Raw genomic sequence first — 56,974 nt, 5'->3', positions numbered from 1 at the left:
TTCAGGCTGGCCGAAATCCCAGGGCTGGCGCGGCTGCGATACACCACCAGCCACCCGCGCGACATGGATGATGAACTGATATCAGCCCACCGTGATCTGCCGGCGTTGATGCCTTACCTGCATCTGCCGGTTCAATCAGGCTCCGACCGCATCCTCAAGGCGATGAACCGCCGGCATACCGCGAAGGATTATCTGGCGCTGCTCGACCGCATCCGTGCCGCGCGACCAGATATCGCGCTTTCCGGTGACTTCATCGTCGGCTTCCCCGGCGAGACCGAGGCGGATTTCGAGGCGACCATGGAACTGGTGCGCCAGGTGAACTATGCCTCGGCCTTCTCGTTCAAATATTCGCCGCGTCCCGGCACACCGGGCGCCGAGATGGCCGACCATGTGCCGGAAACGGTCAAGGACGAGCGGTTGCAGCGGCTGCAGGCCCTGCTTCTGAAACAGCAGCAGGATTTCGGCACAAGCCTGGTCGGCAGCACCATCGACACGCTGATCGAGAAGCCTGGCCGCCAGGCCGGCCAGAAGGTCGGCCGCTCGCCTTGGCTGCAGCCGGTTATTGTTGATGAAAAGGCCGGCGAAATCGGTGACATTATCCAGGTGCGAATCACGAAGACGGGCTACAATAGCCTGTTCGCCGAATTGGCCTGAGGGGTCTCGGCAGATGAGGAGAGACGGTTGAGCGCAGCAGAGCTGAAGAACCTGCCCCCGGTACCGGCATCTGGGGCTTCTGACATGGCGCACATCGTTCTGACTTTCGACAACAACAAGCTTGCCAGCGCCCTTTACGGTCAGTTCGACGAAAACCTGGCCAGGCTCGAGCAGAAGCTCGGCGTCGACATCCGCTCGCGCGGTAACCAGTTGACCATCAAGGGCTCGGCGTCGGCCGCCGAGCAGGCCCGCCGGGCGCTGGATAATCTCTACGGCATTCTGCAGAAGGGCGTCGATATCGGCCAGTCCGACGTCGACGGCGCCGTGCGCATGGCGATCGCCGCCGACGATCAGCTGACCTTGCCGACGCTGGAACGCAAGGGCAAGGTCTCCGCCGCCCAGATCGCCACCCGCAAGAAGACGATCTATGCCCGCTCGCTCAACCAGGACGCCTATATGCGGGCGCTGGAGCGGTCGGAACTGGTGTTTGGCATCGGCCCGGCCGGCACCGGCAAGACCTATCTGGCGGTGGCGCATGCGGCGATGCTGCTCGAACGCGGCATGGTCGAACGCATCATCCTGTCGCGGCCGGCGGTCGAGGCCGGCGAACGGCTGGGCTTCCTGCCGGGCGACATGAAGGAGAAGGTCGATCCCTATCTGCGGCCACTCTATGATGCGCTCTACGACATGATGCCTGCCGACAAGGTCGAGCGGGCCATTGCCGCCGAAGTGATCGAGATCGCGCCGCTCGCCTTCATGCGCGGCCGTACGCTGGCGCATGCCGCGGTCATCCTCGATGAGGCGCAGAACACCACGCCGATGCAGATGAAGATGTTCCTGACCCGTCTCGGCGAGAACTCGCGCATGATCGTCACCGGCGATCCGACGCAGATCGACCTGCCCTCGAACACCAAATCGGGCCTGGTCGAAGCCTTGCGTGTGCTGGACGGCGTGGCGGGCGCGGTAACCGTGCGCTTCAACGATGGCGACGTCGTCCGCCATCCGCTGGTGGCGGAAATCGTCAGGGCGTATGACCGGGATGCCAAACTGGCGCGCGGCCTCGGCGCCGAGAATTGATGTGACGATGTGGCCTCATGCCTGAGGACAACATATCCGGCGACGGGGCACTTCCGGTCCCCGTCGAGATTGATATATCAGTCGAAGCAGGCGATTGGCCCGATGAGGCAAGCCTGACGCGGCTGGTCGATCGCGCTGTCGCGGCTGCTTTTGCCGAGACCGGCGTGGCGGGCCGTTCCGAACTCAGCCTCGTTTTTTCCGACGACGCCCATATCCGGACCCTCAACGCCGGCTGGCGCGGCAAGGACAATCCGACCAACGTCTTGTCTTTCCCGGCTTTTCCGCTAGTGCAAGGCGCTCCGTTGCCGCCGATGCTGGGTGACATCGTGCTCGCCGCCGAGACGGTCGCGCGTGAAGCGGCACTGGAAGACAAGCCTGTCGAGAACCATATTACCCATCTCGTCATCCACGGCCTGCTGCACCTTTTGGGCTATGATCACGAGACCGATGCCGAGGCCGAGGCAATGGAGGCCATCGAGCGCGCATCGCTCGCAAGGCTTGCCATTCCCGATCCCTACGCGTAACTACAAAAGACCAATTGACCGGACGACGATGAACGACAAACCAGAGACTGCCGCCCGCCCCGACGCCGGCAGTGCGTCCAAGGCTTCCGATACGTCGGAAGAGGGATCAAGTCCGAGTACCGTTACCGGCAGCGTTGCCAGCGAGTCATCGCTTGCCGGTCCCTCCCTGTTCGACCGCGTGCTGGGCCTGTTCCGGCAACGCAACGGAACCAGCCTGCGTGAGGAAATCGCCGGCGCGCTTGCCGAAACCACGAGCGATGCCGAATCCTTCTCGCCTGGCGAACGCGCCATGCTCAACAACATCCTGCGCTTGCGCGAGGTGCGCGTCGAGGACGTCATGGTGCCGCGCGCCGACATCCAGGCAGTCGAGATCACGACGACGCTCGGCGATCTCCTGGGCACCTTCGAACAATCCGGCCATTCGCGCATGCCGGTCTATTCCGAGACGCTCGATGATCCGCGCGGCATGGTCCATATCCGTGACGTGCTGGCCCACATCACCAAGATCGCGCGCGTCAAGAAGGGCCGCGCGACCAGGAAAACCCCTGCCGCCACGGTTCTCGACCTCACCCAGGTCGACCTCGCGCGCACCATTGGCGACCTCAACCTGATCCGCCAGGTGCTGTTCGTGCCGCCGTCGATGCTTGCCTCCGACCTGATGGGCCGCATGCAGACAACGCGCACGCAGATGGCGCTGGTCATCGATGAATATGGCGGCACCGATGGCCTTGCCTCGCTCGAAGACATCGTCGAGATGGTGGTCGGCGACATCGAGGACGAGCATGACGAAGACGAGCCGATGATTACCCAGAGCGGCGATGGCGTCTTCATCGTCGACGGCAAGGCCGAGATCGACGACGTCGCCAAGATGATCGGCGAGGATTTCGCCGCCGGCGAACATGGCGAATATGTCGACACCATCGGCGGCATGATCTTCAACACGCTTGGCCGCGTTCCGGCGCGCGGCGAGGTGGTGCAGGCCATTCCGGGCTTCGAGTTCCATGTGCTCGATGCCGATCCGCGCCGCGTCAAGCGTGTGCGCATCGTGCAGAGCCAAAAGGGCGAGCGCCGCCGGCGCGCCACGGTCCGCGCTGAACAGGCGTGAGCGTTTCGCTCGCCCGACGATGATCGACGACCCGTTCAAACACTCAAGCCTGGGCTCCGGTGTGTTCTACAGGGACCCTCGCGCCGCGCTGGACTGGCTGGAAACGGCCTTCGGCTTCGCGCGCAGCATGGTGGTCAGCGATGCCGAGGGAAAGCTTGTCCACTCCGAGATGCGGTTCGGCGACGGCTACATCATCGTCGATTCCGAATGGACCGACTACGTCGCCAGCCCGGCTTCCGTCTCGGGGAAGAACATCTGTCTATGTGCGGCTGAAGGACGGCCTGGACGCCCATTGTGAGCACGCCAGGGCAAAGGGCGCCGAAATCATCCGGGAGCCTGCGGACCAGTTCTACGGCGAACGCCAGTATCGGGCGCGCGATCCCGAGGGCCATGTCTGGACCTTCACGCAGCCCATCCGCACCGTTTCCCGGAAAGAGGCCGAACGGTCGGGCGGTCTGCGTATAGACGGCTGGCACCGGTAGGGCGGTGGCCAGAGCTTCCATTGCAGCCAGCCATCCGGCGTTTGGAGCGCGGACCGCAGCCTGTTAAATCTTGCTTCCTGATTCGCGCGACTCGGAAGTATGCATGGAGCGCCTGGCCGGCCGGATAATTCTGCTTTGGGGTTGGCGGCGCGCGCTCGTGGCCTTTCTCGCTGGGGCGTTTGCCGTGCTTGGCCAGGCCCCTTACGATTTCTTCGCCGCCTGCTTCATCTCGTTTCCCTTGCTGGTCTGGCTGCTCGACGGCGCCACCGGCGAAGCCTCCGGCAGCCTGTTCCGGCGCCTGCGGCCTGCCTTCGCCGTCGGCTGGTGGTTCGGCTTCGGCTATTTCCTCGCCGGCCTGTGGTGGATCGGCTCGGCACTGCTGGTCGAGGCCGACAGCTTTGCCTGGGCGCTTCCCTTCGCTGTGATCGGCATTCCCTTCGCACTCGCCTTTTTCTACGGCTTTGCGGCAATGGTTGCCCGCCTGCTGTGGAGCAGCGATATCGGCCGCATCGCGGCCCTTGCGTTTGGTTTCGGGCTGACGGAGTGGCTGCGCGACTTCCTGTTCACCGGTTTTCCCTGGAATGCGATCGGCTATGCGGCCATGCCCGTGCCCTTGTTGATGCAGAGCGTCTCGGTGACCGGCATGATCGGCATGAACGCGCTCGCGGTGTTCGTCTTCGCATTGCCGGCGCTGCTGGCGGCGCGCCGGCATCTGCGCCTCGGCGCGGCGCTGTTTGCCGCCCTCGCCGCCGCCCATATCGGTTTCGGCTATGTCAGGCTTGCCGCTCCCGAAAAGCCGGCGACGCGCAGCCTGGATGTCCGCATAGTCCAGCCGGCCGTGGATCTGTCGGAAAAGTGGGACGCCTCGGTGCGCGACCGCATCTTCGCCACCTTGATGGGGCTGTCGGCCAAGGCGCCGGACCCCGGTCAAGAAAAGCCGCAATTGATCCTGTGGCCCGAAACCTCGGTGCCGTTTCTCTTCACCGAGCGTCCGGATGCGTTGACGGCGCTGGGCGACATGCTCGGACCCGGCCAGATGCTGATCGCCGGCGTCGTCCGCGAGGAAGGCGGCTCGGCCGCGAATGCCGACAGCCGCTACTACAACTCCGTGGTGGCGATCGACGACAAGGGTGAAATCGTCGACGCCGTCGACAAGGTTCATCTGGTGCCGTTCGGCGAATATCTGCCTTTCGCCGATCTGCTCGAGCGTTTCGGCATCGAGCAACTGGTTGCCGGGCCGATGACATTTGCGGCCGGCAACGAGCGGCATGCCATCACGCTGCCTGACGGCATCCGTGCGCTGCCATTTATCTGTTATGAGGTGATCTTTCCCGATCTGGTGGCAGTTGACGCTACGTCAGCGCAGCTTATTGTGAACGTTACCAATGATGCGTGGTTTGGCGACACGCCGGGTCCGTATCAGCATTTCAGGCAGGCCCAGATCCGTGCGGTGGAGAATGGATTGCCATTGTTGCGTGCTGCCAACAACGGCATCTCGGCCGTCGTCGATCCGCGCGGCCGCATCGTCGACGCGCTGGCGATCGACGCGCGCGGCGCCATCGATGCCCGCGTACCGATTTCCGGACAGGCGGTCATATCTCCTGGCCAACGACGCATTAACGGAATGCTGATCATGTTGCTGTTTGCCATCGCCGCCGCTCTGTTGAACGTAAGGCAAAGGCTACGGGTGAATTGACAGCCCACACATTAGAAACTCATACTGTAAGCGCCTGAAAATTTCTCGAAGTCGGTGGATCGTTCTGTTGGGGCAGTTGCCACCGGCTTCGTTTGGGCAAGAAAAAATAGAGAAAGCCGAAAAAATTCGGCGAGGAAAAAATGACAGAAGACAACAAGAAGAAACCGAATCCGATCGATATCCATGTCGGCAGTCGCATCCGGCTTCGCCGCAATATGCTGGGAATGAGCCAGGAGAAACTGGGCGAGAACCTCGGCATCACATTTCAACAGATTCAGAAATATGAAAAGGGCACCAACCGCGTCGGCGCCAGCCGTCTGCAAGCGATCGCGTCCATTCTCGGCGTGCCTGTCGCTTTCTTTTTCGAGGATGCGCCCGGTCAGGAGGCCGTACCCGGCCGTGGCTTTGCCGAGGACGCGTCGATGGCTTTCGCCGTCGAATTCTGCGGCAGTCCTGAAGGCCTTCAGCTCAACCGGGCCTTCGTCAAGATCGCCGACGCCAAGGTGCGCCGCAGGATCATAGACCTTGTCAAGTCGCTCTCCACTGATGATCCCGACTGATCCGCAATCCTGCTCTAACCGGCGGCAGCCTGCCGCCGGTGGCACAAGATAACTGCATCGACATTCATGCCAGAACGGCAGCACCGCTTGACGAGCGGCGCTTTGCCCCGCTAACACGTGGCGCGCCAAAATCGGCAGCCTGCCGATCGTTTTTTCAAGAGGGGACACCCGTGACGCGGCAGAATTACTTCTTTACCTCGGAATCCGTTGCCGAGGGCCATCCCGACAAAGTCTGCGACCGGATCTCCGACGAGATCGTCGATCTGGTCTATCGCGAAGCCAAGAAGACCGGCATGGACCCATGGAAAGTCCGTGTCGCCTGCGAGACGCTGGCCACCACCAACCGCGTCGTCATCGCTGGCGAAGTGCGCGTCCCCGAGACGCTGCTGAAGAAGGACAAGGAAGGCAACATCCTCAAAGATACCGCCGGCCATCCGGTCGTCAATCCGGCGAAGTTCAAGTCGGTTGCCCGCAAGGCGATCCGCGAAATCGGCTATGAGCAGGCCGGCTTCCACTGGAAGACCGCGAAGATCGAGGTCCTGCTGCACGGCCAGTCGCCGGATATCGGCCAGGGCGTCGACAACGCGTCCGACCGTCAGGGCGAGGAAGGTGCCGGCGACCAGGGCATCATGTTTGGTTACGCCTGCCGCGAGACGCCGGATCTGATGCCGGCGCCGATCTACTACAGCCACAAGATCCTCGAACTGCTGGCCGCCGCCCGCCACGAAGGCAGCGGTGAAGCCGGCAAGCTCGGTCCGGACGCCAAGAGCCAGGTGACGGTCCGCTACGTCGACGGCAAGGCTGCCGAGGCGACGCAGATCGTGTTGTCGACACAGCATCTCGATGCGAGCTGGGATTCGAAGAAGGTCCGCAAGGTCGTCGAACCCTATATCCGCGAGGCACTGGGCGAGCTCAAGATCGCCGACAACTGCATGTGGTACATCAACCCGACCGGCAAGTTCGTCATTGGCGGGCCGGATGGCGACGCCGGGCTGACTGGCCGCAAGATCATCGTCGACACCTATGGCGGTGCCGCACCGCATGGCGGCGGCGCTTTTTCGGGCAAGGACACCACCAAGGTCGATCGTTCGGCGGCCTATGCGGCGCGCTACCTCGCCAAGAACGTCGTGGCGGCGAAACTCGCCGACCGCTGCACCATCCAGCTTTCCTACGCCATCGGCGTTGCCCAGCCGCTGTCGGTCTATGTCGACCTGCACGGCACCGGCAAGGTTGACGAGGCCAAGCTCGAGGAGGCGCTGCGCTCCGTGATGGATCTGTCGCCTTCAGGCATCCGCCGCCATCTCGATCTCAACAAGCCGATCTACGCCAAGACGTCGTCTTACGGCCATTTCGGCCGCAAGGCCGGCCGCGACGGGTCCTTCTCCTGGGAAAAGACCGATCTCGCCAAGGCGCTCAAGGACGCGGTCGCCGCCTGACAGCGGCGCCGCAAAGTCCTGCTCATGGACCCGAAGGACAGACCAAGCCGCGCGACCGAAGCCTTCTTCGGTCGCCGGCGCGGCAAGACCATGCGTCCGCAGCAGGCGGCCGCGCTGGAAAGCGGTTTCGGCACGTATCGGCTCGATCTGACGGCTGAACCGCCGGCTGATCTGAGCACTCTGTTTGCAGCGGATGTTTCGGCGGTTCGTCTCGAAATCGGCTTCGGCGGCGGCGAACATCTCCTGCATCGCGCCACCGAGGCGCCCTCGACCGGCTTTATCGGCGTCGAGCCCTTCGTCAATGGCATGGCCAAGATGATGATGGCGGTGAGGGAGAAGCCGCTCGCCAATCTCAGGGTTTATGACGACGACGCCACCCGGCTGCTCGACTGGCTGCCGCAAGCTTCGCTCGCCGGTATCGATCTTCTCTATCCGGATCCTTGGCCAAAGAAGAAGCACTGGAAGCGGCGTTTCGTCAGCCCGATCAATCTCGACCGTTTCGCGCGCGTGCTGAAGCCGGGTTCAAAATTCCGCTTTGCGTCCGATATCGACACCTATGTGAACTGGACCTTGCTGCATTGCCGGGCGCATGACGCGTTCGCGTGGCAGGCTTTGGAGGCGGCGGATTGGCATCGGCCTTACGATGGCTGGCCGGGCACGCGTTACGAGGCAAAGGCCATTCGCGAAGGCCGGCGGCCGGCCTATCTTACCTTCGTTCGGACGTAAGCGCGCTCATGGCGCACCGCCTCCGGCGTCCGCCGAGGGGCAAAGCCGAACGCCATCCGCCCGCCAAATGTTTAGAAACGGCCGATCCTGTTGAAGACAGCCGGATCCATACCGAGCTTGCGCAGGTCGTCCGCGCGCGGCTTGCGGCCGGCTTCCACGGCACGCGAAGCCGCCACTGCACTGCCAAATGTCGTGAAGAGATCGCCTATGGCGGATAATATCTTGCGGTTGGTCATTGTGATATCCTTTCGCTGCTGTGACGTGTAGTCATCTTTGTGCGATGCAACATAAATGGTGATGCAACGTTGATGCTCACAGGGGCACTACCGCATGGAGGCCATGCGTCTGGCGCAACGCTGGCGGTGCCACCGCTTTTGTCGGCGCGGGTACGGCGGGCTTGAAACAACGGCCATGATCGTTTATATCAGCCTCAAATTCTTGGTCGGTATGACGAAGAGTGGGTCCACCCGGTCCCGCTCTTTTTTATTACCTGCCGATATCTTCGGGTAGAACGACAGGGATCGAATGACTGCAACGGCAAACGAGGGCGACGACCGCATCATCCGCGAAAGCGGCATCGATGCGCGCATCGCGCTGATCGTCCAGCCGGTTCTGCGCGGCATCGGCTTCCGCCTCGTGCGGGTGCATCTGTCGGGCCAGAACGGGCTGACGCTGCAGATCATGGCGGAGCGCGAGGACGGCACCATGACCGTCGAGGATTGCGAAGAGGTCAGCCGCGCGGTGTCGCCGGCCCTCGACGTCGATGATCCGATCGAGAAGGCCTATCACCTCGAAGTCTCGTCGCCCGGCATCGACCGGCCGCTGGTCCGCAAATCGGATTTCGCGACCTGGACCGGCCACCTGGTCAAGCTGGAGACTTCGATCATCGTCGCCGACCGCAAGCGGTTCAAGGGCAAGATCGTTGAGGCCGGTGATAGCGATGTGCTGATCGAGCGCGAAAAGGCCGCCTATGGCGAGGAGCCGACGGTTCGGGTCCCTTATGACGCGATTTCCGAAACGCGCCTGATCCTGACCGACGATCTCATTCGCGATGCCCTGTCGAAAGACAACCGGGCGCGCAAGGAAGCCAAGAAACGCCGCGGCGAACCGGACGACGATGCGCCCGAGGGTGCGGAAGCCGGCGCGGAAAACGAAACCGAACAGGAACTATGATTGAGCTGCCGGGCGCAAAGGTCCGGCAACAAGCTCGGGAGAAAAACGATGGTTGTAAGCGCCAACAGGCTTGAACTGCTGCAGATTGCCGATGCGGTCGCGCGTGAAAAGTCGATCGACAAGTCGATCGTCATCGCCGCCATGGCCGATGCGATCCAGAAGGCCGCGCGCTCGCGTTACGGTCAGGAGACCAACATCCGCGCCGACATCAACCCGAACACCGGCGAGATGAAGCTGCAGCGGCTGATGGAAGTGGTCGAGAAAGTCGACGACTACGCCACCCAGATCGCCATTTCCTCGGCGCGCGAGCGCAATCCCGACGCCCAGCTTGGCGACTTCATCGCCGAACAGCTGCCGCCGATGGATTTCGGCCGCATCGCCGCCCAGTCGGCCAAGCAGGTCATTGTGCAGAAGGTGCGCGAGGCCGAGCGTGACCGCCAGTACGACGAATATAAGGACCGCATCGGCGAGATCGTCAACGGCACCGTCAAGCGTGTCGAATACGGCAACGTTATCGTCGATCTCGGCCGTGGCGAGGCGATCATCCGTCGCGACGAACTGATCCCGCGCGAAAACTACAAATATGGCGACCGCGTCCGCGCCTATGTCTACGACGTGCGCCGCGAGCAGCGCGGCCCGCAGATCTTCCTGTCGCGCACCCATCCGCAGTTCATGGCCAAGCTCTTCACTATGGAAGTGCCCGAAATCTATGACGGCATCATCGAGATCAAGTCGGTTGCCCGCGACCCCGGCTCGCGTGCCAAGATCGCCGTCATCTCGCGTGATTCTTCGATCGATCCGGTCGGCGCCTGCGTCGGTATGCGCGGCAGCCGCGTCCAGGCCGTCGTCGGCGAATTGCAGGGCGAGAAGATCGACATCATTCCGTGGTCGCCTTCGGCCGCGTCGTTCATCGTCAACGCGTTGCAGCCGGCGGAAGTCGCCAAGGTCGTGCTCGACGAGGATGCCGAACGCATCGAGGTCGTGGTTCCCGACGATCAGCTGTCGCTGGCCATCGGCCGCCGCGGCCAGAACGTGCGGCTCGCTTCGCAACTGACCGGCTGGGATATCGACATCCTGACCGAGGCCGAGGAATCCGAGCGTCGCCAGAAGGAATTCGTCGAGCGTTCGTCGCTGTTCATGGAAGCCCTCGACGTCGACGAGATGGTCGGCCAGGTGCTGGCCTCAGAAGGCTTCACCAGCGTCGAGGAAGTCGCTTACGTCGATTCCGGCGAGATCGCCTCGATCGATGGCTTCGACGAAGACACCGCTTCGGAAATCCAGACCCGCGCCCGCGAGTATCTGGAGAAGATCGAAGCCGAACACGACGACAAGCGCAAGGCGCTCGGCGTCTCCGACGAGCTGCGCGAAATCCCCGGCGTCACCACCGCCATGATGGTGACGCTCGGCGAGGACGGCGTGAAGACGATCGAGGATTTCGCCGGCTATGCCGCTGACGACCTGACCGGCTGGAAGGAACGCAAGGACGGCGAGACCAAGGTGTATCCGGGTGTGCTGGCCAGTCATGGCGTGACACGCGCCGATGCCGAGCAGATGGTTCTGGCCGCCCGCCTCAAGGCTGGCTGGATCACCGAAGACGAGCTTCCAGCCGAAGAACCGGCTGACGAAGCCGTTGGTGCGTGAGGTGAAACCGCATCGCACCGAACCCGCCCTTGGACGAGATGAACGATCGCACCTGCATCGTCACCCGCAGGCAGGCCGAACCGGATGAATTGATCCGGTTCGTCGTCGGCCCGGATTCGGCCGTCGTACCCGACATCAAGAGAAATCTGCCCGGCCGTGGTTGCTGGGTGAGCGCCGACCGCCTACATATCGACAAGGCTGCGGCGAAGAACCTTTTTGCCCGCGCCTTCAAGGCACAGGTGGTCGTGCCGCCCGATCTTGGCGGCATGGTCGACGGGCTGCTTTCCAGATCCGCTCTGGGCATGCTTGGGCTCGCCCGCAAGGCAGGCGCAATTTCTCTTGGAGCCACCAAGGTCGAGAGCGCGGTGCGCGGCGGATTGGCACTTTTCGTGCTCCACGCGACTGAGGCGTCCGACGACGGCGTGCGTAAGATCAGCCAGGCGCGACGGGCAACAGTCCATCTCGGCGGGCCCGCTATCCTTGCCTACAAACTTTTCTCCGAGGCCGAGTTGAGCTTGGCATTGGGGGGTACAAATGTGATACATGCTGCCGTTCTCGCGGGAGACGCGGGCAGGGCGGTCCAGAAGCGCATGGTTGCGCTCGACCGGTATCGGGGCGGTTCCCCGGACGATCTGGCAATGCTTGCGGCTGTTGCTGACGAAGATGATGCCGCAGAGGATATGGAATGAGCGATACGAAATCGGGTGACGACAATACGCTGAGTGTGACGCCGAAGAAGACCTTGACGCTGAAGCGCCCCGGGATGGAACAGGGCACCGTGCGCCAGAACTTCTCGCACGGCCGCACCAAGCAGGTCGTCGTCGAAACCAAAAAGCGCAAGTTCTCGATGCCCGGCGACAAGCCGGAGCCGGTTGCCGCCCCCGTCTTCACGCCGAAGCCGGCGGTTGTGGCAGCACCCGTCGTGCAGGAAGCGCCGAAGGCGCCGCCACCACCGCCGCCGCCACCGGTCGAGCGCAGCGGCATGGTGCTGAACGAACTGTCGCGCAGTGAAATGGAAGCGCGCCGCAGGGCGCTCGAAGGCTCGAAGGTACGCGAGGTCGAGGACCGTCAGCGCGCCGCCGAGGACGCCAAGCGCCGCGCCGAGGACGAAGAGCGCCGTCGCCGCGAACGCGAGGAATCCGCGCGCCGCCAGGCCGAGGAAGAGGCGCGGCTGCAGACCGAGGCCGAATCCCGCCGTCGCGCCGAGGAAGAGGCACGCCGCCGTGCGCCGCTGGCCGCTGAACTGGCGACGGTCGACGACGAGGAAGAGGTCAAGCCGAAGCGGACTGGCGCCGGTGCCCCGGTGCGCCGCCCGGTCACGCCTGAAGTGGCGCGTCCGGCCAAGCCGACCAAGGCCGAGGAAGACCGCCGCCGTGGCAAGCTGACGCTGAATTCCGCATTGTCCGATGAGGACGCGCGGGCCCGTTCGCTGTCGTCGATGCGTCGCCGCCAGGAAAAATTCAAGCGCGCGATGCACAATGAGCCGCGCGAGAAAGTCATGCGCGAAGTGATCTTGCCAGAGACCATCACCATCCAGGAACTGGCGCAGCGCATGTCCGAGCGTGCGGTCGACCTGGTCAAGTTCTTCATGAAGCAGGGCCAGATCCTGAAGCCGGGCGACGTCATCGACGCCGATACGGCGGAGCTGGTTGCCACCGAATTCGGCCATACGGTTCGCCGCGTCGCCGAATCCGACATCGAGGAAGGCCTGTTCAACATCGCCGACAATGCCGAGGACCTGGTGACGCGTCCGCCTGTCGTGACGATCATGGGCCATGTCGATCACGGCAAGACCTCGCTGCTCGACGCCATCCGCAACGCCAATGTCGTCTCCGGCGAAGCCGGTGGCATCACGCAGCATATCGGCGCCTATCAAGTCGAGAAGAACGGTCACAAGATCACCTTCATCGACACGCCAGGCCACGCCGCCTTCACGGCGATGCGTGCTCGTGGCGCCCAGGCGACCGACATCGCCATCCTGGTGGTTGCGGCCGACGACAGCGTCATGCCGCAGACGATCGAATCGATCAGCCACGCCAAGGCGGCCGGCGTCCCGATCATCGTAGCGATCAACAAGATCGACAAGCATGATGCCGATCCGCAGAAGGTGCGCTCCGAACTGCTGCGCCACGAGGTCTTCGTCGAATCCATGGGCGGTGAAGTGCTGGACGTCGAAGTGTCGGCGACCAAGGGCACCAATCTCGACAAGCTGCTCGAAGCGATCCTGCTGCAGGCCGAAATCCTCGACCTCAAGGCCAATCCGGACCGTACCGCCGAGGGTGTCGTCATCGAAGCCCAGCTCGACAAGGGCCGTGGCCCCGTCGCCACCGTGCTGGTGCAGACCGGCACGCTGATGCCGGGCGACATCCTTGTTGCCGGCAACGAATGGGGCCGGGTGCGCGCGCTGGTCAACGATCGTGGCGGGCAGATCAAGGAAGCGCCGCCGGCGATGCCGGTGGAAGTGCTTGGCCTGCAGGGTACCCCGCAGGCCGGCGACCGCTTCGCCGTGGTCAACAACGAAGCCCGTGCCCGCGAGATCACCGAATACCGCCAGCGTCTGGCGCGCGAGAAGGCTGTGGCCAAGCATGCCGGTCAGCGCGGTTCGCTCGAGCAGATGATGTCGCAGTTGCAGACGAGCGGGCTGAAGGAATTCCCGCTGGTCATCAAGGGCGACGTGCAGGGCTCGATCGAGGCGATCAATGCGGCGCTGGACAAGCTCGGTACCGACGAGGTGCGTGCGCGCATCGTCCATGCCGGCGCCGGTGCCATCACCGAAAGCGACGTGTCGCTGGCGGAGACTTCGGGTGCGGCGATCATCGGCTTCAACGTCCGCGCCAACGTGCAGGCACGTGCCGCTGCCGCTGCTGCGGGCATCGAGATCCGCTACTACTCGATCATCTACAACCTTGTGGATGACGTGAAGGCGGCTCTATCGGGCCTGTTGTCGCCGGAGCGTCGCGAGACCTTCATCGGCAATGCGCAGATCCTCGAAATCTTCGACATCACCAAGGTCGGCAAGATCGCCGGCTGCCGTGTCACCGAAGGCAAGGTCGAGCGTGGTGCTGGCGTGCGCCTGATCCGCGACAATGTTGTCATCCACGAAGGCACGCTGAAGACCCTGAAGCGCTTCAAGGACGAGGTTGCGGAAGTTCCCGGCGGCCAGGAGTGCGGCATGGCCTTCCAGAACTACGAGGACATGCGCGTCGGCGACGTCATCGAGTGCTTCCGCGTCGAGATGGTGACCCGGACACTCTGAGTTCGAGTGACTTGTCCATACCGGGCGGTGGTCGAAAGACCGCCGCCCCCAAGTCTATTGAGCAGGTCCTATTGAGAATGACCATATGAGACATGTGGCACGGTCCCATCCCGCGCCTCACGCTTTCAGGATCGAGAAAAATGCCCCGTCCAACCACATCCAGCCCATCCCAGCGCATGCTGCGCGTCGCCGAACAGGTCCGCCATGCGCTGTCCGAAACCTTGCAGCGCGGCGAGATCATCGATCCGCTGATCGAGAATACCGTGGTTTCGGTCTCGGAAGTGCGCATGTCGCCCGACCTGAAGGTCGCCACCGCTTTCGTCTCGCCGCTCGGCGCCAAGGATACCGATGCGGTGGTCGAGGCGCTGAACAAGCATGCGAAGTTCGTGCGCGGCCGTGTCTCCGGCGCGCTGCGGCAGATGAAGTTCATGCCGGAGTTCCGCTTCAAGCTCGACACCTCCTTCGACAATTTCGCCAGGATCAACGATCTCTTGAAGTCGCCCGAAGTGGCGCGCGATCTGGCCCCCGAAGACCAGGACAAAGACGACAACAAGGACACTGAATAGTGGCGCGTCGCGGCAAGAAGAAGGGCCGGCCGATCTCGGGCTGGCTGGTCCTGGACAAGCCGGTTGGCATGGGTTCGACCGAAGCCGTCTCCAAGATCAAATGGCTGTTCCAGGCGGAAAAGGCCGGCCATGCCGGCACGCTCGACCCGCTCGCCTCCGGCATGCTGCCGATCGCGCTCGGCGAAGCCACCAAGACCGTGCCTTACGTGCAGGACGGCGCCAAGATCTATCGCTTCACCGTTGCCTGGGGGCAGGAGCGCTCCACCGATGATCTCGAAGGTCCGGTGACGAAGAGCTCTGACTTGCGTCCGTCGGAAGCCGAAGTGATTGCGCTGCTGCCGAAATACACGGGCGTCATCATGCAGATGCCGCCGCAATTCTCGGCCATCAAAATCGCAGGCGAGCGCGCCTATGATCTGGCCCGCGACGGCGCGACGGTCGACATACCCGCGCGGGAGATCGAGATCGGTCGGTTGGAAGTGATCGAGCACGACACCGACCATACCGTTTTCGAGGTCGAATGCGGCAAGGGCACCTATGTGCGCTCGCTGGCCCGCGACATGGGCCGCGACCTCGGCTGCTTCGGCCATATTTCCGAACTGCGCCGGGTCGAGGTCGAGCCGTTCACCCCGGAGGATTTCGTCACCATCGCCGAACTGGAAGCCGCCCGTTTCGGTACGCCGGGTGAAGACAACCCAGACGCGACAGACGCCGCTGACACGATAGAAGCCGCTGACGTGGTGGAAGCGCCAATCGACTTCGACGCCATCGATGCGCTTCTGGTGGATACATCAGCGGCCCTCGACTGCCTGCCGCAGATCGCCATCAGCGACGACGCGGCGACGAAGATCCGCCTCGGCAATCCGGTCATCATCCGCGGCCGCGACGCACCGGTGGAAGCCGAAGAAGCCTGCGCCACGGCGCGCGGCAAGCTGGTCGCCATAGGTGCCATCGAGCAAGGCATGTTCAAGCCCAAGCGGGTCTTTGCCGGGTGATGGCTCTCGTCTAACTTCAATTCGACTTTACGCTCGAGGGGCACATGGCAAAGGCCGAGGTGGTGAAAAAGCGGGCGCCCGTGAAGACGCGACGGCCGCCGGTCGGTGCGTCTCCTGGCACGCTGATCGCCGATCCGGCGGCGCGGCGCTCGGAACTGCGGCTGACCCTGATCTCGCCGCAGAAATTCAAGACCATCGAAAACGCCAGCATCGACGACCTCAACACCCATTGCGACAAATGGCCGGTCATCTGGCTCGACTGCACCGGCCTCGCCAACATTCCGCTGATCGAGGAGATCGGCCGCATTTTCAGCCTGCATCCGCTGGCGCTGGAGGACGTCGTCAACACCGGCCAGCGGCCGAAGGTCGACTTCTTCGAGGATCATGCCTTTGTCGTCGTCAGGATGATCGACGATGTCACGTCGCATCGCTACGAGCAGATCGCCGTCTTCTTTGGCAAGAACTTCGTCGTCACCTTCCAGGAGCGTGAAGGCGACCCGTTCGATCCCGTGCGCAAGCGCATCGAAAGCTCGGCGCCCAACCGGTTGCGCGCGCGCGGCGCCGACTACCTCGCCTACGCGCTGATCGACGCCGTCGTCGACAGCTATTTTCCGCCGATCGAGGCCGCCGGTGAGCTGGTCGACGGCATCGAGGACGAGATGCTGAATTCGCCGCACAAGCATCAGATGCGGCAACTGCATGAATTGCGGCGCGACGCCAATGTGCTGAAGGGGGTGCTGTGGCCGATGCGCGATGCGCTGGCAACGCTGATCCGCAACGACGTGCCCTATGTGAAGGCCGAAACCAAGATCTTTCTCAACGACACGCTCGACCATTCGCTCAGGCTGATCGAACTGGTCGAAACCCAGCGCGACATGCTGACCGGCCTGATCGAGATGCATCTGTCGCTGAGCCAGGCGCGTACCAACGACGTCATCAGCTATCTCACCATCGTCTCGGTCATCTTCATGCCGCTCACCTTTCTGGTCGGCATCTGGGGCATGAATTTCGATCCACAGTCTTCGCCCTGGAATATGCCGGAGCTGAAAGCCTATTATGGCTATCCGGCATCGCTGCTGTTCATGGCGCTTGTCGCGTTTGGGCTGATCGCCTTCTTCAAATGGAAGAAATGGCTTTGACAAGGATAAAACCCGCCATTTGGGGCTGAAAAGCCGGCTTGTGAATTGGGCTGGTGTTTTCCGGGGAATTGCACTATATGCGCCGCAGCATAGCGCTAAGACGCTTTGCTTGTACCGGCCCCTGCTGGACGACATCCCGGCTGAGGGCGACCCGTTTCCTCAAACAGATAAGGAAAAACACGATGTCGATTACTGCCGAGCGCAAACAGGAATTGATGGGTGAATTCGCAACCGCCAAGGGCGACACCGGGTCTCCGGAAGTCCAGGTGGCCATCCTTTCCGAGCGCATCAAGAACCTGACCGACCATTTCAAGGACCACAAGAAGGATAACCATTCCCGCCGTGGTCTGCTCGCCCTCGTCTCCCAGCGCCGGAGCCTGCTTGATTACCTCAAGCGCAAGGACGACGCGCGCTACCAGACGTTGATCGAGAAGCTCGGTCTGCGCCGTTGACGAATTGACCGGCGGGCTTTCTTCGGAGGGCCCGCCGGTCGCGCATTCTGCCAGTCGTATCGACTGGCCAGACCCGGTTTCGAGCATGCAGAGGGCCACTCGAAACCGCCCATGGACGGTCATGGGGCAGGATTGCAGGACGCTCGCGCGCTCGCCGCGCTGAAATCACCGAGCTTCCCGTTGTCTTGCCCGTGGCTGCCCGAGAAAGGAAGCCAGGGAAAGGGCATCCGCGCACCGTGAAACGGCGCGGCCCTTTCCGCTTATTAAGGACAAGATATGTTCAATCACCACAAAGTGGAAATCGAATGGGGCGGTCGTCCGCTCATCCTCGAAACCGGCAAGATCGCGCGCCAGGCCGACGGCGCGGTGCTCGCGACCTACGGTGAGACTAAGGTTCTCGCCACCGTCGTTTCGATGAAGGAGCCCAAGCCCGGCCTCGATTTCTTCCCGCTGACCGTCAACTACCAGGAAAAGACCTACGCCGCCGGCAAGATCCCGGGCGGCTATTTCAAGCGTGAAGGCCGTCCGAGCGAGAAGGAAACGCTGGTTTCCCGCCTCATCGACCGCCCGATCCGCCCGCTGTTCGCCGCAGGCTACAAGAACGACACGCAGATCGTCGTCACCGTCGTTCAGCATGACCTCGAGAACGATCCCGACATCCTGTCGATCGTTGCCACCTCGGCGGCCCTGACCCTTTCGGGCGTTCCCTTCATGGGCCCGATCGGCGGCGCCCGCGTCGGCTACATCAACGGCGAATACGTGCTCAACCCGCATGTCGACGAGATGCAGGAATCCAAGCTTGACCTCGTCGTCGCCGGCACCACCGACGCCGTTCTGATGGTCGAGTCCGAAGCCAAGGAACTCGGCGAAGAGCTGATGCTCGGCGCCGTCATGTTCGGCCACAAGGGCTTCCAGCCGGTCATCGACGCCATCATCAAGCTGGCCGAAGTTGCCGCCAAGGAACCGCGCGACTTCACCGCGCCGGACTATTCCGCGCTCGAAGCCGAAATGCTGAAGATCGTCGAAGGCGAGCTTCGCGATGCCTACAAGAACATCGACAAGCAGAAGCGCTACGCCGCCGTCGACGCCGTCAAGGCGAAGGTCAAGGCCGCGTTTGCTCCGGCTGAAGGCGAAGAGGCCAAGTACACGTCCGAACAGATCGGCACCGTGTTCAAGGAACTCCAGGCCAAGGTCGTGCGCTGGAACATCCTCGACACCGGCTCGCGCATCGATGGCCGCGACCTCAAGACCGTCCGCAAGATCGTCTCCGAAGTCGGCGTCCTGCCGCGCACCCACGGTTCGGCACTGTTCACCCGCGGCGAGACCCAGGCGCTGGTCGTTGCCACGCTCGGCACCGGCGAGGACGAGCAGTATGTCGATTCGCTGACCGGCATGTACAAGGAGAAGTTCCTCCTTCACTACAACTTCCCTCCCTACTCCGTCGGTGAAACCGGCCGCATGGGTTCGCCGGGCCGCCGCGAAATCGGCCATGGCAAGCTCGCCTGGCGCGCTATCCGCCCGATGCTGCCGAGCGCTGACCAGTTCCCCTACACGCTGCGCGTCGTCTCGGAGATCACCGAGTCCAACGGCTCGTCGTCGATGGCGACCGTCTGCGGCACCTCGCTGGCGCTGATGGATGCTGGTGTTCCGCTGGCCAAGCCCGTCGCCGGTATCGCCATGGGCCTGATCAAGGAAGGCGAGCGCTTCGCCGTTCTCTCCGACATCCTTGGCGACGAGGATCACCTCGGCGACATGGACTTCAAGGTCGCCGGCACCGCCAACGGCATCACCTCGCTGCAGATGGACATCAAGATCGATGGCATCACCGAGGAGATCATGCAGATCGCGCTTGGCCAGGCCAAGGACGGCCGCCTGCATATCCTCGGCGAAATGGGCCATGCGCTCTCCGGCGCGCGTTCGGAGCTAGGTGAGTTCGCACCGCGCATCGAGGTCATGCACATCCCGACCGACAAGATCCGTGACGTCATCGGCTCGGGCGGCAAGGTCATCCGCGAAATCGTCGAAAAGACCGGCGCCAAGATCAACATCGAGGACGACGGCACGGTCAAGATCGCTTCGTCGAACGCCAAGGAGATCGAGGCGGCGAAGAAGTGGATCCACACCATCGTCGCCGAACCGGAAGTCGGCGAGATCTACGAAGGCACGGTCGTCAAGACCGCCGACTTCGGCGCTTTCGTCAACTTCTTCGGTCCGCGTGACGGCCTCGTCCACATCTCGCAGCTTGCCAACGACAGGGTTGCCAAGACCTCGGACGTCGTCAAGGAAGGCGACAAGGTCTGGGTCAAGCTGATGGGCTTCGACGAGCGCGGCAAGGTCCGCCTGTCGATGAAGGTCGTCGACCAGGCCACCGGCAAGGAACTCGCCCGCGACAAGAAGACCGAAGGCGAAGAAAACGCCGCCTGATCGGTCCGAGATCATAAATCGAAGCGGGCGCGGCTTATGTCGCGCCCGTTTTCATTTTCAGCCCGGGTTTTCATTTTCGGCCCGTCTTTTTTCATTTCAGACTGTCAAGACAGGCCTCGTTTCGAGATCGAACAATGTCCGCCGAACCGCTGAAGACGCTTTTCCATCCCTTTGAGGCCGAGGCTGTTGCGTTGCCGGGAAAGGGCGATCGCGCCCTGTTTCTCGGCGCCGAACCGGGCTTTCGCCCGCCCGAAGGCTTCGAGGCCACGCTTCACCTCGTACAGGGCTTCCGGCCACATTTTCGCGCGCTGCAGGCGTCTGGGCTCATCGTCACCGCGCAAGCCGAAGGCGGCGACTTTGCCATGGCACTTGTGCTTGCCGGTAGGCATCGCGGCCTGAACGAATTGCGCCTCGCCGAGGCGCTCGAGCGCGTGGCACCGGGCGGTTTGGTGGTCGTTGCCGGCGGCAAGGACGATGGTATCGCCAGCCTGCGCAAGCGCGTCGACGAACTTGTGCCGCTTGAGGGCCATCTGCCGAAATATCACGGCATTGCCTTCTGGTTTCGCCGTCCTGCCGATCTGGCCGCCGCGCAAGACCTGCGCGCCGCCAATCCCGCTCTGCTGGTTGAAGGCCGTTTCCGCACCGCGCCCGGCATGTTTTCCTTCGACCGGCTCGATACCGGCTCGAGATTGCTGGTCGAGAACCTGCCCAATGATCTGCGTGGCAGCATCGCCGATTTCTGCGCCGGCTGGGGCTATGTGGCTGCCGAGATAGCCGCCCGGTCACCGGGCATTTTGGCGCTCGACCTCTATGAGGCCGATTTCGCTGCGCTCGAAGCCGCAAAGCTCAATCTGGCAGGGGTTAGCCAGTCGATCGCCAGGGATTTCTTCTGGACTGATCTGCTGAAGGAGCCGGTCGAGAAGCGCTACGACGCGATCGCCATGAACCCGCCCTTTCACCGCAGCCGCGCGGCCGAGCCGGAGATCGGCGCCGGCATGATCCATTCGGTGGCCAAGGCCTTGAAGCCAGGTGGGCGGCTGTTCATGGTCGCCAACCGTCAGCTTCCCTACGAGCCGGTACTGTCGGCGGCCTTCTCGAGCCATGCCGAACTCGCCCGTGACGGCATGTTCAAGGTGCTTGTCGCGCGTCGTTAAAGCATGATCTCGAAAAGTGGGAACCGGTTTTCGGAAAAAGATCATGCTTGAGTGAGCAGATGCGGCACCACGTTCAATGCAGATTGGCGACGCGCCGCGTCTCGTCGGTGACGTGAACGTCGCCAACCCTGAACTTGAGTGGCGCAGGCCTGCCGAACAGGTAGCCCTGCACCACTTCGCAGCCGGCTGCCCTCAGCAGCGTCGCCTGGCTTTCGGTCTCGACGCCTTCGGCGATGATGCTCACGCCAAGCGCGCGCGAAAGCCCGACAATGGTCGAAACGACCGCGCCGGAGCTGGAGTCCGTGTCGAGGCGGCTGACGAAGGAGCGGTCGATCTTCAGCTTGCCGAACGAGAAGTCGATCAGGTAGCTCAGATTGGAATAGCCGGTGCCGAAATCATCGACGGCAACCGAGATGCCCATGTCTGCAAGCTGCTTCAGGATGGTGGCGGCGCGGTCGCGATCCTGCATCATTGCCGTCTCGGTCACTTCCAGTTCCAGCCGCGACGGCTTGATACCGGTGCTCGTCATGGTGTCGCGCACGATACCGACGAAGTCCTTGGTCATGAACTGCACGGGTGAGATGTTGACGGCGACGAAGCAGTCGTCGGGCAGATGGCGGGCGTCGCTGCAGGCCTTGCGCAGCACCCATTCGCCGATCGGACCGATCATGCCGGTCTCCTCGGCGATCGGAATGAACTCCATCGGCGGGATCATGCCGCGTTCGGGATGCCGCCAGCGGATCAGCGCTTCATAACCGACGATGCGGCCGGTCGGGAGATCGAGCTGCGGCTGGTAGTGAAGGTCGAAGTCGCCCCGCTCGAAGGCAACGTGCAACTCGGACTCGACCCACTGGCGATGGTCGGCGACCCTGCCCATCTCGGCGTGGAAGACCGACCAGTTGCCGACGCCGCTGGCGCGCGCATTCTGCAGCGCCAGATTGGAGCGGCGCAGGATGAGGACGGGATCGACACCGTCCTTTGGCATTGCCACGATGCCCACTGACAGGCTGACCGATTGCAGGTGCGTGCTGAGCTCATAGGGCTCCATCATCTCGTCGATGAGCCTCTCGACGGCACTTTCCAGCGACCCCGACACCTGGTTGTCGGGGAGCAGAACGGCGAATTCACCGGCGCCGATTCGTCCGATTGCCACGCGTTGCGGCACGCAGGTCTTCAATCGCTTGGTGAAGGCACGGATCAACTCGTCGCCCTGACTGTAGCCGATAGCGTCGTTGATCTGTTTGAACCGATCGATGTCGATGTCGATGAGGAACATCGGCTCGCCCGTCCGGCTGGTCGCGCATGCCGCCTCGGCGATCTTGCCGACCATCGCCGGACGCGCCAGCAGGCCGGTCAGCTTGTCGAAATGGGTTTCGTTGAAGACGAAGTCCACCGATTCATCGACGCCGGCGAAGAAGGACATCGCGGCTACCGACGCCGCCAGTGCGCAAAGGGCAGCCAACATTGCGACCAGCATGTCCACCGATATGCCGGCAAAACCATCGCCGAGACCGTGCTTCAGGCCCCAGAGTCCGAGGACGAAACTGCCGATACCCGAGCTTGCTATGGTGAGCAATCGGAACACCGGCGTTCGCTTCGGGTTGCTGACGACAGGCATTGAAAGGTCCCCAGAGTACAGGGCTTTCTAGCGGATATGTCTTTAAAATGAGTTTCCGCGAATGCGTCCAATTTTATTGGACCGGAAGTATTTCTTGTGCGGACTAAAGCGTGTCGCGTTGAAACGGATTCGCTCGACGCACTTTAAGCTTGTGTTTTATGCATGTCGTCGTCCCAAAACCGCTGCGCACTTTTGGGCGCCATGCATTAGTCTCGCCCGCCGTCGGTCTGCTTCAATTCATCGAGCGTCGGCATGGAAACGATGTGATAGCCGGAATCGACATAATGGATTTCGCCGGTAACGCCCGAAGACAGATCGGACAACAGATAAAGCGCGGAACCGCCGACCTCATCGATGGTCACGGTGCGGCGCAGCGGCGAGTTGCGCTGCTGGTAGGAGAACATGTGGCGCGCATCGGAAATCCCGGCGCCGGCGAGCGTACGCACCGGTCCAGCTGATATGCCGTTCACCCGGATGCCGCGCGGACCGTAGTCGTTGGCGAGGTAGCGCACACTGGCCTCCAGCCCGGCCTTGGCGACGCCCATGACATTGTAGTTCGGCATGACACGGACCGAACCCGCATAGGTCAGCGTGATCATCGATCCGCCGTCGGGCATCAAGGCGGCGGCCTGGCGGGCGATCTCGGTGAAGGAGTAGCAGGAGATCACCATGGTGCGGACGAAATTGTCCCGGCTGGTATCGGCGTAGAGGCCCTTCAGTTCGTTCTTGTCGGAAAAGCCGATGGCGTGGACGACGAAATCAAGCCCGCCCCAGGCATTGCCCAGGGTCTCGAACGTGGCGGCGACCGAAGCGCTGTCCTCGACGTCGCACGGCACGACCAGCGAGGCGCCGAGCTTGTCGGCGAGTGGCTTGACCCGGCGCCCGAAGGCGTCACCCTGATAGGTGAAAGCGAGCTCCGCCCCATGTTCGGACAATTTCCGGGCGATACCCCAGGCGATCGAATGATCGTTGGCGACACCCATGACAAGCCCGCGCTTGCCCTTCATCAATCCGTCCATGCAGGCAGTCCTTATGCGGAATAGCGCTGGAAAACGAGCGTTGCGTTGGTGCCACCGAAGCCGAACGAATTTGACAAAACAGTGTCGATTTTGGCGTTGTCGATGCGCTTTCGCACGATCGGCATGCCCTCGAATTCGGGGTCGAGGGTTTCGATATGCGCGCTTTCGCCGATGAAACCGCCCTGCATCATCAGGATCGAGTAGATGGATTCTTGCACGCCGGCGGCGCCCAGCGAGTGGCCGGTCAGCGATTTCGTCGACGTGATGTACGGCATCTTTTCGCCGAATACCTCGCGGATCGCGGCCATTTCCTTGGAATCGCCCACCGGCGTCGACGTGCCATGAGTGTTGATGTAGTCGACCGGTGTGGAAACCGTCGCCATTGCCTGGCGCATGCAGCGGACCGCGCCTTCGCCGGATGGCGCCACCATGTCGAAGCCGTCCGAGGTTGCGCCATAGCCGACGATCTCGGCGTAGATCTTGGCGCCGCGCGCCTTGGCATGCTCCAGCTCTTCCAGCACCAGCACGCCGGCGCCGCCGGCGATGACGAAGCCGTCGCGATTGGCGTCATAGGCGCGCGAGGCGGCGGATGCCCGGTCGTTGAATTTCGACGACATGGCACCCATGGCGTCAAACAGGTCCGACATCGTCCAGTCGAGGTCCTCATGGCCGCCGGCAAAGACCATGTCCTGCTTGCCCCACTGGATTAGTTCGTAGCCATTGCCGATGCAATGTGCCGAGGTCGAGCAGGCCGACGAGATCGAGTAGTTGACGCCGTGGATCTTGAACCAGGTGGCAAGCGTTGCCGATGCGGTCGACGACATTGCCTTTGGCACCGCGAACGGACCGATGCGCTTGGGACTGCCGTTCTTCAGCGTGATCTCTGCCGCTTCGACGATGGTGCTGGTGGATGGTCCGCCAGATCCCATGACGATGCCGGTGCGCTCATTGGTGATGTCGCTCTCGCCGAGGCCGGCATCCGCGATCGCCTGATCCATGGCGACGTGGTTCCAGGCGGCACCTTTCGACAGGAAGCGCATCGCGCGGCGATCGATCATCGCGGATGGATCGAGCGTCGGCGCTCCCCAGACCTGGCAGCGGAAGCCATGTTCGGCGAAGGAATCGGAGAAGCTGATGCCGGATCTGGCGTCATGCAGCGAGGTTTGCACCTCGTTGGCATTGTTGCCGATCGACGACACGATGCCGAGGCCTGTGACTACGACACGTCTCATTCGCAACTCCTTCCAGGGGGGCCGGCCGGGGTTCCCGGTCAGCCGACCGCCGACTGCTTGGACAGACCGACCTTCAAATCCGTTGCCGCGTATATGGGTTCGCCATCCGCCTTCAGCCAGCCATCGGCAATGCCGAGCACCAGCCGGCCGCGCATCACGCGCTTGAAGTCGATCCCATACTCGACCTTCTTCACCGAGGGCGTCACCATGCCCCTGAATTTTACCTCACCGGTCGACAGCGCCATTCCCTTGCCGGGTTCACCGAGCCAGCCGAGATAGAAGCCCGTCAATTGCCACATGGCGTCGAGGCCGAGGCACCCGGGCATGATCGGATTGCCGATGAAATGGCAGGCAAAGAACCACAGGTCCGGCTTGATGTCGAATTCCGCGCGGATGAAGCCCTTGTCGAAGGCGCCGCCCGTCTCGCTGATCTCGGTGATGCGGTCGAACATCAGCATGGGCGGATAGGGAAGCTGGGCATTGCCCGGTCCGAACAGTTCGCCGCGGGCGCAGGCCAGCAATTCGTCGTAGTCGTAGCTGGATTTCGAACCCGCCATCAATCTCGTCCCCATATCGTTCCGGGCTATCGGGCGCCCTTGTCGTTGGTTTCCTAACACAATCTGTTTCAGGCCGGAAACCGGCGTTTGCGCTTAACCTGCTCGTCTGCCTGGGTCAATGCGCGCTATTGATCGCATTCGGACGACAGAATATATGTCAGCAGGGGTCCGGGTTCGGCAGACGTTCATTTTTTTGCCATTCTGGGCGTGTCTTAGGGCGGAACTGTGGGGTTCGACAAGAAGATGGGCCTGGACGGTCGGAAGGAAAATGTCGCTGTGGACAAGCGGGTCCGTGAAGCCGGCCTGAGGCCGACACGCCAACGCATTGCGCTGGCCGACCTGCTTTTCGCCAAGGGCGACCGCCATCTGTCGGCCGAGGAACTGCACGAGGAGGCGGTCGCCGCCGGCGTGCCGGTGTCGCTGGCCACCGTCTACAATGCCCTTCACCAGTTCACCCAGGCAGGCCTGTTGCGCATCCTCGCCGTTGAGGGCGCGAAGACCTATTTCGACACCAACACCTCCGACCACCACCATTTCTACATCGAAGGCGAAAACCGCATATTCGACATCGACAGCGGTCCGGTGACGGTTGCCAACCTGCCGGAGCCGCCGGAGGGGATGGAGATCGCCAATGTCGACATCGTGGTGAGGCTGCGCCCCAAGCGCTGCGAATGACCGGCGAGGCCAGAATAAACGGCAAGGCCAGAATGATCGACCAGGCCGGAATAATCGGCCAGGCCAGAATAATCGGCAAGGGATGAAACCCCTCGACCTGACAATCCGGCTCGAATGGGCCATCGTTGCGGTGGCTGCCGTCGTCTTCTACGGTTCAACCGGCATGTCCTGGTGGCTCTTCGGATTGCTTATCCTGGCGCCTGACTTGTCGATGTTTGGCTATCTGGCCGGGCCGCGCGTCGGTGCCCTTGCCTACAACGCCCTGCATATCCTGATCGTGCCCGTGCTGCTGCTGCTTGCCGGTCATCTGTCCGGCAATGCGACCGCGACGGCGGTTGCATTGATCTGGATCGCCCACATCGCCATCGATCGTGCGCTGGGCTACGGCCTGAAGCTGCCAACCGGCTTTCAGGACACCCATCTCGGCCGTATCGGGCGCTAAGAGACTGTCTGGACGCTCTACTCTGGCGCCCGTCTGATGGCGGTTCCCGCGCCTCCGCGACCGCGAATAAGGTCAAAAGATCAGTTCTTGACCCGTTCACCGGGATAGGCGCCCCAGACAACCGACTGGGCGAGCCAGCCGGTGTGGCCATCGAACGTCATTTCACACCACTGGCCGTCGCAGGACTTGATCGTGCCCATGACGCCAGGCTCGACCATCGCGACCACCCTTGCGTCCTTTTCAGGGCTGTTGAGAAGGTTGACCTGGGCACCCTTGCCGCGCTGCCACGGGGCGACGATTGCCGTGCGCCGGCCGGAAAGCAGCGACTGGTTGATCCAGCCTTCCGAACCGTCGGCATCGCGTACGCGGCGCCATGTATCGAATTCCTGGATGATCTCCATAGGCAGGCCGGCCTTCATGTACATCCAGTCGACCGAGTAGTTGGCGCCGGGGCCGACGCGCGAGTTGACGCGGCCGGATTTCAGGCTGACGAATCGCGGCAGCGGCAGACCGCTCGGGCCGAGCGTGACGACGCTCTGGGCAGGTGCTGCCGCACTCTGCGCCGCGGCAAGCGGAGGATAAAGCAGAGCGCCGAGAAATGCTGCACTGAGGGTCAGGCGAAGCGACGCGAAACCAGACACTTTCATTCCTTTCGGCGCTTGCCTTGGCGCCCCTTTTTCTTTGTCTTCGGCGGCACCGCTTGTTACATGGGGTAATCGGCACCGCGACCGGCTTTCAGTTTCGCCGGTCTTGGTTAAAGAGGTCTCAACGAGATCGGGATACGAGGAAACAATGGCAGGCAAAAAGAAGCCTCTCGTGGTCATCACGCGAAAGCTGCCCGACCTGGTCGAGACCCGCATGCGCGAACTGTTCGATGCCCGGCTGAATGTCGAGGACAGGCCGATGACGCAACCGGAGCTGGTTGCGGCGGTCAAGGAAGCCGACGTGCTGGTGCCGACGGTGACCGACCAGATCGATGCCGCGCTGATCGCCCAGGCCGGCGACAATCTCAAGCTGATCGCCAATTTCGGCAATGGCGTCGACAAGATCGATGTCGAGGCCGCGGCCAAGAAGGGCATCACCGTCACCAATACGCCCAATGTGCTGACCGAGGACACCGCCGATATGACCCTGGCGCTGATGCTGGCGGTGCCGCGGCGGCTGGTGGAAGGCGCCAACGTGCTCACCGGCGACAAGAAATGGGCCGGCTGGTCGCCGACCTGGATGCTTGGCCGGCGCATCTGGGGCAAGCGGCTCGGCATTGTCGGCATGGGGCGCATCGGCACCGCGGTCGCGAGGCGCGCCAAAGCCTTCGGTCTGTCGATCCACTACCACAACCGCCATCGCGTGCTGCCGGCCGTGGAAGACGGGCTGGAAGCGACCTATTGGGAAAGCCTCGACCAGATGCTGGCCCGCATGGACATCATTTCGGTCAATTGCCCGTCGACGCCGGCGACCTTCCATCTGCTTTCGGCGCGGCGGCTGGCGCTGCTGCAGCCCACGGCCTATGTCGTCAACACCGCGCGCGGCGACATCATCGACGAGGAAGCGCTGGTCAAGCTGATCCAGGACGGCAAGATCGCCGGCGCCGGCCTCGACGTCTACGAGCACGAGCCGGCACTGAACGCAAAGCTGCTGAAGCTCGCCGCCAAGGGCAAGGTCGTGCTTCTGCCGCATATGGGCTCGGCGACGCTCGAAGGCCGCATCGACATGGGCGAAAAGGTCATCATCAACATCCGCGCATTCGTCGACGGCCACCGTCCGCCGGATCGCGTGCTGCCGCTTAGAGTATGATCCCGAAAAGTGGAGACCGGTTTTCTCGGACAAACGGAAACCGTTTGTCTAGAGATCATGCTCAAACAAAGAGATAGAGCCCCATCCCGATTCCATCGGGATGGAATAGGCTCTAGAACCTGACGCCAGGCTTTCGAAAGAAAGACAACGCTTACGCAAGGACCTTGCGCATGGTGATCGAGGTTGGCCGGATATAGCCCTCATGCGCCGTCCGTTCGGTCTCGTGAAAGCCGAAGCGGGCAAAGGCCGCATGGTTTCCGGTCAGTTCGATCCGCGTCTGAAGCTCGACCGCAGCCTTGCCTCGGCTGCGGCCAAGATCCTCGACCGCCTGCATCAACCGCCGGCCAATGCCTTGTCCCTGACAATCCGGCGCAACGGCGAGCTTGCCGACATAATATTCCGCCGTCCTTTCAAGGGCAAAAACGCAGCCGACGATCCTGTCACCGTTGAGCGCCACGAAGCCAATCTCACGCCGCGCCTTGTCGCGCAGAGTGTCGGCGGTCAGCAGGTGCGCCGAGGAGGGCGGGTCGATGACGCCGTCCATGCCGGCGAAGGCATCCGTGATCAATGCGAGCACATCGTCCCAGCGGTCGAAATCGGCTGGGATCCGCGTGATGGAGACAGCTTCTTTCCAGTTCACGGTGTCAGTTTCTCTTGTAGCGGATGGTGTCGAAGCGCGCGGCCAGCGCATCATAGAGCAGCAGCCGGCCAACCAGCGGCTCGCCGATGCCGGTGATCAGCTTGATCGCCTCCATCGCCTGCAGCGTGCCGACGACGCCGGTCAGCGCACCAAGCACACCGGCCTCGGCACAAGACGGCACCAGGCCAGGCGGCGGCGGTTCCGGAAACAGATCGCGATAGCCGGGGTTGGGCTTGCCGTCCTTGCCGTCTTCGAATGGCTTCAGCACGGTCACCGAGCCGTCGAAGCGTCCGACGGCGGCATGCACCAGCGGTTTCCTCTCGCTCGCGCAGGCGTCGGCCACCGCATAGCGGGTTTCGAAATTGTCGGAACCGTCGACGACGATGTCATAACGGGCGACGAGGGCAGGGGCATTGTCCGTGGTCAGCCGGAACGTGTGCGTCTCGACGATGGTGTTAGGATTGATGCGCTCGATTGCCGCCTTGGCACTACCGGTTTTCAGCATGCCGACAGTGTCGGTGCCGTGAATGACCTGGCGCTGCAGGTTGGAAAGCGAAACGGTGTCATCGTCGATCACGCCGAGCGTGCCGACGCCGGCGGCGGCAAGATATTCGAGCACCGGCGCGCCTAGCCCGCCGGCACCGATGACCAGAACCCGCGCCTGCTTCAGTCTCTGCTGGCCGGCGCCGCCGACCTCGGGCAGCACGATGTGGCGGGCATAGCGTTCGATCTCGTCGGCGGTCAGGGCGGCAGCGGTCATTGCCGGACCATATAGTGGCTGAAAAATCTTGTCAGGAGCTAATGCATGTCGCCCAAAAGTGCGAAGCGGTTTTGGGACAACGACATGCATAACCCCAATGCATGTCGCCTAAAAGTGTGAAGCGGTTTTGGGACAACGACATGCATGAACAAAGATCTAGATCGTTGGCCCAACCGTGCCGTGGTCGACAGTCAGGAATTGCGCACGCCCCTTGAGACTGGAAAACAGCGCCGCATCGGTTCCGGTCATGAACGCCTGGCAGTTCAAGTCTTCGAGGATGGAAAACAGCGCCGCGCGCCGCCCGCCATCGAGATGCGCGGCAATTTCGTCGAGCAGCAGGATCGGTGTCATGCCTGACATCTCGCCGGTCAGCCGGGCGTGTGACAGGACGATGCCGACCAGTAGCGCCTTCTGCTCACCTGTGGAGCAGAGCTCGGCCGGCATTGCCTTGGGGCGGTGCCGAACCACCAGATCCGATCGGTGCGGTCCCTCGAGCGTGCGCCCGGCGGCGCGGTCGCGGTCACGGCCGTCGGCAAGCGTCCGACGGAACCGCTCCTCGACATCGACTGCCGGCGCGGCGGCAATCTCGGCCTCCAGGTCACCCGAAAGGCCGATATCGGCCTGCGGAAACGGTCCGGTGTCGGGCAGCCTGTCGATCATTGCGGCCAGCAGGCGCACCATCTCGGCGCGCGCGGCGGCGATCGCCACACCGGTTTCGGCCATTTGTGTCTCGATCGCCTCGAACCAACGGTCGTCCCGGGAACCTTCGGTAAGCAGTCGGTTACGGCCGCGCATCGCCTTCTCGTAGTCGATCGCGCGCTGGCCGTGGCCGGGATCGATCGCCAGCACCAGCCGATCGAGAAAGCGCCGGCGATCCGCGGCCGGTCCGGTGAACAACGCGTCCATCGCAGGTGTCAGCCACACCACGCGCAGCCATTCCAGCATGTCCTCGGCTGAACGCGCCGAAGCGCCGTTGATACGCACCCGCCTGCCGCCTTCGCCAGCACCGTCGCCACCCGAAATGCCCGTACCGATCTCGACCTGGCCGTCGGGCCCGTCGAGCCGCGCATGCAGGGCAAAGCCGCCGTCGCCGCCCTCGCGCGCCACATCCGCATAAGGCGCGCGGCGCAAGCCGCGTCCCGGCGTCAGCAAGGAGATCGCTTCGAGGAGATTGGTCTTGCCGGCACCGTTGTCGCCGGAAAAAACCACAGCACCCGGCGCCAGGTCGATCACCAGCCCCGCGTAGTTGCGAAAATTGGTAAGTGTAAGCTTACTTATGTAAGTCTGTGCCGGCAACCGCTATCCGCCTATAGAGCGGTTCGTCGTTTCACGGAAACGCAGAACCGCTCTATCTCTTTGTTTTGATGCAATTCCGGACGGAAAACCGTTTCGCACTTTTCCTGGAATTGCTCTAGAAGTCGCCGCAACCATCGTTCTCGCTGCCGGTCCAGTCGCGAAGCCGGATTGGTTAGACCCGCATCGGCATCAGGACGTAGAGCGCGGTCTCGTCGGCCATGTCGTGGATCAGCGTCGGCGAACCGGCGTCGGCCAGCATGAACTTGGCCTCCGTGCCGGTCAGCTGCGCGGCAACGTCGAGCAGGTACTTGGCGTTGAAGCCGATCTCGATCGGATCGGACGAATAGTCGGCGGCCAGTTCCTCGGTGGCGCTGCCTGAATCCGGATTGTTGACCGCAAGCGTCACCTGACCCTCGCTGATCGAAAGCTTCACCGCGCGGCCGCGTTCGGAGGAGATGGTCGAGACGCGATCGACTGCGGCGGCGAAACTCTGGCGGTCGATGATCAGCCTCTTGTCGTTACCGGTCGGAATGACCCGCTGATAGTCCGGGAAGGTGCCGTCGATAAGCTTCGAGGTCAAAACCACGCTGCCGATGGTGAAGCGGATCTTGGTGTCCGACAGTTCGGTGGTGACCGCGACATCCGGATCGTCGACCAGCTTCTGCAGCTCGCTCACGGTCTTGCGCGGAATGATGATGCCCGGCATGCCCTCGGAACCCGCCGGCGCGTCGATCTCGGCGCGCGCCAGACGGTGGCCGTCGGTCGCCACAGAGCGCAGCTTCAGCTTGCCGCCGACCTCATGCGTGTGCAGGTAGATGCCGTTCAGATAATAGCGCGTCTCTTCGGTGGAGATGGCGAACTGGGTCTTCTCGATCAGGCCTTTCAGGGCAACCGAGTCGAGACGGAAGATATGCGAGAAGGATCCGGCCGAAAGCTCGGGGAAGTCGGATTGCGGCAGGCACTGGAGGCGGAAGCTCGAACGGCCGGACGTCACCGACATGGCGTTGCCGTCCTCGTCCGTCTTCAGCATCACCTCGGCGCCGTCGGCGAGCTTGCGCACGATGTCGTAGAGCAGATGTGCGGGAACCGTCGTCGCCCCGCCGCGCTCCACCTTGGCAGGCGTTGCTTCCGTCACCTCGAGGTCGAGATCGGTCGCCTTCATTTCGAGGCTGGCGCCCTCGGCGCTGAGCAGCACGTTGGACAGGATCGGTATGGTGTTGCGCCGCTCGACCACACGGTGGACGTGATTGAGCGACTTCAGGAGATTTGACCGTTCCAGGATAACACGCATGACGAAACAGGCTCGCTTGAATGAATGACGGGTCACCAGTGAGCGGCGCCCCGCGAAAGATCTGAACAGGCTCAGAATCTGCGTAAACTGACAGGAAAAAACCAGCAAACGCAAGCCCGCGCCACCGGTTCGGGTCGGCTACGCGGGCTTTCTGGGGATAAAGGGCACGAAGTCCGCGAGCCGGTGTCGTAAAACCGAAATCCGGATCGCTTCCAGGCAATGCAGCGAGCCCATTCCGGGTTCAGGGCTGCACCCGCAAGCCATTGAATTCCGGTGCTGTTCCGGTTCGAGTTCCCCCGCGCCGGTCAGGCCTGGTCGTTGATCAACCGCCTCAAGAGCTCAAGTTCCTGCGCCAGCGTGTTGTCGTTGCCGGAAAGGTCCTCGATCTTGCGCACGGCGTGCAGCACCGTGGTGTGGTCGCGGCCGCCGAAACGCCGTCCGATCTCAGGCAGCGAGCGCGGCGTCATCACCTTCGACAGATACATGGCGACCTGCCGCGGCTTGACGATGGTGCGCGTGCGCCGGTTGGACAGCAACTCGGTTTTCGACACGTTGTAGTGGCGCGCGACGATGCGCTGGATGTCCTCGATGCGGACCCGCTTCGGCTCGCCGGTGCGATAGATGTGGCCGAGGATCTCGTCGATCCGGTCGATGGTGATCTGCGGTTCGAAGGACTGGCGGAACAGCAGCTGATTGAACGCCCCTTCCAGCTCGCGTCCGCTGCCGGTGACGGTGCGGGCGACGTGATTGAGGATCTCCTCCGAAATATTGAGCGATGCGTCATCGACCCTGGCGGTGGCAAGGCGCAGGTTGAGCATGCCAAGGCGCATGGCGAAATCGGGCGCCGACATTTCAAGCGCGACGCCGCCATTGAGACGCGAGCGGACCCGCGGTTCGAGCGATTCCAGTTCCGAAGGCGGCCGGTCGGCGGCAACGACGACTTGCTTGGCGCTGTCGAGCAACATGTTGATCAGATGGCAGAATTCATGCTGGATCGACTTGCCCTGCAGGAACTGCATGTCATCGATGATGAGCAGGTCGATGTCACGCAGCTGTTCCTTGAGCGTCAGTGCATTGTTGTCACGGATCGCGGTGGCAAAGCGCCACATGAAATACTCGGCCGTGAGATAGACGACGCGCGACTTGGGGTTCTGCTTCAGCGATTCCGCGGCGATTGCCTGCAACAGGTGTGTCTTGCCGAGCCCAACGGTTGCGTGAAGGAAAAGCGGATTGAAGCGCACCGCGCTCGATTGCGATTCCGCCACTGCCTTGGCGGCGGCGAAGGCCACCCGGTTCGACGGTCCCTCGATGAAGGAGCCGAATGTGTAGCGCGGATCGAGCGGCGAGCCGAGCACGTTGTGCCGGAATTCGCTCTCGACCGGTGTGCCCGGACGCGGAGCCGGTGCACGCTCTGTCCGGCCGGGGCTGACGGTGCCGGCGGCAAGCGCCGTCTGCGTCTGCCGCGTCATCTTGGCTCGTGCAGGGGCCACCTCCGGCTCGACCTGGCTGCGCCCCTGGCGCGTCGCCGTGCGCACGACGATCTCGATCTTGAGGAGATCGGGATCCTCCTGTTTCCACAGTTCTGAGATGAGGTCGAGATAGTGACCGTTGATCCATGAGCGCAGGAAGGCGGTGGGCACCGAGATGCGGATGATGCCCTTGGAAGCCTCCGCGACCTTCATGCGGCCGAACCAGCTCGAATAGACTTCGGTTCCCAGGCGCGCCTTCAACTGGGTCTTGACCCGGTCGAATTTCTGTTCCGCGTCGCTGGACACCGCCATGTCGTTTGCTCCGACCAAAGTTCCAGGAAATGGGAGGTCGCCCGTAAGCTCCCTTTCGATGCCGCTCTGCATGATCTTTTCCTTGTCCTTCCGTACCTGTTTCCACCGGGGATGCGCCTCCTGCATCCGTGTTCCGGCAATTGCGTCTTCGCTACGGTGCCTGCTGCCGCCGCTGGCAGATGACATCGCCAATATCCGGGGGAAACCGGTGCCGGCCCATGGAAGCCAGCCCGCGTTGGGTATGTCAGGGCAATACGACACCGTCCGGCGAAAAGAGCGCCGGCGCGCCGTCTACCTGCCATGTCTAGTTACGCCAGTCCCCTACCGTATCGAAAAAGACAAACCAAACCCGTCCACGGACTTGATCCGCGTCGCAAATCCCGCCAATTTAAGCTGGCCGTTTCAGGCTGGGTCAAGGGCCGGAGCCCCTCCCTTTCGACAGACCGACATTACCGAAATCGCTGTGGATAGGGCAAGGCCGGGACTAACCGATTTTTAAGGAATCTGGTTACTAGAGGCAGGTTCGAGTGGCATGCCGCAACGGCACATTTTAACAAAGCCATTGTGATTCAAACTCTTTTCCGGCGAATATGAAAAAGCCGGCACGGCGCGAAATTTTCTGAAATAATTCACTTGACAGCTACTTGTCCCCCATCGCCCCGGCTCGATGTGAACAAGCTGTGGACGACTATCCGTAACTATCTGAAAAATATAGATTATTTCTGAGGGTCGAGAATTTTTTAGCTGACTCTTTTCGAGCATGCCGACCATCAGCGGGCATGCATGTGCCGGCAAAGCATTTCGAACTGCGAAATCCGTGTTGTTCACCGTTTCCGAGTATTCTTTTTAAGTACTTGCCGGCAAACGAAAAAACCCGGCACAATCGGCCGGGTTCCAAGAACGTCAGTCCAGGAAGTGATGTCAGGCAGACAGAACCTTGACCCGCTGGGCCAGTCGCGACACCTTGCGCGACGCGGTGTTCTTGTGGATCACGCCCTTGGTTGCGGCGCGCATCAATTCCGGCTCCGCGATCTTGAAGGCCGCCTGTGCGGCAGCCTTGTCACCGGAGGCAAGTGCCTCTTCGACCTGGCGGATATAAGTGCGGACGCGCGAGCGACGGTTCTTGTTGACCGCCGCGCGGCGTACGATCTTGCGCGTTGCCTTTTTGGCCGAGGATGTATTGGCCATGATGCCTCTCTTCTGATCTGGTCGGCGCATGCGGGATGCCGCAGGGCGCAAAAAACAAACGGGCAGCCACGGGGCCGCCTCGGTTGGTGCGGCTTATAGTTCAGCTTTTCCGGCGCGTCAACGCCGCTTGGCCTTCTTTTTGGCGACCGTCGGACTGGCGTCAGCGGTTGCTGAAATTCGGCTTCCGCTTCTCGGCGAAGGCCGCCATGCCTTCCTTCTGGTCCTCGAGCGCGAACAGCGAGTGAAACAGCCGGCGCTCGAACCGCAATCCCTCGGCAAGCGTCGTCTCAAAGGCGCGGTTGACGGCCTCCTTTGCCATCATCACCGATGGCAGCGAGAAGTCGGCGATCCTGGCGGCCGCCTTCAGCGCCTCCTCGACGAGCTCGCCGGCAGGCACGACCCGCGACACCAGGCCCGAACGCTCGGCTTCGGCTGCATCCATCATCCGTCCGGTCAGGCACATATCCATCGCCTTCGACTTGCCGACGAAGCGGGTCAGCCGTTGCGACCCGCCCATGCCGGGAATGACGCCGAGCGTGATTTCGGGCTGGCCGAACTTGGCCGTGTCGGCGGCAATGATGAAATCGCACATCATCGCCAGCTCGCAGCCGCCGCCTAGCGCGTAGCCGGCCACCGCAGCGATGATCGGCTTCCGCGCCCGCGTAAACTCCTCCCAGCCAACGAAGAAGTCCTGCAGATAGGCATCCACATAGGAGATCGCCTGCATCTCCTTGATGTCGGCGCCGGCAGCGAAAGCCTTTTCAGAACCGGTGATGACCATGGCGCCGATGCCGGCATCGGCGCCGAAGCCGTTCACGGCTGCCACCAGTTCGGCCAGGATCTGGGAATTCAGCGCGTTGAGCGCCTGCGGCCTGTTCAGCGTGATCAGCCCGACCTTGCCGCGCCTCTCGGTGATGATCGTCTCATAGGCCATGACTTGCTTCTCCTCGCTCGCCCATCGTCCAGAGCGGCTCATCGTTTCACTGAACCGCAGAACCGCCCTATCTCTTTGTTTTGACGCAATTCCCTAGGGGAAGCGCTATGCGCTTTTCCGGGAAAACCGTTTCACACTTTTCCAGGAATTGCTCTAACTCACCGTTGACAGGTCCGGCAATAGAAGGTCGATCGGCCGCTCTGCACGATGCGCTCGATGTGGCCGCTGCAGCCGGGTTTCGAACAAGGCTCGCCCTCACGGTCGTAGACGGCGAAGGAATGCTGGAAGTAGCCCAGCGACCCATCGGTCTGCATATAGTCCCGGAGCGAGGACCCGCCGGCCGCGATCGCATCTGATATCACCGAGCGAATGGCTTCGGCGAGGCGTTCGCTTTGGGCCTGGGCCTTCTTCCCGGGCTTGGCGATCGTGCCCGCCTCGCGCAGTGGCGACAGGCTGGCGCGCCACAGCGCCTCCGACACATAGATGTTGCCGAGCCCGGCGATCAGTCTCTGGTCGAGAAGCGCTGCCTTCAGCGGTGATCGCCGTCCTTTCATCAATGAGGCAAGCAGCGCGCCGTCCAATGTATTGCCGGTTGGCTCAACGCCGAGCCCGGCCAGCATCGGATGGACGTCCGGCGGCCCTTCGGCAAACAACATGAAGCCGAAGCGGCGCGGATCATTGAAGATCACGCGCGAACTGGCGCCGCCCGAAGATAGGACATGGAAGACGACGTGGTCGTGGTTGGAGTTCTTCGAGCGGTCGTGCTGGAAGACGCCCGGCATGTCGCTGCCATCCGCCGTCTCGATGCGGAATGAGCCCGACATGCCGAGATGGCAGATCAGCACCGGACCGCCTTCAACGTCCATCGTCAGATATTTGGCCCGGCGGCCGAGCGCGGTGATCGTCTTGCCGGTCAGCCGCTGCGAGAATTTTTCGGGAAACGGAAAGCGCAGATCCGGTCGGCGCGCCTCGACACGGGTGATGGTGGCGCCTTCCAGAACCGGCTGCAGCCCACGCCGGACCGTTTCGACCTCCGGCAATTCAGGCATGGCCGCCAATCGCTGTATGGAAAGACGTGCCGTAACGGCCGCGCGCCAGCCCAAGATGCTCGGCCACCGTTTCACCGATGTCGGCGAAAGTCGTTCTCAGCCCGATGTCGCCGCCCGTGAAGCCCGGTCCGGTGCCGATCACCGGAATGCGTTCACGCGTATGGTCGGTACCGCGCCAGGTCGGATCGTTGCCATGGTCGGCCGTCAGGATGAGAAGGTCGCCCTGCCGCAGCCTTGCGAACGCCTCCGGCAGCCGCCGGTCGAAGGCTTCAAGTGCCGCGGCGTAGCCGGCGACGTCGCGGCGATGCCCGAATTCGGTGTCGAAGTCGACGAAATTGGCGAAGACGAGGTCGCCGTCGCCGGCATCATCCATCGCGCCCAGCGCCTCGTCGAACATGGCCATGTTGCCCGCCGCCTTGCGCACTTGCGAAATTCCGCGATGGGCGAAGATGTCGCCGATCTTGCCGATGGCGATGACGCGGCTGCCACGCGCCGTCAGCCGGTCGAGCAGGGTCGGCTCCGGCGGCGGCACGGCGTAGTCATGCCGGTTGTAGGTTCGCTCGAAGGTCGCGGTGGTTTCCCCGACGAACGGCCGTGCAATCACCCGTCCGATCCTCAGCGGGTCAACCAGCCTGCGCACCACCTTGCAGAATTCATAAAGCCGCTCGAGACCGAAATGGGCTTCATGCGCGGCAATTTGCAGGACCGAGTCGACCGACGTGTAGCAGATCGGCTTGCCGGTACGGATGTGCTCCTCGCCGAACCGCTCGATGATTTCGGTGCCCGGCGCATGACAATTGCCGAGAATGCCGGGCAGTTTGCCCTCGCGGATCATCGCCTCGGTCAGCGCTGCCGGAAAGGCGGGAACCGTATCCGGGAAATAGCCCCAGTCGAAGCGCACCGGCAGGCCGGCGATTTCCCAATGGCCCGACGGCGTGTCCTTGCCGCTCGAAACCTCTTGCGCCGCGCCGTGGAAGGCCGTGCTGAGCAGATCCGTCCCGCTGCTGGCGAAGCCCAGTCCCGTGGCGGTTTCGGCAGCCTTGCCAAGCCCGAGCGAGGCCATGTAGGGGACAAACAGCGGTCCGCTGCGAAGCCCTTCGCGATCCGCGCGGCCTTCGGCACAGGCTTCTATGATGTGCGCGAATGTGTTGGCGCCGGCGTCGCCGTAGCGGTCGGCGTCGGCCGCCCCGCCGATGCCGAAGGAGTCCAGAACGAAGAGGAAAGCGCGCGTCATCGAATTGTTGCCAGTTTGAACGACCAGACATAGGGTTCCGCGACTTCATTGGCAATTCGGAAACCAAACGGCAACGACCAGGCGTGATAGTCTGGTGCATGTCGCCCAAAAGTGCGCAGCGGTTTTGGGACAACGACATGCACAAACAAAGAAATGCATGTCGCCCAAAAGTGCACAGCGGTTTTGGGACAACGACATGCACAATAAAGAATGCATGTCGCAACGATGCGCCGGGCATGGGCATGGATCGAGGAAAGCAAACGGCGGTTCTGTCATGAGGGTTGCCTTGAAGGCATATGCCGCTCTCATGCTGGTGCACGGTGCGCTTTGGTCCAATCCGGCGCATGCCGACTGGCGCGATGATATCGGCACGTTTCGCATCGGCATTGTTGCCGAGCCAGGCGCCGGCAACACCGTTCCGGGGCTGGCCCAGTTGACCGACGCCTACACCAGGGCCCTGGGCATGAAGGTCGAGTTTGTCGTTGCCCGCGACTATGCCGCGCTGATCGAGGCGCAGGCCAATGCCCGCATCGAATACGCAATCTATTCGGCGACCGCCTATGCGACAGCGTCGCAACGCTGCGGATGTATCGAGCCGCTTGTGGCTCCGGTCGATTTTGACGGCGCGATCGGCATCCGCTCCGTTCTGCTGACGCGGGACGGCAAGCTGCCTGATCTGGCGGCAATGGAAAGCCATCGCATCGCCATGGCCCCTTCGGACAGCGTCGGCGGTTCTCTCTTGCCATTGGCGGCGTTGATGGCGGAAGGCCGCAAGATTGCGGAAGATGCACCGTTTCTGGTCCATGCCGATTCGGCTGCGGCGGCGGAGGAGATGCTGATCGATGGCAAGGCCGATGGCCTGTTCGGCTGGGTAACGGCCGCTGCCGACAGCCAGCCGGAAGCATCGGGCACGCAGGCGAGGCTGGAAGCAGCGGGGCTTTCGGCAGTGGCACTTCGGGTCGTATGGACGTCGGGCCTGCTGAGATATGGTCCCCACGCCGTCCGCAGTGATCTCGACCCGGAAGCCAAGCGCCGGCTCACCGTGTTCCTCACCAATCTCAAGTCGACGACGCCAGACATCTACGAGCTTCTGGAATCGAAGCACTCCGGTGGCTTCGCTGTCGTGGCGCCAAAGGATTACGAGATGGCCGCTTCTGTCGTGCGCTTCGTCTCGGGCAGTGGGTCGCAGCGGTAACGCGACGCGCTTTGGGGTCAAAACCCAAATCACTCCGAACGGCCGAGTTCGACCCGTTGCGGAAGTTCGCTCACCGGTCGGGCTCACGCCCGGACCCGATGTTGCCTTTCCACGGAACGATCATTGAGGTCCGGATCGGGTGGAGTGTTGACATTCGTCTCGTCGATGGCGAACGAGAAAGTGGCCTATTTGCCGACATTCATGCGCTCTCAAAAGTTGCCCTTCACACGACGGCTCGAGTCGCCAGAAACAGGAGCTTCGCGACAACTACGGCCCGTTAGGCCACTGGTTCCCAGCCGATCAGCCGTCCGCCAAAGCCGGCCGCTACTTGCCGCACCGACTGGTGGGCTAGCCGGCTTGCCTGCGTTCCTCAGAGCGTCGCCAGCCGCGAATTCGGCATGGTCTTTCCATAGGCTTGCCGCAGCATTCGCTTCTCCTCCAGCGCAACGATGACACTTATGGCAAAATCCGTCTTGTACATAGCGGCGAGCCGTGCCAGCCCGCCTGGCGTGAAAACGTTGATCTCCAGAAGTTTGTCACCGACGATGTCGAGCCCAACCAGAAACATGCCGTCGCTGATCAACTTGGGGCGCACCATCTCGGCAAGGCGCAACATCGTGCCTGTTACCTTGACCTTGCGGGCTGTTCCGGCGGCATGGATATTGGACCGGACGTCGCCCTTGGCTGGGACACGGCGAAAGGCTGCGTAGTTGCCGTCGCGCAGCAGCGGCAGGCCGTTCATCAGAAAAAGACGCACGTCGCCAGCCTTAGCCTCGGGAATGTAGGCCTGCGCGATGAGATAGCCGTCACCGCTGGCCGCCTCGAAAATCTGGTTGAGATTGGAATCAGCAGGCGTCGCAATATGAAAGACGTTCTTGCCACCCGACCCTTGCAGTGGTTTGACGATACAGCCCTTGGAGTTTTTGTCGATGAATGCGCGGATCTCGGAAATGCTGCGCGATATCAGGGTCGCCGGCCTAACGACCTCGGGAAAAGTCTGAAGGTAGAGCTTGCTCTGTGCCTGTCCCAGACCGTCCGGATCGTTGACGACAATGACGCCGCGTTCCGCTGCAAGCCGCCCAAACATAACGCCTGCGTTGGCGGCCCATGGTCGAGCGGTGGCGTCCAGCGACGGGTCGTTGCGCAGAAACAAGATGTCGATATCGCTTGTCGCGAAGGTCTTTTTCTGCTTCGCGGCATCCTTCAGGGCAGCATACAGCGTATCGGACGTCTTGTAGGGAGCATCCGGCACAACCGCGACGCTGACAGCCAGACCGTCATCCGGACGCAGTATGAAGTCGCCTGGTTCAACATAGACAACAGAATGGCCGCGCTGGACTGCAGCCAGCGCCAACGTCGTCGTCGTGTAGCTGGGCGTCTCGCTCTCAATGGAATTGACAAAGAACGCAATGCGCATTGAGGCTGCTCCGCTCAAGTTTCAACCATATCGATCGGATCGATTCCCGCCATCGCTTTCTTGAGGCGCGGACGCGCCGCGTCGGATGAGAGAAACGCGGGTTCGAGGCGCGGCGCCCGCAGCAGACCGCGCGCATTGAGTTCCTGGATCGCGCCGAAATGCGCGGCGGAGATCTTGCCGATCCAGAAAGGAGTGAGGCTGCCGCCGTTCTTGAGATGATCGAGAATCTGCACCACGCCGCGCAAATAGATGGCGTCTTTTGCAAGGCCACCGCCTCGATAGACACGTAGAACGACGTTGAAGGCGCTGCGATCATCGAGACCGAAATCCCTTTGGAGAATGCGGAAGGTTTCCTCAAACGTCGCGCCGGCGAGCATCACCTCACATGCGATGACCCTGGCCGCGATCAGCCTCAACCGCGCCGCGGTCATGCCGCCGACCAGATACTCCGCCAGCACGGCCAGTCCCTCCTGCATGCCCTCGTAGCCGGCGAGCCCGTTGCGGAAGATGGCGAGCCCCTGCGCATCACCGTTGAAATAGGTCAGCAGATGAACACCGATCTCGTGGCTAAGCAGCGCAGTCAGACGCTCCGATGGAAGGTTGGTATCGCGCGAAACCAGCAGTCGGTTTCGAGAGACAAGGAGGCCAGCCGGCAGGTCGCCGCGGATCTCCACGGAAGCATCGAAATTGGGATAGGCGGCCCGGTATCCGGCGATCATGTCTCGCGCAGCCGCAGCAACGGCGTCAGCACCCAGGCTCTTCTGCCGGGTCGCTGGAGCAATTCGCGGTACCCTTTCGAGAATAGTGCGTGCCCGCGCCGCCAGGCTCGGTTCGACGCCACCATAAAGTGCTCGTCCGAGTTCGACGAAGCGGGGCGTTTCGCGTGCCGCGAGCATCGACAGTTGGAGATCGAGTTCCTGCTGCTTTTCGGAGAGCAGCTTGGTCAGGAGCGGATCTTCCAAATGATCGAGCGAGATCGAATAGAGCTTCCGCTTCTCGACGGCGACCTCGAACTCGAGCGGCCTGTAGAGCAGTGCGGGCACACGCTCAAAGACACCTGCCTGGAACTCCAGCCAGGCTGGTTCGGCATTGATCGGTGTGACGGCAAGCAGAAAATCGAACGTCGATGCAACGTCGTCGATCGCACGGTCAGCGCGCACGACTGCATCGATATAGGCGCGGCGCCCGAGTGAACGATGGGTTGCCGGTGGTTCCAGCCTTGATGCCTTCAGGAAGGTGCTGACGGCCTGAAGCGCGGAATCGACCATGTTGGCGACGACGAGGTCGTGGAGTTCAGGGTAGACGCGCTTGGTGCCCGGCACTCTGTAGATCGGGGCGAAGCGCACCGTCAGGCACGCCGTATCACCGAGATCATCCCAGAGCCGTGCTTCGGCGCGTGTCGCCGGGTTGAGTTCGTCCACGCGGGGTGTGCGGTATTTTGCTTCGCGGGCGGCCGCAGCGGTGGCGAAGCGCTTGAGTGCAGCCTTCTCCGCCGTCGTGTTGCCGCAGGCCAACGCAATCTCGAAAGGCGGCAGGTATGGAACATCCTCGGTCAGGAACCGGTCTTCGGCCAACTCGCCGAGGTCCAGCATGAGGAATGCGCCGCAGTGATCGCGCATCCTTCGCGCCACCAGCCGCGCGACCTCGCCGGCGAGGCCAATGTCGGCCGCGATCAGATAGGACGCGTTGGCGGAAACAATGTGGAAGGCTGCATCCTGATGCGACCCAACATGGACACACAGAAAGGGCAGCGGTCGATCCATGTGCAAGCGGTTGCCGTTGCCGAAATCGCGGCGGATCGGCTTGCCGTCCTGGACAAGCGCGTCCAAGTCTGATTCGATTTGCGCCAACGGGAGCGCGGGCTCAACGAGCTTGGGCTTCATTGCGTGGCCCGCAGCGCCGACTCCAGGACAGGCACCGTAGATGCCAGCATGGCGCGCAGCCGCTCAATCGCTGCCCAGTCGGGGTCGCCGCTCCATTCGTCCATGAAAATCTTCTTGAACTCGACCGCGATGGCACACCCGGTCTTGGGGAAATTGGCATGGACGAAACGGGTCTGTTCGCCCTTGCCCTGGAAGGACACATTCTCGCGCACGTCGATCGGCTCGCCGTTGAGACGTTGGCCGCGCAGCGTCTCCATGAAGGCGTCGACAATCGGCGCCCAGCGCGCGCGGTCCATCGAGAATGTGCCGATATTGATGTCGGGCGCGACATCGTAAGACGCGGGAACTCCTTCCGGCCCTTCGCGCCGATGATTGTAGCTGTGGACGTCGACAAGGACGAACCTGCCGTAGCGCTTTTCGACGTCGGACAGGACCAGCTTGAGCTCGGCATAGAACGCATCGTGAAAGGCAAGGGACTCGTTTATGATCTCCTCGGCCGGTAGCTCTCGCCACACGTTCAAGCCCCAGGACTGGTCCGGCAACAGATAGATCGCAGCCTCGCGCGCGCGGTTCAAATCGACTTGAAAGCGCGATCGATGGACGATGATCTGGGTCGGGAAATCGGCGATAAAGTATTCGGTGAAGGGGTCCTCCTCCCGCAGCCGGTCGGAGTTCGAGATGGACAGGAGCGGTTGGCAAGCGCGCCCGACATCGGAGCCGCTGTGGATCGCCGTGCCAATGATGGGCGATTCACCGAGCTTGATTGTCCAGCCTGCCGGTGACCCGCTCGGAGCATTGTTGAAAGTGGGCTTGTTCACGATCCATTGAAATGCGCGGAGAGGGCGGACGGTTCCGATTCATTGCACAAGCTCAACGGGTTTTACACCCCTTGAGGAAACCCAAGCCTTCGTATGAAACCGCCGGCAGCCATGCCAGCTATGTATGAAAGCCCGAGGCTGTCGCTGCACCCATCGAGCAGGCTGCGACAGATAAGTGAATGAGGCCACGTCAACCCAGAAGCGTCGGGAACTGACTCGAAGAGCTGTGGACCAGTAGCCTGATGGACGCCAGTTATGGGCACCGTCTAGGATTAGCCGTCCAACGTGTGCTCGACGTTAGGTTTGGAGTCCAAAGCGGCCCTTGAGGTGGCAGCGACATGGACGGCCGCTCATGGCGCTCCTTGCTCGTTCTGATCGGCGAGAGGGAAGGCACAAAACCACCCATCTCGGCCGATTGCGGCAACCAGCTGATTGAGTTTTGATCCTAGAGTGGTTCGGCGGACCGCTCAGCGGTCCCGATTCAACAGTCGCCGCAAGGGATCGTGGTGCTTCTGCGGGGACGCAGATAGTAGGTTTCGCCCATCGCTATGTTGTTGAAAGCCGAGGTCAATCCAAGCCTCTGCTGGTCGCTCGTCGACGACCAGGCGATGACCGGCGTGTAGCCGAGAGTGCTGTCGACGCGGATGAGGAAGGTGCCGGCGACTTTGAGTTTTGCTGGAACCGTGGCGGTGGAAGGGCCAGCGCTGGCAACGCCATTGACCAGCTTGCGCGACCACATCACCTGCACCAGCGGCGTTGCGTCGCTCGTGACCTGTATTGCCGTGATGGTGATGCCCGGGACCGAGCGGTTGTAGGGTTGAAGGGTGACGGCGCCGATCGCCATGATGGCGTCGATATCCGCCTTGACGACCGTCGTCTGCTGCGTGACGAGATCAGCCACCATGCTGCCGATACGACTGACCTTCTTGCTGGTCTCGATGGCTTGTGACGCCTCCATGGTCATGAAATACATGGCCAGCAGAATAGGCATGATCAAGGCGAACTCGACTGCCGCGATACCACGGCGATCGGACCCGAATCGAATTGCTTTGCGCCAAATTCCTGAAGTCTTGAGATGTGCCCCCGCACGCATCATGCCCATTGCCCTTTTTCTTTTACTGCTCGTGCATCCGCCTCGAACTCAATTGTCGAACGGCTCGTTCTGCCAGGTTACCGACGCAAAATGCAGGGTCTTGTTGCCGCCCATCGACTGCGCCAACAGATCGGTCATGATCGGCCATTTGTAAAAGACCCGCAGCATGTTCCTCGATTCCGCCGCACCCGCCGTAACGGAAAAGGACACTTCGGCGGTGCCGTTCGTCAGCTGGACATCGTTGGCCTTGATCTTGAAGCCGGCCAGGGACGCGGCGGCGAACGTCGTAAATTGGCGAAGATCCACCATCAGCTGATTGGGACAATCCTGAGAAACGATGATCTCCAGTTTGTTGCAGATCATGTTCTTCAAATTGTCTCCGGCGATGTCGGCCGCCCTTAACTGGCCCGTGCGCAACCGGCGCGCGACATCGTCGGTGATATTGGCCATCACTTCCTGGCCGGCAAATGCGATGCAGCTTTCCAGAATGGCAAAGACAAGCAGCGCGAACGGGATTGCAAGGATTCCGAATTCAATTGCCGTGCTGCCGCGCCGGTCGCCAAGGAAGCGAGCGAAAAACCTTGGGCGTCTCGCCTTTTGCTCGTCTGCGGAGCCGAATTCCTTGCTCATGTCTGATCCTGCCGATCTCTATGCGGTCTCGGGAGGGGTATTAACGCAAACCAATTGAGGCCCGGTTTGAATGATCGTTAAAGTCGGCGTTGGCCTCTTAACCAGCCGATAACCTGAACGACATTCCACCGCGCCATCCTATCGGCTGACGCTCATCTCCGCCTCGGAGGATTTCTCCGCATCACTCTTATAGGAGCTTTCGCAATAGGGCGTGCAGGACATGGTCTGTATTTCGGCACGGCGATAGATACGCACCGATGAGGCGGCCTGCCGCACGACGGTGACCTGCTCGTCGACGATCGGGCTACCGTCCGTATCGAGCACGACCAGATTGGTGACGCCGAAACCCTTGCCGGTCAGCACGATCGTCGAGGCGTCCTGCACGGAAGCGTCTGCGATTGCCGGATTGCCAACCACGATCGTATCGGCGGGTCGCGACAGTTTGACGATCTTGGCCTGGTTCATCGTGACCTCGATGCCGGCGCCGGCCATGGCGGGCGCGACGAAGCTCGCGGCTGCAAGAAGCGCGGCAATCACGATTGACGATCTCGGCTGGGCCATTGAGGCGCTCCACGCAAGCAGACTGATCAACGGAACATGAACGAGATTGGTGAACCAACGGTTAAGCGGACACTCTGGCCGAAGGTGCCGGGTGCCGACATGATCGCCGACCCGGGAAACGGAAGGGCCGGCCGGCATTTAGTGCTGGGTTAACCACGCAATATGTTCGAACCGGGAAAGGAATCGGTAAGGCTGTTTATTAAGCCGATCGAAAGAGCTTCTCCCTAGATTGCCAGTATCCGATCAACCATCACAGAAGTTGACGGAAGTGCTGTAACACGTGGAGTAGGAGCTCTCGAATGTCTAATCTCATCGCACGTTTTGTGAAGGACGAATCCGGCGCGACCGCTATCGAATATGGTCTGATCGCCGCTCTCATCGCGCTCGCCATCATCACTGGCGCCGGCGCGCTCGGCAATGCACTCAACAGCAAGTTCACCTCTATCGGAACCACCTTGAACGCTGCTCCCTCGGGCAGCTGATCTGCGGTATTGCTGGGCGCTCAGATTGCGTTCTGGAAAAGGGCCGCCACGTGGCGGCCCTTTTTCTATTTCTATGCCGCTGCCAATATCAGTATCAGTCGTCTTTTCATTCCGGGCCTCATCAATCGTTAATCGAACATGTCTAGATTGAGCCCCGTGAAATCGGACAATAGGCATAGCGCCGATGCTTGAAGCCCTGATCTTCGTCGTGTTTCCGTTCTGCATGCTGTTTGCCGCGATCTCCGACATGCTGTCGATGACGATTGCCAATCGCGTGCCGGTGCTGCTTGTTGTTGTTTTCGCGCTGGTTGCGCCGCTGACGGGTATGGAATGGGCGGCCTATGGCGGGCATTTCGCCGCCGGCGCCCTGGTCCTGGCCGTGACGTTCGGCCTGTTCGCAATGGGCGGCATGGGTGGGGGCGACGCCAAGCTGCTGGCTGCCACCGCGATGTGGATGGGTCTCAATGTGCATCTCGTCGAGTATTTAGTGGCCTCGACAATCATCGGCGGCCTGCTGACGCTCGCAATCATCGTCTACCGGAAGTCGCTGCTTGCGGCCGTTACCGGCCGAAATCCGTTTCTGCGCCATTTCGCCGACGAGGCAAACGGCGTTCCCTACGGCATCGCGCTTGGCCTTGGCGGGTTGCTGACTTATCCGGATTCGCCCTTGATGGTGTGGGCGCTGGCGCGGCTAGCGAGCTGAACGATCTGATTTCCGTTATCCGACCCGGCGTTTCCGCACCTGGCTTTTGGTAGGGCCGGGCCTGCCATTTGTCCGGGCGGGCCACATCGAGCTAATTTATGTAAACCTTAAATTAATCACGATCGTAAGCATTACATTAACCTTGTTTTGACGATTGCCGCTGCAAAGTCCGGCTTGGCTACGTGGTTTGCCAGGGCAAGGGTTCGGACAGATGCCAGCATCGCGATTGATAATTCTGAGCGTGGCGGTGGCCGCGGCGGGTGGTGCCGGTTTTGTCGCGAAAAACATGGTGGCACCGCCGCCCCAGATCGTCGTCGATTCCGGCCCCCAGGCGCCGGCGGTGTCGCTGCAGGATGTGCTTGTGCTGTCGGGCGATGTCTCGATGGGCAGCCCGCTCGAAAACAACATTGCCTGGCAATCCTGGCCCGCCGACGGCATCAACGCCAATTTCATCACCCGCACCGCCGAGCCCGAGGCGCTGGACAAGCTGAAGGGTTCCGTCGCCCGTGTGGCAATGTACGCCGGAGAGCCTCTGCGGCGTTCCAAGCTGATCGGCGAGGGGCAGAGCTTCATGTCGTCGATCCTGCCTTCCGGCATGCGGGCGGTCGCCACCGCCATCTCGGCCGACACGTCGGCCGGCGGCTTCATTCTTCCGAACGACTTCGTCGATGTCATCATGACCCGCAGGGGCGATGCCACCAACGGCGCCGCCGCCAGTTTCAACACTGAAACCATCCTCAAGAACATCCGCGTCCTGGCAATCGACCAGACCATTCAGGAGGACGAGGAAGGCAAGAAGACCAGGGTGGGCCAGACCGCCACGCTGGAACTGACACCGCGTCAGGCGGAGATCATCACGGTTGCCCAGCAGATGGCGGATCGCCTGACCCTGGCGCTACGGGCGGTCGCGGACACCCAGGAAAAGAATCTGGGTGAGGCCGACTATCTCGTTTCCGGCAATGGCCGCAGGGGAACGGTGAGGCTGATCAAGTCGGGCGAAGTTTCCGAAGTAGGGGCAAGGAAATGAGGCTAAGTGGTAAACTGCCGGCAATTGTAGCCGCGGCATTCGGCCTGCTGCTCGTCGGAACGCATGTACAAGGCGTTGTCGAGGCAAAGAACGCGCAGGTCACTGCATCGACGGCCACCCAGCGCGTCAAGCTCGGCCTCAACAAGTCGGTGGTTATCGACCTGCCGAGCGATGCCTACGACATTCTCGTCGCCAACCCGGCGGTCGCCGACGCGGTGACCCGCACCGCAAGGCGTATCTATCTGTTCGGCAAGGCGGTCGGCGAGACGAACATCTTTGTCTTCGGTCCGAATGGCGAGCAGATCGTCAGCCTGGATCTGGCTGTCGAACGCGACGTTGCCGGCCTTGAAGACTATATCAAGCGCTTCATCCCGACGTCGGCCATCAAGGTGGAACTGCTGAATGACAACGTCGTCCTGACCGGAACGGTCGACACGCCGCTGGACGCAAAACGCGCGGTCGACCTGGCGACGATCTTCGTCTCGGGCGGTGAAGCGACGACGGGACAATATTCGCAGACCGCGGCCGGCGGTTCGGCCCAGAGCGGTGTCGACATCAACAATCCGGACCAGGAGCGCCGCACCAGCAAGATCGTCAACCTGCTTCAGATCATCGGCGACGATCAGGTCACGCTGAAAGTGACGGTCGCTGAAGTCAGCCGCTCGGTGATGAAGCAGCTCGGCGTCAATATGGTCGGCACTGGCGGCAGCAACGGCATCAGCTACGGCGCAATCAGCGACAATTTCACCGGCCTTGGCAAGCAGCTGTCGAACTCGGGCTTCCAGATCGGCGCCTCGGGGCTGCAGTCTTACATCAACGCCATGGAACAGTCCGGGGTCATGAAGACCTTGGCTGAGCCGACCTTGACTGCCGTATCCGGCGAGAAGGCGACCTTCAAGGTCGGCGGTGAATACAACATGGTGTCAAATGTCGACCAGAAGGTGTCCACCGACAACCAGACTGGGCTGAAGACCTATACCGTCGAAAAGATCGAGTACGGCATCGGCCTGGAATTCCAGCCGGTGGTGTTGTCTCCCGGCCGCATAAGCCTGAAAGTCCGAACCTCGGTTTCCGAGCCGACAACCGAGGGATCCGTATCGTTGTCCGAAGGCGTGACGAGCGCCGGCATGAATGCCCTGTCGCTGCGCAAGCGTCTTGCCGACACAACGGTGGAATTGCCCTCTGGCGGATCCATGATGATCGCCGGCCTGGTTCGCGACGATGTCAGGCAAGCCGTCAACGGTTTGCCCGGGCTGACAAAGATCCCGGTGCTCGGCGCGCTCTTCCGCAGCAGGGATTTCGTGCGCAACGAGACCGAGCTCGTCATCATCATCACGCCCTATCTGGTGAAGCCGGTGGCACGCAACGACCTCGCCAAGCCGGACGACAATTTCAACGCTGCCAGCGATGGCGCCGCCATGTTCCTTGGCCGCGTCAATCGCGTCTACGGCACCATGCAGACCGACAAGCCCAACGGCCGTTACCACGGCGTTGTCGGCTTCATCTACAAGTAAGCGGGGAAGCGGACATGTCTCAGTCAGCATTGAAGGCAAGCACCATCGCCACAACGATGCGCTTTGGCCGTTCGCGGATCTGCGGACGAGCCGTACCGGTCCTGGTGGTTGCGGTGGCGGCGTTGCTGGTCGGCTGCGCCCAGCGCGACAGCATTACCGTCGGCGCCGTTCCGGACGACTATCGCACCAATCATCCGATCGTGATCGCGGAGAAGAACCAGAAGATCGACCTGCCTGTCGGCGCCGGCGATCGGGGCATGACCGGATCGCAGCGCGACACGCTTCTGGGCTTCCTCGACGGCTATGACAAGAGTGCCGCCCCGACGCTGACGATCCAGGTCCCGAGCGGATCGGCCAACGAGGTCGCCGCGACGGCAGCCGCTCGCGATTTCGCCCGGCTCGCGGTCGCCGCCGGTGTCAAGCGCAACCGGATCGTCGTCACCTCCTATCAGGCCGCCTCGAGCGAGATCTCCTCGCCGGTTCGCGTCGCCTATGTCTCGGTGAGAGCCCAGACCGACAAATGCGGACGCTGGCCAGATGACCTGGTCGATACGGCGGAAAACAAGCACTATGCCGACTTCGGCTGCTCCTATCAGAACAATCTTGCCGCCCAGATGGACAACCCGGCCGATCTGCTCGGCCCGCGCAAGCCATCCACCATCGATGCTGAAAATCGCGGCGCGGTGATAGATGTCTACCGCTCAAGAGGCATTTCGGACGAATTCCTCGGCAATTCGGAAGTTTCGTACTGAGCCGCCAGTCTCGGATAGAACAGGCCACGGGAAAGAGATGATGATGAGCAATCTTGCCTACGACGCCCCGGTGGATGGCAGCGATACCTCGCAGCAGGACATCGCCGCGATGCAGGCATTGCGGCCGATTCCGCGCATCTCGATCCAGGCATTCTGCGAGACCGAGGGCGTTGCCAATCCGGTCGAGCGCGCCGGCGAGGATCGCCGCATGACGAAGGCGCATCTCAAGGTCCATATGGGCGGCGTCCTCACCGCCATCGAATTCTACCAGTCGGCGCCGACACCCAACCTGATCCTGCTTGAATCGCGCAGCGAGCCGAAGCAACTGCTGGAGCAACTTGCCCAGCTCTCGGAATACTGCGATCCGACCTCGAAGGTGGTGGTGATCGGTCACTACAATGATGTCGGTCTCTACCGCGAACTCATCCGCTCCGGCATTTCCGAATATGTGATCGCACCTGTGTCGATGGCTGACATCGTCAGCGTGGTGGCGTCGATTTTCATTGATCCGGAAGCCGAGCCGCTCGGCCGCTCGATCGCCTTTGTCGGCGCCAAGGGCGGCGTCGGTTCCTCGACGATTGCCCACAATGTGGCCTGGGCGATGTCCTCCCTGTTCAAATCCGAAGTGGTCGTCGCCGATCTCGACCTCGCTTTCGGCACGGCCAACATCAATTTCGACCGGGATCCGGCGCAAGGCATCGCCGAGGCGGTGTTTTCGCCGGAGCGCATCGATGAAGTCTATCTCGACCGTCTGCTGACCCAGTGCGCCGAACACCTCTCGCTGTTGGCAGCCCCTTCGACGCTCGAACGGGTCTATGACTTCGATCCCGAAGCCTTCACGCAGCTCATCGACACCGCCCAGCGCAGCGTGCCGCTGCTGGTGCTCGATATTCCCCATGCCTGGACGGGCTGGACCAAGAACACGCTGATCAAGGCCGACGAGATCGTCATCACGGCGACGCCGGAACTGGCCAATCTGCGCAACACCAAGAACCTGGTCGACATGTTAAAGCGACTTCGTCCCAACGACCCGCCGCCGAAGCTGATCATCAACCAGGCCGGCGTTCCCAAGCGCCCGGAGATTTCACCGTCCGATTTCGCCGAGCCGCTCGGCCTGTTGCCGATGTCGGTCATTGGCTTTGATCCATTGCTGTTCGGCAATGCCGCCAACAACGGGCGCATGCTTGGCGAAATGGATGCCAAGAACCCGGTTGTCGCGATGATCAACGAAATCGCGCATGTGCTGACCGGGCGCAGTGAAATCAAGACGAAGAAGAAAGCAGGGCTTGGCAATCTGCTTGGCAAGCTCTCGCGCAACAAGAAGTGACGTTTCAGCGGTGGAATCGGTAGCAGATCATGTTTGGTAAAAGAGGCAGCGACGACGGAAACCGGTTCACGCCGGAATTTCGCCAGCCAGCACCGGCCCCGGTTGCGCCGCCGGCCGCAAGTTCCGCGGATACGGCGGTGCTTGCCCGCCCCGCTGCGCCTCCGCCAAGCGCACCTGTCGCGCCGCCAGCGCGCCGCGCGATCGAGGCGCCGCCATCGGCGCCGGACCTGAAACGGGTCCAGCGCGAAAAGAGCGAAACCTACTACGACACCAAGAGCCAGGTTTTCTCCGCGCTCATCGACACGATCGATCTGTCGCAGCTCTCCAAGCTTGATCCTGAAAGCGCACGCGAAGAAATCCGCGACATCGTCAACGACATCATCGCGATCAAGAATTTCGCGATGACGATCGCCGAGCAGGAAGAACTGCTCGAGGATATCTGCAACGATGTGCTCGGCTATGGGCCGCTCGAGCCGTTGCTCGCACGCGACGACATCGCCGACATCATGGTCAACGGCTCCAAGAACGTTTACATCGAAGTCAACGGCAAGGTCGAACAGACCGGCATCCGCTTTCGTGACAACCAGCAGCTCCTCAACATCTGCCAGCGCATCGTCAGCCAGGTTGGCCGCCGTGTCGACGAATCCAGCCCGATCTGCGACGCGCGTCTTCCCGACGGCTCCCGCGTCAACGTCATCGCGCCGCCGCTCTCCATCGATGGAGCCACGCTCACCATCCGCAAATTCAAGAAGGACAAGCTGACCCTCGATCAGCTGGTCAAGTTCGGCGCCATTTCACCGCAGGGAGCCGAAGTTCTCAAGATCATCAGTCGTGTTCGCTGCAACATCGTCATCTCGGGCGGTACCGGCTCGGGCAAGACGACGCTGCTCAACTGCCTGACCAACTATATCGACCGCGAGGAGCGCGTCATCACCTGCGAGGACTCGGCCGAGCTGCAATTGCAGCAGCCGCATGTCGTGCGCCTCGAAACCCGCCCGCCCAATCTGGAGGGCGAGGGTGAGGTGACGATGCGCGACCTGGTCAAGAACTGCCTGCGCATGCGGCCCGAGCGCATCATCGTCGGCGAAGTGCGCGGACCCGAGGTGTTCGATCTTCTGCAGGCGATGAACACCGGCCATGACGGCTCGATGGGAACGATCCACTCGAACAGCCCGCGCGAATGTCTGAACCGTATCGAATCCATGATCGCGATGGGCGGTTATTCGCTGCCGCAGAAGACCGTGCGCGAAATCGTTGTCGGCTCCATCGACGTGATCATCCAGGCGGCGCGCCTGCGCGATGGATCGCGTCGCATCACCCACATCACCGAGGTGATCGGAATGGAGGGCGACGTCGTCATCACGCAGGATATCGTCCTCTATAACATCAAGGGCGAGGACGCCAATGGCAGGCTGCTGGGAGAGCATGTATCGACCGGCATCGGCCGTCCGCATTTCTGGGACCGGGCTCGCTATTATGGCGAGGAGCAGCGCCTCGCCACTGCGCTCGAGGCGATGGAGAAACGCACTGACTGATGGCGTGAGGGTTCTGGCCAATGTTTGGAATTGACGGCACAGTACTGGCGTTTGTCGTGCTCGCCGGCTTCAGCGCCGGCGCGGTCGCCTATGCATTTCTGTTCACCCAGATCAGCAACGAGAAACAGGTCGGCAAGCGGCTTGAAACGATCAAGTCCGCCGAGACGGATCGCTCCGTCGTCAAAGCCTCGCGCGACCGCGCGGCGGAAGCCGTCAAGCGGCGCAAATCGGTTCAGGATTCGCTGAACGAGCTCGACGCAAAGCAGAAAACCAACGACAGCAGGGTCAAGAAACCGCCACTGAAAGCCCAACTCCGTCAGGCTGGCCTGAAGACCACCGTCGAGCGCTTCTACATATACTCCGCCATATGCGGCCTCGCTTTGACGATGGTTGCCTTTGTGGCCGGAGCGCCGCGGCTCGTCCTGCCGGGTGTGCTGCTGGCCGGCGCACTCGGCCTGCCGCGCTGGTTCGTCTCGTTTCGTCGCGCCCGCCGGGTCAAGGCATTCCTCAACGAATTTCCAAACGCGCTCGATATCATCGTGCGCGCTGTCAAATCCGGCCTGCCGCTGAACGACGCCGTGCGCCTGATCGCCAACGAATCTCTCGAACCGGTGAAGACCGAATTTCGTCGTATCGTCGATTCCCAGCAGATGGGCCTGTCGATCCCCGATGCGACCTTGCGCATGCCCGAGACCATGCCTTGCACGGAGGCAAGCTTCTTCGGCATCGTCATCCAGATTCAATCGCAGGCTGGCGGCAATCTATCCGAGGCGCTGGGCAATCTTTCGCGCGTGCTTCGCGATCGCAAGAAGATGAAAGCCAAGGTCCAGGCACTGTCGATGGAAGCGAAAGCGTCCGCCGCCATCATCGGTGCGCTGCCTTTCATCGTCGCGTTTCTCGTCTACCTGTCGAGCCCGAGCTACCTGATGCCGCTGTTCGTCACCAGCGTTGGACACCTGATCCTTGGGTGCTCGGCGGTCTGGATGTCGATCGGCATCTTTGTGATGCGCAAGATGATGAACTTCGAAGTCTAGGATGCTGGCATGACCGACCAAGTCATCAAATCGCTGACCGATCCGAGCTTCCTGATCGCGTTGCTGGTCGGCATAGCGGTGTTTGCGACCGTTTTCACCTTGTTGCCGGCGTTTGGCGGAAACCAGCTCAAGTCACGCATGAAAACCGTCGCGCTGGAACGCGACGAACTGCGTGCCAAGCAGCGCGCCCGGCTTGCCGTCGAGGCGGATCGCCGTCGCAAGGGCCTGCGCGAGGAACAGTCGGTTGGCATGCGCAACATTGTCGACCGGCTGGATCTGAGGCGCGCGCTTGCCGATGAGGGCACATTGCAGAAACTCAAGGTGGCCGGGTTTCGCGGACAGAACCCGCTGACGCGGTTTCTTTTCTTCCGTCTCGTGCTTCCTTTTGTCGGCTTCGCGCTGGCCGCAATCTACATCTTCGTGCTCGGAGGATTGCCCGACAAGCCATTGGTCATCAGGCTGTTCGTCTGCATCCTCGTTGCCTATGGCGGCTTCTACGCCCCAGTCGTCTATGTCAACAACCGCGCCACCAAGCGCAAGCAGTCGATCCAGATGGCGTGGCCGGATGCGCTCGATCTGATGCTGATCTGCGTCGAATCGGGCATGTCGGTGGAAGCGGCCCTGCGCAAGGTCGCCGACGAGATCGGCGCGCAATCGGTGGCGCTGGCGGAAGAATTCATCCTCACCAACGCCGAGCTTTCCTATCTGCAAGAGCGCAGGCAGGCCTACGAGAACCTGGCAAGCCGCACGGGCCTGGAATCGGTCAAGTCGGTGTCGCAGGCACTCGTGCAAGCCGAGCGTTACGGCACGCCGGTGGCGCATGCACTGCGCGTGCTGGCCGCCGAAAGCCGCGACATGCGCATGAATGCGGCCGAAAAGAAGGCGGCAGCCTTGCCGCCGAAACTCACCGTGCCGATGATCCTGTTCTTCCTGCCGGTGCTTTTCGCCATCATTCTGGGCCCGGCCGGCATTCAGGTGAGCCAGCGCGGCGGCATCTTCGGCGATCGTTCGGCACCAGCATCAACTGCGCAATAGCGGCGAGGCAGGTCCCTGCACGACATATGAAGAAGCCGCGCTGAACGCAGCGCGGCTTCTTCATTTCAAGGTTGTTGCAGATTGTCGTCTAATGCATGTCGTCCAAAAGTGCGCAGCGGTTTTGAGACAACGACATGCATAAAACAAAGACTTAGAGCGCGTCGACTGAATCCGTTTTCGGCACGACGCGCTTCAGAGCGGTTCACCGATTCACGGAAACGGCGAACCGCTCTACCTCTTTGTTTGACGCAATTCCGGACGGAAAACCGTTTCACACTTTTCCTGGAATTGCTTAGTTGGTCGCGGACTTTGGCTTGTCCTGGTCCTTGAGCTGGCTCCAGGCATTCTGCTGGGCCAGCATCTGACGCAGGTAGGCGACGTTTGCCTGCGCCTGTTCGGGCGAGAGTTCCTGTGAGGCGATCTTCTCGGCTTCGTCGAAACGGCCTTGCAGGCCGACGACCAGCGCCAGGTTCTGGCGCACCCGGCTGTCCGCGTTCGGCTGCTGCGCCGGCGGAGCGCATATAGGTTTCGGCGGTGCGCAGGTCACCTTCCAGCACATAGGACATGCCGAGATTGGAGAGCACCGAAGGCTCGTTCGGCTTGAGCTCCAGCGCCTTGCGGTAAAGCTGGCGCGCGTCGTCCTTCTGGCCGATCTGGTCGAGAATGGCCGCTTCGGCCGATACCAGCCTCCAGTCGGGATATTCCGGTGTCTGGGCGCGGCGCACGGCGTCCAGCGCAGCCTCGAACTGGCCATTGGCGGCCAGCGCCTTGCCATAGGCGGCGAGCACGTCACGATCCTTCGGCAGGGCGATCGCCAGCTTGCGCATTACGGCGAGCGACTGGTCGGCGTCGCCATCCATCTGCAGTGCCGCCGCATAATTTGTCGCTATCCGCTTGTCGTTTGGGTTCCTGGCGTAGGATTGGCCAAGTGCCCCCGTCGCAGTGTGCAGTTCTCCCGCCGACATGGTTTCCAGCGGTTTGCCGCCGGTGCGTGCGATCGAGCCGGTGGTGAACTTGTCTGTTGCGCAACCGGCGACACCGGCCGCGAGCGCCAGCACGAGGGCCGTGCTGATAAGCCGTTTTCCCCTGGCGTTGATCGTGCGGTTGGTCGGCATCGGCACCGGGTCTCCATTCATGCGCGGCCATTGCGTGGCCGTCTTCCCTCCCGCAGAAATATTCTGTTAACCCTAACGGACGGTTAAGAATGGCGACTCAGGGGGCCGCCACACGGAGAACATCGAATGCCCGTCGAACTCGTCGAGAAGAAACTGCCTGGCGCGCTGCCGGTCCATCTGGTCGCCAGGGATGGTCTGGACGCAGCCGGTCTTGCACCAGCCGCCGTCGCCTGGGCCAGGGCCAACGGCTTTTCCGGCGAGGCAGGCAGGACGCTGGTTTTGC

53 protein-coding genes and 2 pseudogenes (2 of these 55 only partly in view) are annotated in these 56,974 nt (G+C 62.1%); 33 read left to right on the top strand and 22 right to left on the bottom strand.

Features of this window, described 5'->3' with window-relative positions:
• The 9 genes and pseudogenes from miaB to trmB form a co-directional block, all read left to right on the top strand.
• A protein-coding gene (gene miaB, locus B5V02_RS13670) for a tRNA (N6-isopentenyl adenosine(37)-C2)-methylthiotransferase MiaB (RefSeq protein ID WP_111544695.1) crosses the window boundary here: on the top strand, positions 1-654 show its end. Its footprint begins 756 nt before the window's first position; 654 of the gene's 1,410 nt are visible here — the last part of the coding sequence; its start codon lies off the left edge, out of view; the stop codon is at positions 652-654.
• A gap of 84 nt (positions 655-738) precedes the next feature.
• Positions 739-1,731 (top strand): PhoH family protein, encoded by a 993-nt coding sequence (locus tag B5V02_RS13665; RefSeq protein WP_023758127.1) that lies wholly within the window; start codon positions 739-741, stop codon positions 1,729-1,731.
• 17 nt (positions 1,732-1,748) lie between these two features.
• Complete coding sequence (gene ybeY / locus B5V02_RS13660) at positions 1,749-2,255, top strand: rRNA maturation RNase YbeY (RefSeq protein WP_111544694.1); 507 nt, start codon at positions 1,749-1,751, stop codon at positions 2,253-2,255.
• A gap of 28 nt (positions 2,256-2,283) precedes the next feature.
• Positions 2,284-3,360 (top strand): hemolysin family protein, encoded by a 1,077-nt coding sequence (locus B5V02_RS13655; RefSeq protein ID WP_111544693.1) that lies wholly within the window; start codon positions 2,284-2,286, stop codon positions 3,358-3,360.
• 19 nt (positions 3,361-3,379) lie between these two features.
• A pseudogene (locus B5V02_RS42655) lies at positions 3,380-3,842 on the top strand (VOC family protein).
• A gap of 103 nt (positions 3,843-3,945) precedes the next feature.
• Positions 3,946-5,538, top strand: coding sequence for an apolipoprotein N-acyltransferase (gene lnt, locus B5V02_RS13645; RefSeq protein ID WP_111544692.1), 1,593 nt, complete (start codon positions 3,946-3,948; stop codon positions 5,536-5,538).
• Between the two features lie 140 nt (positions 5,539-5,678).
• Positions 5,679-6,098 carry a helix-turn-helix domain-containing protein gene (locus B5V02_RS13640; protein ID WP_111544691.1) on the top strand — a complete coding sequence of 140 codons (420 nt, stop codon included), beginning with the start codon at positions 5,679-5,681 and terminating at the stop codon, positions 6,096-6,098.
• Positions 6,099-6,268: 170 nt separating this feature from the next.
• Positions 6,269-7,534: a methionine adenosyltransferase gene (gene metK / locus B5V02_RS13635; RefSeq protein ID WP_111544690.1), complete on the top strand. Its 1,266-nt coding sequence runs from the start codon at positions 6,269-6,271 to the stop codon at positions 7,532-7,534.
• Between the two features lie 24 nt (positions 7,535-7,558).
• The gene (gene trmB / locus B5V02_RS13630; RefSeq protein WP_111544689.1) at positions 7,559-8,260 is read left to right on the top strand and encodes a tRNA (guanine(46)-N(7))-methyltransferase TrmB; all 702 of its coding nucleotides are present in this window, start codon (positions 7,559-7,561) and stop codon (positions 8,258-8,260) included.
• Between the two features lie 71 nt (positions 8,261-8,331).
• On the opposite strand, the gene B5V02_RS13625 is transcribed toward trmB, so the two are convergent.
• The gene (locus B5V02_RS13625; protein ID WP_111544688.1) at positions 8,332-8,496 is read right to left on the bottom strand and encodes a hypothetical protein; all 165 of its coding nucleotides are present in this window, start codon (positions 8,494-8,496) and stop codon (positions 8,332-8,334) included.
• Between the two features lie 289 nt (positions 8,497-8,785).
• On the opposite strand from B5V02_RS13625, the gene rimP reads away from it, so the two are divergent.
• From rimP to B5V02_RS13575, 10 genes are all read left to right on the top strand, one after another.
• The gene (rimP, locus tag B5V02_RS13620) at positions 8,786-9,433 is read left to right on the top strand and encodes a ribosome maturation factor RimP (RefSeq protein ID WP_111544687.1); all 648 of its coding nucleotides are present in this window, start codon (positions 8,786-8,788) and stop codon (positions 9,431-9,433) included.
• Positions 9,434-9,481: 48 nt separating this feature from the next.
• The gene (gene nusA, locus B5V02_RS13615) at positions 9,482-11,074 is read left to right on the top strand and encodes a transcription termination factor NusA (protein ID WP_111544686.1); all 1,593 of its coding nucleotides are present in this window, start codon (positions 9,482-9,484) and stop codon (positions 11,072-11,074) included.
• A gap of 38 nt (positions 11,075-11,112) precedes the next feature.
• Entirely contained in the window at positions 11,113-11,763 is a 651-nt protein-coding gene (locus B5V02_RS13610) for an RNA-binding protein (protein ID WP_111544685.1), read from the top strand.
• Positions 11,760-14,330 (top strand): translation initiation factor IF-2, encoded by a 2,571-nt coding sequence (gene infB, locus B5V02_RS13605; RefSeq protein ID WP_111544684.1) that lies wholly within the window; start codon positions 11,760-11,762, stop codon positions 14,328-14,330. Before B5V02_RS13610 ends, infB begins: the two co-directional genes overlap by 4 nt.
• Before the next feature lie 140 nt (positions 14,331-14,470).
• Complete coding sequence (rbfA, locus tag B5V02_RS13600; RefSeq protein WP_111544683.1) at positions 14,471-14,896, top strand: 30S ribosome-binding factor RbfA; 426 nt, start codon at positions 14,471-14,473, stop codon at positions 14,894-14,896.
• Positions 14,896-15,891, top strand: coding sequence for a tRNA pseudouridine(55) synthase TruB (gene truB / locus B5V02_RS13595; protein WP_111544682.1), 996 nt, complete (start codon positions 14,896-14,898; stop codon positions 15,889-15,891). Before rbfA ends, truB begins: the two co-directional genes overlap by 1 nt.
• Before the next feature lie 44 nt (positions 15,892-15,935).
• A complete protein-coding gene (gene corA, locus B5V02_RS13590; protein WP_111544681.1) occupies positions 15,936-17,030 on the top strand; it encodes a magnesium/cobalt transporter CorA in 1,095 nt (364 codons plus the stop codon).
• 182 nt (positions 17,031-17,212) lie between these two features.
• Positions 17,213-17,482 (top strand): 30S ribosomal protein S15, encoded by a 270-nt coding sequence (gene rpsO, locus B5V02_RS13585; protein ID WP_006202929.1) that lies wholly within the window; start codon positions 17,213-17,215, stop codon positions 17,480-17,482.
• A 276-nt stretch (positions 17,483-17,758) separates the two neighbouring features.
• Positions 17,759-19,906, top strand: coding sequence for a polyribonucleotide nucleotidyltransferase (gene pnp / locus B5V02_RS13580; protein WP_111544680.1), 2,148 nt, complete (start codon positions 17,759-17,761; stop codon positions 19,904-19,906).
• 134 nt (positions 19,907-20,040) lie between these two features.
• Positions 20,041-21,060, top strand: coding sequence for a class I SAM-dependent methyltransferase (locus B5V02_RS13575; protein ID WP_111544679.1), 1,020 nt, complete (start codon positions 20,041-20,043; stop codon positions 21,058-21,060).
• A 73-nt stretch (positions 21,061-21,133) separates the two neighbouring features.
• On the opposite strand, the gene B5V02_RS13570 is transcribed toward B5V02_RS13575, so the two are convergent.
• The 4 genes from B5V02_RS13570 to fabA form a co-directional block, all read right to left on the bottom strand.
• Positions 21,134-22,678, bottom strand: coding sequence for a putative bifunctional diguanylate cyclase/phosphodiesterase (locus B5V02_RS13570; protein WP_111544678.1), 1,545 nt, complete (start codon positions 22,676-22,678; stop codon positions 21,134-21,136).
• A 206-nt stretch (positions 22,679-22,884) separates the two neighbouring features.
• Positions 22,885-23,697, bottom strand: coding sequence for an enoyl-ACP reductase FabI (gene fabI / locus B5V02_RS13565; protein ID WP_111544677.1), 813 nt, complete (start codon positions 23,695-23,697; stop codon positions 22,885-22,887).
• 11 nt (positions 23,698-23,708) lie between these two features.
• The gene (fabB, locus tag B5V02_RS13560; protein ID WP_111544676.1) at positions 23,709-24,929 is read right to left on the bottom strand and encodes a beta-ketoacyl-ACP synthase I; all 1,221 of its coding nucleotides are present in this window, start codon (positions 24,927-24,929) and stop codon (positions 23,709-23,711) included.
• Between the two features lie 38 nt (positions 24,930-24,967).
• Positions 24,968-25,486, bottom strand: coding sequence for a 3-hydroxyacyl-[acyl-carrier-protein] dehydratase FabA (fabA, locus tag B5V02_RS13555; RefSeq protein WP_111544675.1), 519 nt, complete (start codon positions 25,484-25,486; stop codon positions 24,968-24,970).
• Positions 25,487-25,729: 243 nt separating this feature from the next.
• Between fabA and irrA the strand changes: the two genes are divergently transcribed.
• Both irrA and B5V02_RS13545 read left to right on the top strand, forming a co-directional pair.
• A complete protein-coding gene (gene irrA, locus B5V02_RS13550; protein ID WP_167458528.1) occupies positions 25,730-26,161 on the top strand; it encodes an iron response transcriptional regulator IrrA in 432 nt (143 codons plus the stop codon).
• Positions 26,162-26,243: 82 nt separating this feature from the next.
• Positions 26,244-26,603 carry a DUF4260 domain-containing protein gene (locus B5V02_RS13545; RefSeq protein WP_111544673.1) on the top strand — a complete coding sequence of 120 codons (360 nt, stop codon included), beginning with the start codon at positions 26,244-26,246 and terminating at the stop codon, positions 26,601-26,603.
• A gap of 80 nt (positions 26,604-26,683) precedes the next feature.
• Here B5V02_RS13545 and B5V02_RS13540 read toward each other — a convergent pair whose 3' ends face one another.
• Complete coding sequence (locus B5V02_RS13540) at positions 26,684-27,244, bottom strand: SH3 domain-containing protein (protein ID WP_111545383.1); 561 nt, start codon at positions 27,242-27,244, stop codon at positions 26,684-26,686.
• Between the two features lie 151 nt (positions 27,245-27,395).
• Between B5V02_RS13540 and B5V02_RS13535 the strand changes: the two genes are divergently transcribed.
• On the top strand, positions 27,396-28,397 hold the full coding sequence (locus B5V02_RS13535; RefSeq protein ID WP_111544672.1) for a 2-hydroxyacid dehydrogenase: 1,002 nt from the start codon (positions 27,396-27,398) through the stop codon (positions 28,395-28,397).
• A 151-nt stretch (positions 28,398-28,548) separates the two neighbouring features.
• Here the strand turns inward: B5V02_RS13535 and B5V02_RS13530 are convergent, their stop codons facing one another.
• From B5V02_RS13530 to B5V02_RS13490, 9 genes are all read right to left on the bottom strand, one after another.
• A complete protein-coding gene (locus tag B5V02_RS13530) occupies positions 28,549-29,037 on the bottom strand; it encodes a GNAT family N-acetyltransferase (protein ID WP_111544671.1) in 489 nt (162 codons plus the stop codon).
• 4 nt (positions 29,038-29,041) lie between these two features.
• Positions 29,042-29,797, bottom strand: a complete 756-nt coding sequence (locus B5V02_RS13525) for a molybdopterin-synthase adenylyltransferase MoeB (protein ID WP_111544670.1) — start codon at positions 29,795-29,797, stop codon at positions 29,042-29,044.
• A 156-nt stretch (positions 29,798-29,953) separates the two neighbouring features.
• Positions 29,954-31,093 carry a DNA replication/repair protein RecF gene (gene recF / locus B5V02_RS13520; RefSeq protein ID WP_111544669.1) on the bottom strand — a complete coding sequence of 380 codons (1,140 nt, stop codon included), beginning with the start codon at positions 31,091-31,093 and terminating at the stop codon, positions 29,954-29,956.
• A 172-nt stretch (positions 31,094-31,265) separates the two neighbouring features.
• A complete protein-coding gene (dnaN, locus tag B5V02_RS13515; protein WP_111544668.1) occupies positions 31,266-32,384 on the bottom strand; it encodes a DNA polymerase III subunit beta in 1,119 nt (372 codons plus the stop codon).
• 305 nt (positions 32,385-32,689) lie between these two features.
• On the bottom strand, positions 32,690-34,237 hold the full coding sequence (gene dnaA / locus B5V02_RS13510; protein ID WP_111545382.1) for a chromosomal replication initiator protein DnaA: 1,548 nt from the start codon (positions 34,235-34,237) through the stop codon (positions 32,690-32,692).
• 849 nt (positions 34,238-35,086) lie between these two features.
• Positions 35,087-35,353, bottom strand: coding sequence for a 30S ribosomal protein S20 (gene rpsT / locus B5V02_RS13505; protein ID WP_027039558.1), 267 nt, complete (start codon positions 35,351-35,353; stop codon positions 35,087-35,089).
• A gap of 160 nt (positions 35,354-35,513) precedes the next feature.
• Entirely contained in the window at positions 35,514-36,287 is a 774-nt protein-coding gene (locus B5V02_RS13500) for an enoyl-CoA hydratase (RefSeq protein ID WP_111544667.1), read from the bottom strand.
• Positions 36,288-36,445: 158 nt separating this feature from the next.
• The gene (mutM, locus tag B5V02_RS13495) at positions 36,446-37,336 is read right to left on the bottom strand and encodes a bifunctional DNA-formamidopyrimidine glycosylase/DNA-(apurinic or apyrimidinic site) lyase (RefSeq protein ID WP_111544666.1); all 891 of its coding nucleotides are present in this window, start codon (positions 37,334-37,336) and stop codon (positions 36,446-36,448) included.
• A complete protein-coding gene (locus tag B5V02_RS13490) occupies positions 37,329-38,570 on the bottom strand; it encodes a phosphopentomutase (RefSeq protein WP_111544665.1) in 1,242 nt (413 codons plus the stop codon). The genes mutM and B5V02_RS13490 overlap by 8 nt, the downstream gene beginning before the upstream one ends.
• A 274-nt stretch (positions 38,571-38,844) precedes the next feature.
• On the opposite strand from B5V02_RS13490, the gene B5V02_RS13485 reads away from it, so the two are divergent.
• The gene (locus B5V02_RS13485) at positions 38,845-39,765 is read left to right on the top strand and encodes a phosphate/phosphite/phosphonate ABC transporter substrate-binding protein (protein WP_167458488.1); all 921 of its coding nucleotides are present in this window, start codon (positions 38,845-38,847) and stop codon (positions 39,763-39,765) included.
• A gap of 370 nt (positions 39,766-40,135) precedes the next feature.
• On the opposite strand, the gene B5V02_RS13480 is transcribed toward B5V02_RS13485, so the two are convergent.
• The 6 genes from B5V02_RS13480 to B5V02_RS13455 form a co-directional block, all read right to left on the bottom strand.
• A complete protein-coding gene (locus B5V02_RS13480) occupies positions 40,136-41,182 on the bottom strand; it encodes a glutathione synthetase (RefSeq protein WP_111544664.1) in 1,047 nt (348 codons plus the stop codon).
• Positions 41,183-41,196: 14 nt separating this feature from the next.
• Positions 41,197-43,065: a flavohemoglobin expression-modulating QEGLA motif protein gene (locus B5V02_RS13475; protein WP_111544663.1), complete on the bottom strand. Its 1,869-nt coding sequence runs from the start codon at positions 43,063-43,065 to the stop codon at positions 41,197-41,199.
• Positions 43,062-43,883, bottom strand: a complete 822-nt coding sequence (locus B5V02_RS13470; RefSeq protein WP_111544662.1) for an N-formylglutamate amidohydrolase — start codon at positions 43,881-43,883, stop codon at positions 43,062-43,064. Before B5V02_RS13470 ends, B5V02_RS13475 begins: the two co-directional genes overlap by 4 nt.
• A gap of 481 nt (positions 43,884-44,364) precedes the next feature.
• Positions 44,365-44,979 carry a TadE/TadG family type IV pilus assembly protein gene (locus B5V02_RS13465; protein ID WP_111545380.1) on the bottom strand — a complete coding sequence of 205 codons (615 nt, stop codon included), beginning with the start codon at positions 44,977-44,979 and terminating at the stop codon, positions 44,365-44,367.
• A gap of 45 nt (positions 44,980-45,024) precedes the next feature.
• Positions 45,025-45,606, bottom strand: coding sequence for a TadE/TadG family type IV pilus assembly protein (locus tag B5V02_RS13460; protein WP_111544661.1), 582 nt, complete (start codon positions 45,604-45,606; stop codon positions 45,025-45,027).
• Between the two features lie 138 nt (positions 45,607-45,744).
• Positions 45,745-46,167, bottom strand: a complete 423-nt coding sequence (locus B5V02_RS13455; RefSeq protein ID WP_111544660.1) for a pilus assembly protein N-terminal domain-containing protein — start codon at positions 46,165-46,167, stop codon at positions 45,745-45,747.
• A 299-nt stretch (positions 46,168-46,466) separates the two neighbouring features.
• Between B5V02_RS13455 and B5V02_RS13450 the strand changes: the two genes are divergently transcribed.
• From B5V02_RS13450 to B5V02_RS13410, 9 genes are all read left to right on the top strand, one after another.
• Complete coding sequence (locus B5V02_RS13450; RefSeq protein WP_111544659.1) at positions 46,467-46,649, top strand: Flp family type IVb pilin; 183 nt, start codon at positions 46,467-46,469, stop codon at positions 46,647-46,649.
• Between the two features lie 184 nt (positions 46,650-46,833).
• Positions 46,834-47,352 (top strand): A24 family peptidase, encoded by a 519-nt coding sequence (locus tag B5V02_RS13445; protein ID WP_111544658.1) that lies wholly within the window; start codon positions 46,834-46,836, stop codon positions 47,350-47,352.
• Between the two features lie 211 nt (positions 47,353-47,563).
• Positions 47,564-48,379, top strand: coding sequence for a Flp pilus assembly protein CpaB (gene cpaB, locus B5V02_RS13440; protein WP_111544657.1), 816 nt, complete (start codon positions 47,564-47,566; stop codon positions 48,377-48,379).
• A complete protein-coding gene (locus tag B5V02_RS13435) occupies positions 48,376-49,893 on the top strand; it encodes a type II and III secretion system protein family protein (RefSeq protein ID WP_111544656.1) in 1,518 nt (505 codons plus the stop codon). Before cpaB ends, B5V02_RS13435 begins: the two co-directional genes overlap by 4 nt.
• A gap of 14 nt (positions 49,894-49,907) precedes the next feature.
• Complete coding sequence (locus tag B5V02_RS13430) at positions 49,908-50,645, top strand: CpaD family pilus assembly protein (RefSeq protein ID WP_111544655.1); 738 nt, start codon at positions 49,908-49,910, stop codon at positions 50,643-50,645.
• 43 nt (positions 50,646-50,688) lie between these two features.
• A complete protein-coding gene (locus tag B5V02_RS13425) occupies positions 50,689-51,972 on the top strand; it encodes a CpaE/TadZ family protein (RefSeq protein ID WP_245445908.1) in 1,284 nt (427 codons plus the stop codon).
• 29 nt (positions 51,973-52,001) lie between these two features.
• Positions 52,002-53,507 carry a TadA family conjugal transfer-associated ATPase gene (locus tag B5V02_RS13420; protein ID WP_111544653.1) on the top strand — a complete coding sequence of 502 codons (1,506 nt, stop codon included), beginning with the start codon at positions 52,002-52,004 and terminating at the stop codon, positions 53,505-53,507.
• A gap of 20 nt (positions 53,508-53,527) precedes the next feature.
• A complete protein-coding gene (locus B5V02_RS13415) occupies positions 53,528-54,541 on the top strand; it encodes a type II secretion system F family protein (RefSeq protein WP_111544652.1) in 1,014 nt (337 codons plus the stop codon).
• Between the two features lie 9 nt (positions 54,542-54,550).
• Positions 54,551-55,576 (top strand): type II secretion system F family protein, encoded by a 1,026-nt coding sequence (locus tag B5V02_RS13410; protein ID WP_111544651.1) that lies wholly within the window; start codon positions 54,551-54,553, stop codon positions 55,574-55,576.
• A gap of 292 nt (positions 55,577-55,868) precedes the next feature.
• Here the strand turns inward: B5V02_RS13410 and B5V02_RS13405 are convergent.
• Positions 55,869-56,691, bottom strand: a pseudogene (locus tag B5V02_RS13405) (tetratricopeptide repeat protein).
• Between the two features lie 126 nt (positions 56,692-56,817).
• Here B5V02_RS13405 and B5V02_RS13400 point away from each other — a divergent pair.
• Positions 56,818-56,974, top strand: partial view of a leucyl aminopeptidase family protein gene (locus B5V02_RS13400; RefSeq protein WP_111544650.1) — the start only. The gene runs 1,208 nt beyond the window's last position; only the first 157 of its 1,365 coding nucleotides appear in the window; it begins with the start codon at positions 56,818-56,820; the stop codon falls past the right edge of the window.

The sequence above is a fragment of the Mesorhizobium kowhaii genome (assembly GCF_003253745.1).
GTDB lineage: Bacteria > Pseudomonadota > Alphaproteobacteria > Rhizobiales > Rhizobiaceae > Mesorhizobium > Mesorhizobium kowhaii.
Note: the sequence above shows the minus strand (reverse complement) of the source record. Positions and strands in the feature narration are given on the sequence as shown.

What these genes read in the sequence shown, in the direction of transcription:
- B5V02_RS13420 (WP_111544653.1), top strand. Translation starts at nt 52,002, where the DNA reads ATGTTTGGTAAAAGAGGCAGCGACGACGGAAACCGGTTCACGCCGGAA.
- rpsT (WP_027039558.1), bottom strand. Translation starts at nt 35,353, where the DNA reads ATGGCCAATACATCCTCGGCCAAAAAGGCAACGCGCAAGATCGTACGC.
- B5V02_RS13415 (WP_111544652.1), top strand. Translation starts at nt 53,528, where the DNA reads ATGTTTGGAATTGACGGCACAGTACTGGCGTTTGTCGTGCTCGCCGGC.
- rpsO (WP_006202929.1), top strand. Translation starts at nt 17,213, where the DNA reads ATGTCGATTACTGCCGAGCGCAAACAGGAATTGATGGGTGAATTCGCA.
- irrA (WP_167458528.1), top strand. Translation starts at nt 25,730, where the DNA reads ATGGGCCTGGACGGTCGGAAGGAAAATGTCGCTGTGGACAAGCGGGTC.
- B5V02_RS13455 (WP_111544660.1), bottom strand. Translation starts at nt 46,167, where the DNA reads ATGGCCCAGCCGAGATCGTCAATCGTGATTGCCGCGCTTCTTGCAGCC.
- dnaA (WP_111545382.1), bottom strand. Translation starts at nt 34,237, where the DNA reads ATGCAGAGCGGCATCGAAAGGGAGCTTACGGGCGACCTCCCATTTCCT.
- B5V02_RS13545 (WP_111544673.1), top strand. Translation starts at nt 26,244, where the DNA reads ATGAAACCCCTCGACCTGACAATCCGGCTCGAATGGGCCATCGTTGCG.
- B5V02_RS13625 (WP_111544688.1), bottom strand. Translation starts at nt 8,496, where the DNA reads ATGACCAACCGCAAGATATTATCCGCCATAGGCGATCTCTTCACGACA.
- B5V02_RS13445 (WP_111544658.1), top strand. Translation starts at nt 46,834, where the DNA reads ATGCTTGAAGCCCTGATCTTCGTCGTGTTTCCGTTCTGCATGCTGTTT.
- rbfA (WP_111544683.1), top strand. Translation starts at nt 14,471, where the DNA reads ATGCCCCGTCCAACCACATCCAGCCCATCCCAGCGCATGCTGCGCGTC.
- fabI (WP_111544677.1), bottom strand. Translation starts at nt 23,697, where the DNA reads ATGGACGGATTGATGAAGGGCAAGCGCGGGCTTGTCATGGGTGTCGCC.
- B5V02_RS13425 (WP_245445908.1), top strand. Translation starts at nt 50,689, where the DNA reads ATGAGCAATCTTGCCTACGACGCCCCGGTGGATGGCAGCGATACCTCG.
- ybeY (WP_111544694.1), top strand. Translation starts at nt 1,749, where the DNA reads ATGCCTGAGGACAACATATCCGGCGACGGGGCACTTCCGGTCCCCGTC.
- mutM (WP_111544666.1), bottom strand. Translation starts at nt 37,336, where the DNA reads ATGCCTGAATTGCCGGAGGTCGAAACGGTCCGGCGTGGGCTGCAGCCG.
- B5V02_RS13535 (WP_111544672.1), top strand. Translation starts at nt 27,396, where the DNA reads ATGGCAGGCAAAAAGAAGCCTCTCGTGGTCATCACGCGAAAGCTGCCC.
- B5V02_RS13435 (WP_111544656.1), top strand. Translation starts at nt 48,376, where the DNA reads ATGAGGCTAAGTGGTAAACTGCCGGCAATTGTAGCCGCGGCATTCGGC.
- B5V02_RS13570 (WP_111544678.1), bottom strand. Translation starts at nt 22,678, where the DNA reads ATGCCTGTCGTCAGCAACCCGAAGCGAACGCCGGTGTTCCGATTGCTC.
- infB (WP_111544684.1), top strand. Translation starts at nt 11,760, where the DNA reads ATGAGCGATACGAAATCGGGTGACGACAATACGCTGAGTGTGACGCCG.
- dnaN (WP_111544668.1), bottom strand. Translation starts at nt 32,384, where the DNA reads ATGCGTGTTATCCTGGAACGGTCAAATCTCCTGAAGTCGCTCAATCAC.
- cpaB (WP_111544657.1), top strand. Translation starts at nt 47,564, where the DNA reads ATGCCAGCATCGCGATTGATAATTCTGAGCGTGGCGGTGGCCGCGGCG.
- rimP (WP_111544687.1), top strand. Translation starts at nt 8,786, where the DNA reads ATGACTGCAACGGCAAACGAGGGCGACGACCGCATCATCCGCGAAAGC.
- trmB (WP_111544689.1), top strand. Translation starts at nt 7,559, where the DNA reads ATGGACCCGAAGGACAGACCAAGCCGCGCGACCGAAGCCTTCTTCGGT.
- pnp (WP_111544680.1), top strand. Translation starts at nt 17,759, where the DNA reads ATGTTCAATCACCACAAAGTGGAAATCGAATGGGGCGGTCGTCCGCTC.
- B5V02_RS13500 (WP_111544667.1), bottom strand. Translation starts at nt 36,287, where the DNA reads ATGGCCTATGAGACGATCATCACCGAGAGGCGCGGCAAGGTCGGGCTG.
- B5V02_RS13465 (WP_111545380.1), bottom strand. Translation starts at nt 44,979, where the DNA reads ATGATGCGTGCGGGGGCACATCTCAAGACTTCAGGAATTTGGCGCAAA.
- B5V02_RS13610 (WP_111544685.1), top strand. Translation starts at nt 11,113, where the DNA reads ATGAACGATCGCACCTGCATCGTCACCCGCAGGCAGGCCGAACCGGAT.
- B5V02_RS13665 (WP_023758127.1), top strand. Translation starts at nt 739, where the DNA reads ATGGCGCACATCGTTCTGACTTTCGACAACAACAAGCTTGCCAGCGCC.
- B5V02_RS13525 (WP_111544670.1), bottom strand. Translation starts at nt 29,797, where the DNA reads ATGACCGCTGCCGCCCTGACCGCCGACGAGATCGAACGCTATGCCCGC.
- B5V02_RS13490 (WP_111544665.1), bottom strand. Translation starts at nt 38,570, where the DNA reads ATGACGCGCGCTTTCCTCTTCGTTCTGGACTCCTTCGGCATCGGCGGG.
- lnt (WP_111544692.1), top strand. Translation starts at nt 3,946, where the DNA reads ATGGAGCGCCTGGCCGGCCGGATAATTCTGCTTTGGGGTTGGCGGCGC.
- B5V02_RS13485 (WP_167458488.1), top strand. Translation starts at nt 38,845, where the DNA reads ATGAGGGTTGCCTTGAAGGCATATGCCGCTCTCATGCTGGTGCACGGT.
- B5V02_RS13450 (WP_111544659.1), top strand. Translation starts at nt 46,467, where the DNA reads ATGTCTAATCTCATCGCACGTTTTGTGAAGGACGAATCCGGCGCGACC.
- B5V02_RS13410 (WP_111544651.1), top strand. Translation starts at nt 54,551, where the DNA reads ATGACCGACCAAGTCATCAAATCGCTGACCGATCCGAGCTTCCTGATC.
- B5V02_RS13575 (WP_111544679.1), top strand. Translation starts at nt 20,041, where the DNA reads ATGTCCGCCGAACCGCTGAAGACGCTTTTCCATCCCTTTGAGGCCGAG.
- B5V02_RS13655 (WP_111544693.1), top strand. Translation starts at nt 2,284, where the DNA reads ATGAACGACAAACCAGAGACTGCCGCCCGCCCCGACGCCGGCAGTGCG.
- B5V02_RS13430 (WP_111544655.1), top strand. Translation starts at nt 49,908, where the DNA reads ATGTCTCAGTCAGCATTGAAGGCAAGCACCATCGCCACAACGATGCGC.
- nusA (WP_111544686.1), top strand. Translation starts at nt 9,482, where the DNA reads ATGGTTGTAAGCGCCAACAGGCTTGAACTGCTGCAGATTGCCGATGCG.
- corA (WP_111544681.1), top strand. Translation starts at nt 15,936, where the DNA reads ATGGCAAAGGCCGAGGTGGTGAAAAAGCGGGCGCCCGTGAAGACGCGA.
- fabB (WP_111544676.1), bottom strand. Translation starts at nt 24,929, where the DNA reads ATGAGACGTGTCGTAGTCACAGGCCTCGGCATCGTGTCGTCGATCGGC.
- B5V02_RS13640 (WP_111544691.1), top strand. Translation starts at nt 5,679, where the DNA reads ATGACAGAAGACAACAAGAAGAAACCGAATCCGATCGATATCCATGTC.
- B5V02_RS13460 (WP_111544661.1), bottom strand. Translation starts at nt 45,606, where the DNA reads ATGAGCAAGGAATTCGGCTCCGCAGACGAGCAAAAGGCGAGACGCCCA.
- fabA (WP_111544675.1), bottom strand. Translation starts at nt 25,486, where the DNA reads ATGGCGGGTTCGAAATCCAGCTACGACTACGACGAATTGCTGGCCTGC.
- B5V02_RS13475 (WP_111544663.1), bottom strand. Translation starts at nt 43,065, where the DNA reads ATGAAGCCCAAGCTCGTTGAGCCCGCGCTCCCGTTGGCGCAAATCGAA.
- B5V02_RS13480 (WP_111544664.1), bottom strand. Translation starts at nt 41,182, where the DNA reads ATGCGCATTGCGTTCTTTGTCAATTCCATTGAGAGCGAGACGCCCAGC.